Genomic DNA, 57,671 nt, shown 5'->3' on the forward strand with positions numbered 1-57,671 from the left:
TCGCCGCCCGCAACAGCATCGACGTCGTCGGGCAGAACATCGTGAACTCGGGTTCGGCCGGCTACACCCGGCAGCGCGTCATCACCTCGGCGGTTCCCGGGGTCGACGGTGGGCTGCTCGGCTCCGGCTTCCGCGTGGGCCAAGGGGTCTCGGTCGACGGGATCGCGCGACTCGGCGACAGCATGCTGGACGGGCGGGTGCGCTTCACCGCGTCCGCCGCCGGCCACTGGTCGGTGCGCTCCACCGCCGCGAGCGCCGCCGAGGCGACGCTGCGGGAACCCGGCACGCAGGGCATCTCGCGCGCGCTGCAGGAGTTCTGGTCCGGCTGGCAGGGCGTCGCCAACCGCGCGGGCGACCCCGCGCCGGCGGGCGTGCTGCTCGAGAACGCGGCCACTCTCGCCGGCCGCATCGCGCAGGGATACACCGAGGTCGAGAACGAGTGGGCCTCGACCCGCACCGAGCTGTCGACCACCGTCGCCGAGGTGAACCAGGCCGCCGAGCAGATCGGGCTGCTCAACGAGCAGATCCGCCAGATCCGCGCCGGCGGCGGCACCGCGAACGAGCTGATCGACGCGCGCTCGACCCTCGCGACGAAACTCTCGGGGCTCACCGGAGCGACCGTCCGTGACCGCGGCGACGACATGATCGACGTCGTCGTCGACGGCAACTCCCTCGTGGCCGGCGACGTCGTGCGCCGCCTCGCCGCCGTCGGCTCCCCCGAACTCGCGGGAGCGGGCGCGGCCCCGGTGCGGGTGGAATGGGCGGACCGGCCCGGCGAGTCCGCCACGATCGACGGCGGGGAGATCGCCGGCTACCTCGCCGTGCTCGCCCCCGCGGCGGGCGGGTCGGGCGGGGTGCTCGCCGAGACCGCCGCCGCCTACGACGCTCTCGCCCTCGATCTCGCGACCCGCGTGAACGCCCTGCACACGACGGGCGCCGCCCCCGACGGCACCACGGGACACGACTTCTTCGCCCTCACCGCGGGCCTCCCCCCGGCGCGCGGTCTCACCGTCGTCCCGACCGACGTCGACGGCATCGCCGCCGGCACCCCCGGCACGGGCGGGGCGAACGGCGGGGTCGCCGACGCGATCGCCCAGCTCGCCGGCCCGGACGGCCCCGACGGACTGTGGTCGGATGCGGTCGTCGGCATCGGCGTCGTCGCGCGCACCGCGAAGCAGCAGAGCACCCTCGCCGGGCAGGCCGCGGCCGCCGCGGTGAAGGGGCAGCTCTCGCAGGCCTCCGTCGACCTCGACGAGGAGACGACCTCGCTCATCGCGTTCCAGCACGCCTACCAGGGCGCGGCTCGCGTCATGACCGCCGTCGACGAACTGCTCGACGTGCTCATCAACCGCACCGGTGTGGTGGGAAGGTGATCCGATGATCGGCCGCATCACGGGGCAGCTGCAGCTGAGCTCCGCCCAGCGCAACCTGCAGGTCGCCCTCGCCGAACTGACCCGGCTGAGCGATCAGGCGTCGAGCGGCAAGCTCATCTCGAAGCCCTCCGACGACCCCGCGGGCACCGCGGACTCGATGCAAGTGCGCGGGCAGATCGCCGCGAACGCGCAGTTCTCGCGCAACATCGCCGACGGCACCGGATGGCTCAACACGGTCGAGAGCGCCCTCAGCGCGACCACGGACATCCTCGTCAAGGTGCGCGACCTGACCGTGCAGGCCTCCAACTCCGGGTCGCTCTCGCCCGTCGCGCGGGAGGCCATCGCGGTCGAGCTCGAAGGGCTGCGCAGCGAGCTCTTCGCCCAGGCGAACACCGAATACCTCGGCCGCAGCGTCTTCGCCGGCAACTCGGATGAGGGCGTCGCCTTCCGGCCCGACCTGTCGTACACGGGCGTGGCCGGCAGCACGGTCGAACGCCGCGTCGACGCGACGAGCACCGTGCGGGTCGACGCGGACGGCGCAGCCGTGTACGGAACCGGCGCGACGTCGGCGTTCGCGCTCATCGACACGATCGTCGCGGACGTGCGCGGCGGCACCGCCGACGTGAGCGCCCACCTCGACTCGATCGACGCCCGGTTGCAGTCGGTGTGGGGCGAGCACACGGTGGTGGGCGCCCGCTACGCTCAACTCGAGCGCGCGAAGGGACTCACCATGGAGCAATCCGTCTCGCTCGAGGCCCAGCGCCTGAGCGTCGAAGACGTCGACCTGGGCAAGACCATCCTCGACCTCAAGATGCAGGAGGTCGCGTACCAGTCGGCCCTCGCGGTCACCTCCCGGGCCCTGCAGCCGACCCTCCTGTCGTTCCTGTCGTGACCGCGCCGGTCCGCACACCGCACGCCGCGGTCACCTTCGTCACGCCCCCGCCCGGGTTCGCGCCGCACGTGCGTTTCGCGCTCGACGACGTGCTCGGTGCCGACGGGCTCTTCGCCCTGCGCGCCGAGGACGACCCCGACATCCGCCTCTTCGTCGTCGACTCGACCGTGTACGTGCCCGACTACGCACCCGAGGTGCACACCGAGGACCTCGACGCGATCGGTGCCGCCGAACCGGACGACGTGCTCGTGCTCGTGGTGGCGACCATCGACGGCGGCTCCCCGGTGGTCAACCTCATGGCGCCCGTGCTCGTCGGCCGCGAGAGCGGCCTCGCGTCGCAGGTCATCCTCGACGGAGACGACTGGCCGCTGCGCGCCCGACTCGGCAGCCTCGCCTCCTAGCCCGCCAGCGCCGCTCTGCTGTGGGCAGATCTGCCCACAGCAGCATCCGTTCCCTCGCGCCGGCGGCCGACGCAGGCTGGGGCCATGAGCGACGACACCGTACAACTCCACCCCATGGACGCCGACCTGAGTTCGCAGCTGTTCCACCAGCGCGTCATCCTGCTCGGCGCCGAACTCGACCAGAACCTCGGCAACCGGCTCGCGAGCCAGTTGCTGCTGCTCTCGGCCGACGACCCGAAGAAGGACATCAGCTTCTGGATCAACAGCCCCGGCGGCTCCGTGCCGGCGATGCTCGCGATCATGGACGTGATGCGCACCATCCCGAACGACGTACGCACCGTGGCGCTCGGCATCGCCGCGAGCGCGGGACAGTTCCTGCTCTCGGCGGGCACCCGAGGCAAGCGGTACGCGCTGCCGCACGCGCGCATCCTGATGCACCAGGGCTCCTCCGGCATCGGCGGCACCGCGGTCGACATCGAGCTGCAGGCCGACGATCTGCGGCACACCCGCGACACCGTGCTCGCGCTGATCGCCGAGAACACCGGCCAGCCGCTCGAGCGCATCCTGCACGACTCCGAGCGGGACCGCTGGTACACGGCGCAGCAGGCCCGCGACTACGGGTTCATCGACCACATCGTCGACAGCGTCAACGAGATCTACCCGCGCACGGTCACGCGCGTCGGAATCGGGGTGAACGCGTGAGCAGCTACACCATCCCCTACGTCACCGAACGGCGCGGCGGTGTCGAGCGCACGATGGACGTCTACAGCCGGCTGCTGTCGGAGCGGATCGTCTACCTCGGCACCGAGATCGACGACGGCGTCGCGAACGCGCTCATCGCGCAACTGCTGCACCTCGAATCCGACAGCCCCGACAGTCCGGTGAACCTGTACATCAACTCGCCCGGCGGCTCCCCCTCGGCGATGCTCGCCGTCTACGACACGATGCGGCACATCCGTCCGGAGGTGGCGACGACGTGCGTCGGGCAGGCGGCCGGTCCCGCCGCGGTGCTGCTCGCCGGAGGAGCGTCGGGCCGCCGGGCGGTGCTCGAGCACGCGCGCGTCATCCTGCACCAGCCCTCCACGCAAGGGCAGGGCACCATCCCCGACCTCATCATCCACGCGGAAGAGGTCGTGCGCGTGCGGTCGCAACTCGAGGGAGTGCTCGCCCGGCACACCGGCAAGGACCTCGCGACGCTCCGCCGCGACACCGACCGCGACCTCATCCTGCCCGCCGAGGCGGCCGTGCAGTACGGCCTCGCGGATGCGGTGCTCGGTGAGCGCGAGCCGATCGGCGGTTCCCTCGCCGCGGGGATGCTGACGGGGCGGTAGCGCCGCACCTGCGTCGGCCGATACGACCACGACAGGGTGCAGCGAGAGCGGACTTCCGTGTTCCCCGACGGCGCGTCGTCGCCCGACGGCGGCGCGCCGCGGCGGACATCCGCTCTCGCTGTAGCCCTGTTCCCCTCCTCGGGCGGCGGTAGAAGCATCCGCCGTCGGCGGCGACGCTACAGATCCACGCTCGCGCGGCAGAAGAAACGGTGGCGGGACCGCGGTTGTGTCGCGCGACGCGTGGCGGCTGATGCCCGAGTGCGGAACTGTCGCGCGACGCGCCATCCCCCGCGGAGGCTCGGCGGCGGCGCGGGTACAGCGACCGCGGACTTCCGAGTCACCCGACGGCGCGTCGCCGCGCGACAACGGCGCGTCGCCCCGGACATCCGCTCTCACTGCCGGCGGCCCGGGGCAAACCGCCGGCGTCCCGGAACCCGGATCCATCCCGGGTCAAGCCACCGGGCTGCATCCCGACCACGCCAGGAACGACGAAGGCCCCCGCCTGACGGCGGGGGCCTTCGTGTGCACTACGTCCGGATCAGTTGTAGGTGCCCGGGGTGTAGTCGTCGGAGTTGAAGCTGTCGAAGTCGACGAAGCTCAGGTCCGACTCGCTGAACGTGGAGTCGTCGGTGAAGATGCGGTTCGGGTAACGCTCCGCCTTCGCCTCCTCGGTCGCCTCGACGCGCACGTCGCGGTACCGGGAGAGACCGGTGCCGGCCGGGATCAGCTTTCCGATGATCACGTTCTCCTTGAGACCCACCAGCGGATCCGACTTGCCCTCCATGGCGGCCTGCGTGAGAACACGCGTGGTCTCCTGGAACGACGCGGCGGACAACCACGACTCGGTCGCGAGGGACGCCTTGGTGATACCCATGACCTCCTGACGCGCCGACGCGGTCTTCTTGCCCTCGGTGAGGGTCGCGCGGTTGATCTCGTTGTACTTCATGCGGTCGACCAGCTCACCGGGCAGCAGGTCGGTGTCGCCGTGGTCGACGACGGTGACCTTGCGCAGCATCTGGCGCACGATGACCTCGATGTGCTTGTCGTGGATCGGCACACCCTGCGAGCGGTAGACGCCCTGCACACCGTCGACGAGGTGCTGCTGCACGGCGCGGACGCCCTTGACGCGCAGCACCTCCTTCGGGTCCAGGTTGCCGACCTGCAGCTGCTGCCCGAGCTCGACGTGCTGACCGTCCTCGACGAGGAGGGTCGAACGCTTGAGCACCGGGTAGATGTGCGGCTCGTCGCCGTTGTCCGGCGTCAGGATGATCCGGCGCTGCTTCTCGGTGTCCTCGATCGTGATGCGACCGGCGGCCTCCGCGATGGGGCTCGCACCCTTGGGGGTACGCGCCTCGAAGAGCTCCGTCACGCGGGGGAGACCCTGCGTGATGTCATCCGCCGACGCGACACCACCGGTGTGGAAGGTACGCATCGTCAGCTGGGTGCCGGGCTCACCGATCGACTGGGCCGCGATGATGCCGACGGCCTCTCCGATGTCGACGAGCTTGCCGGTGGCGAGCGAACGGCCGTAGCACGCCGCGCAGACACCGACGGCCGACTCGCACGTGAGCACCGAACGGACCTTGATGGTCTCGATGCCGCCGGCGACCAGCTTGTTGATCAGCACGTCACCGATGTCGTCACCGGCCGCGGCGAGCACCTCGCCCTTGGCGTCGACGACGTCCTCGGCGAGCGTGCGGGCGTAGACCGAGTTCTCGACGTTCGGGTCGCGGACGAGGTTGCCCTCGCTGTCCGCGGCCGAGATGACGAGCTCGAGACCCTTGCTCGTACCGCAGTCGTCCTCACGGATGATGACGTCCTGCGACACGTCCACCAGACGACGGGTCAGGTAACCCGAGTCGGCGGTACGCAGAGCGGTGTCGGCCAAACCCTTACGGGCACCGTGCGTCGAGATGAAGTACTCGGCGACGGTCAGGCCCTCCTTGTAGGAGTGGACGATCGGGCGCGGGATGATCTCACCCTTCGGGTTCGACACGAGGCCGCGCATACCGGCGATCTGACGCACCTGCATCCAGTTACCACGGGCGCCCGAAGACACCATGCGGTTGATGTTGTTGTCCGTCGGGAAGTTCGACTGCATGGCCTGGGCCACCTCGGCGGTCGCCTTGTTCCAGATCTCGATGAGCTCCTGGCGACGCTCGGCGTCGGTGGTCAGACCCTTGTCGAACTGGTCCTGCACCTTCGCGGCCTGCTTCTCGTAGCCCGCGAGGATGTTCGCCTTGGTCGGCGGGGTCAGGATGTCCGACAGCGCGACGGTCACACCGGAGCGCGTGGCCCAGTGGAAACCGGCGTCCTTGACGCGGTCGAGCGTCGCGGCGACCTCCACCTTGGGGTAGCGCTCGGCGAGGTCGTTCACGATCGCCGAGATCTTGCTCTTGTCGGCGAGAGCCTCCACGTAGGGGTAGTCCCCCGGCAGGGTCTCGTTGAAGAGCGCGCGACCCAGGGTCGTCTCGAGCAGCACCGGCGAGCCGGCCTCGTAGCCCTCGGGCGCCTCGCCCTCGGCGAAGACGACACCCGACATGCGGATGCGCACCTTCGCGTTGAGGTCGAGCGTGCCCTGGTCCTTGGCCATGATGGCCTCGGACACCGACGAGAACACGCGGCCCTCGCCGACGGCGCCTTCCTTGAGCGTGGTCAGGTGGTGCAGACCGATGATCATGTCCTGCGAGGGCAGGGTCACCGGGCGGCCGTCCGACGGCTTGAGGATGTTGTTCGAGGCGAGCATCAGGATGCGGGCCTCGGCCTGCGCCTCCACCGAGAGGGGGAGGTGCACAGCCATCTGGTCACCGTCGAAGTCCGCGTTGAACGCGGCGCAGACGAGCGGGTGCAGCTGGATGGCCTTGCCCTCCACGAGCTGCGGCTCGAACGCCTGGATGCCGAGGCGGTGCAGCGTGGGCGCACGGTTCAGCAGCACGGGGCGCTCGCGGATGATCTCCTCGAGCACGTCCCACACCTGCGGACGCGAACGCTCCACCATGCGCTTGGCGCTCTTGATGTTCTGCGCGTGGCTCAGGTCGATGAGGCGCTTGATGACGAACGGCTTGAACAGCTCGAGCGCCATCTGCTTGGGCAGACCGCACTGGTGCAGCTTGAGCTGCGGACCGACCACGATGACCGACCGGCCCGAGTAGTCCACGCGCTTGCCGAGCAGGTTCTGACGGAATCGACCCTGCTTTCCCTTCAGCATGTCGCTGAGGGACTTGAGGGCGCGGTTACCGGTACCGGTCACGGGGCGACCGCGACGGCCGTTGTCGAACAGCGCGTCGACGGCCTCCTGCAGCATCCGCTTCTCGTTGTTGACGATGATCTCGGGGGCACCGAGGTCGAGCAGTCGACGGAGACGGTTGTTGCGGTTGATGACGCGGCGGTACAGGTCGTTCAGGTCGGAGGTCGCGAAGCGGCCACCGTCGAGCTGCACCATCGGGCGCAGCTCCGGCGGGATCACCGGGACGACCTCGAGCACCATCGCGGCCGGCGAGTTGCCGGTCTGCAGGAACGAGCTCACCACGCGCAGGCGCTTGATGGCGCGGATCTTCTTCTGACCCTTGCCCTCGGAGATCTGCAGGCGCAGGCTCTCGCCCTCGGCGGCCAGATCGAACGCCTGGAGGCGCTTCTGGATGGCCTCGGCGCCCATGTAGGCCTCGAAGTACATGCCGAAGCGGTCCTGCAGCTCGTGGAACACGGAGTCCTCGGGCTTCAGGTCGCCGACCTTGAGGCTGCGGAAGTCGTCCCACACGCGCTCGAGGTGGGTGATCTGCTCGTCGAAGGACTTGCGGGTCTGACCCATCTCCTTCTCCGCGCCGTCCTTCACCTTGCGCTTCTGGTCGGCCTTGGCACCTTCCGCCTCGAGGGCGGCGAGGTCGGCCTCGAGCTGCTGCAGGCGCTCGGCGACGCGGGAGTCGCGCTGCTGCTCGAGCTGCTTGATCTCGAGGCGGAGCTCGTTCTCGAGGCCGGGCATGTCGGCGTGACGTGCCTCCTCGTCGATCGAGATCACCATGTAGGCGGCGAAGTAGATGACCTTCTCGAGGTCCTTCGGCGCCATGTCGAGCAGGTAGCCGAGGCGGCTGGGCACACCCTTGAAGTACCAGATGTGCGTGACCGGGGCGGCGAGCTCGATGTGGCCCATGCGCTCACGGCGCACGGAGGACTTGGTGACCTCCACGCCGCAGCGCTCGCACACGATGCCCTTGAAGCGCACGCGCTTGTACTTGCCGCACGCACACTCCCAGTCGCGGGACGGTCCGAAGATCTGCTCTCCGAACAGGCCGTCCTTCTCCGGCTTCAGGGTGCGGTAGTTGATGGTCTCCGGCTTCTTGACCTCACCGTGCGACCAGCGGCGGATGTCGTCCGCCGTCGCCAGACCGATCTGGAGCTGGTCAAATGTCGTTACGTCGAGCAATGTTCTTCTCTCTGGAGTGACTCGAAAGCGATTTCGTCAGGGCGCCGGATCAGATGTCGTCGATGGACGACGACTCGAAACGGGTGGAGATGTTGATGCCGAGCTCTTCGGCGGCACGGAAGACCTCGTCGTCCGTGTCACGCAGGCTGACCGCGGTGCCGTCGGCCGAGAGCACCTCGACGTTCAGGCAGAGCGACTGCATCTCCTTGATGAGCACCTTGAAGCTCTCGGGGATGCCGGGCTCCTGGATGTTCTCGCCCTTGACGATCGCCTCGTAGACCTTCACGCGGCCGAGGATGTCGTCGGACTTGATCGTCAGGAGCTCCTGGAGGGCGTACGCGGCACCGTATGCCTCGAGCGCCCACACCTCCATCTCACCGAAGCGCTGACCACCGAACTGCGCCTTACCACCGAGCGGCTGCTGGGTGATCATCGAGTACGGACCGGTCGAGCGGGCGTGGATCTTGTCGTCGACCAGGTGGTGCAGCTTCAGGATGTACATGTAGCCGACCGAGACGGGGTCCGGGAACGGCTCACCCGAGCGGCCGTCGAACAGCACCGTCTTACCGGTGGAGTCGATGAGGCGCTCGCCGTCGCGCGTGGGGAGCGTCGAGTCGAGCAGACCCGCGATCTCCTCCTCGAGGGCACCGTCGAACACGGGGGTCGCGAGCTTGGTGCCCGGCTCCGCGCTGAAGGCCTCCTCGGGCAGGCGCTTGGCCCACTCCGGCTTGCCCTCGACCTTCCAGCCCTGCTTCGCGACCCATCCGAGGTGGGTCTCGAGCACCTGGCCGAAGTTCATGCGGCCGGGGATGCCGAGCGGGTTGAGGATGACGTCGACCGGGGTTCCGTCGGCGAGGAACGGCATGTCCTCGACCGGCAGGATCTTGGCGATGACGCCCTTGTTGCCGTGACGGCCGGCGAGCTTGTCGCCCTCGGTGATCTTGCGCTTCTGGGCGATGAAGACCACGACGCGCTGGTTCACACCGGAGCCGAGCTCGTCCTCACCGTCGGCGGCGTCGAACACCTTGACACCGATGACCGTGCCCTCTTCACCGTGGGGAACCTTGAGCGAGGTGTCGCGCACCTCGCGGCTCTTCTCGTTGAAGATGGCGCGCAGCAGGCGCTCCTCGGCCGAGAGCTCGGTCTCGCCCTTCGGGGTGACCTTGCCGACGAGGATGTCGCCGGGGCGCACCTCGGCACCGATGCGGATGATGCCGCGCTCGTCGAGGTCGGCGAGCAGCTCCGGGCTGACGTTGGGGAGATCACGGGTGATCTCCTCCTTGCCGAGCTTGGTGTCGCGCGCGTCGACCTCGTACTCCTCGATGTGGATCGAGGAGAGCACGTCGTCCTTCACCAGGTTCTGGCTCAGGATGATCGCGTCCTCGAAGTTGTGACCCTCCCACGGCATGAACGCGACGAGCAGGTTCTTGCCGAGCGCGAGCTCGCCGTTCTCGGTCGCGGGACCGTCGGCGATGACCTCGCCGACCTCGACGCGCTGACCGGCGTCGACGACCACGCGGTGGTTGTAGCTGGTGCCGTGGTTCGAGCGGCCGAACTTGCGCAGGTAGTACTCCTGCGTTCCGCCCTCGTCGAGCTGCACGACGACGACATCCGCGGACACCTCGGCGACGACACCGGCCTTCTCGGCGGTGACGACGTCACCCGCGTCGACGGCGGCGTACGACTCCATGCCGGTGCCGACGACCGGGCTCTCGCTGCGCAGCAGCGGAACGGCCTGGCGCTGCATGTTCGCACCCATGAGGGCGCGGTTCGCGTCGTCGTGCTCGAGGAACGGGATGAGCGAGGTCGCGACCGACACCATCTGGCGCGGCGAGACGTCCATGTAGTCCACGTCGCCGGCGGGCACGAGTTCGACCTCGCCGCCCTTGCGGCGGACGAGCACCTTGTCCTCGGCGAACTTGAAGTCGCTCGTGAGCGGCGCGTTCGCCTGGGCGACGATGAAGTCGTCCTCCTCGTTGGCGGTGAGGTAGTCGATCGTGTCGGTCACCTGACCGTTCACGACGCGACGGTACGGCGTCTCGATGAAGCCGAACGAGTTGATGCGCGCGAACGACGCGAGCGATCCGATGAGGCCGATGTTCGGGCCTTCCGGGGTCTCGATCGGGCACATGCGGCCGTAGTGCGAGGGGTGCACGTCGCGCACCTCGACGCCGGCACGCTCACGGGACAGACCACCGGGACCCAGCGCCGAGAGGCGACGCTTGTGGGTCAGGCCCGCGAGCGGGTTGTTCTGGTCCATGAACTGCGACAGCTGGCTGGTTCCGAAGAACTCCTTGATCGCGGCCACGACGGGACGCACGTTGATCAGGGTCTGCGGCGTGATCGCCTCGATGTCCTGCGTGGTCATCCGCTCGCGGACGACGCGCTCCATGCGGCTGAGGCCGGTGCGCACCTGGTTCTGGATGAGCTCACCCACCGCACGGATGCGGCGGTTGCCGAAATGGTCGATGTCGTCCACGTCGAGGCGGAGCTCGACCGGCTGGCCGTCGCGCACACCCGGGAGGGTGGTCTGACCGGCGTGCAGGGCCACGAGGTACTTGATCGTCGCGACGATGTCGTCGACCGACAGGACCGAGTCCTTGATGTCAGCGTCGACGCCCAGCTTGCGGTTGATCTTGTAGCGACCCACCTTGGCGAGGTCGTAGCGCTTCGGGTTGAAGTAGAAGTTGTCGAGCAGCGCACGCGCGGCCTCGGCGGCGACCTGCTCGCCCGGACGCAGCTTGCGGTAGATGTCCTTGAGCGCCTCCTCCTTGGTGAGGATGGCGTCCTTCTCGAGGGTGGCCTCGATCGAGGCGTAGCCCTTGAACTGCTCGAGGATGTCCTCGCTCGTCAGGCCGAGGGCCTTGAGGAAGACGGTGACCGACTGCTTGCGCTTGCGGTCGATGCGAACACCGACCTGGTCGCGCTTGTCGATCTCGAACTCGAGCCATGCACCGCGGCTGGGGATGATGCGCGCCGAGAAGATGTCCTTGTCGGAGGTCTTCTCCTGCGCGGCCTCGAAGTACACACCGGGCGAACGGACGAGCTGCGACACGACGACGCGCTCGGTTCCGTTGATGATGAAGGTGCCCTTCTCGGTCATGAGCGGGAAGTCGCCCATGAACACGGTCTGGGTCTTGATCTCACCGGTCATGTGATTCATGAACTCGGCGTTCACGTACAGCGGAGCGGCGTAGGTCTTGCCGCGCTCCTTGCACTCGCCGATCGAGTACTTCGGCTCCTCGAGCTCGGGGCTCGTGAACGAGAGCTGCATCGTCTCGCCGAGGTCCTCGATGGGGCTGATCTCCTCGAAGATCTCATCGAGGCCGGTCTTCAGCGAGTCCCCCGTGGCGCCCTGCTCGGCCACGCGGGCCTTCCAGGCGTCGTTACCGACGAGCCAGTCGAAGCTCTCGGTCTGCAACGCAAGCAGATCCGGGACGGTCAGCGTGTCGGTGATCTTCGCGAACGAGAGCCGTTGTGCGTTACGGCCGTTCTTGGGGGTGGTGGTGGACGTTGCGTTGCGCGCAGCAGCCAAGGAATTTACCTCCGTGGGCCCCGTCGGGCCGTGGCATATAGGAATGGAAGGTACCCGCCAGAATCTCTCTCGAGATCTGCCCCGCCGCTATACTCGGGGCGCGCCAGCCGTCCACAATATGACGGCGAAGGGGAGTCTGGGAGCGCAAAGGTCAATCATAGGCCTGGATGCCCCGGTTGTCCACCGGGTTCCTTGACCTGATTCGGTACTTCGGGTATAACCGCTCACCGCATCCGCTCATTCCCGCATATTTCCGCGGATCGGGCGGGATTCCGAAGTGATGCGCCACTCCTCCACAAGGTTCCGCGACACGCCGTCATCCCCCGAGACACGCCCGGCGCCGCGACGTTCACGGAGCGGTCGCGTCCGCACGCCGGACGTGCCCGTTCCGGACGCAATCCCCCTCAATCTGAGGCTTCGGCGTCCGCAACGGGCACGTTCGACGGCTCGGGCGGTCAGCGGCGGGCGGTGAACTCCTGCATCTCGACGAGCGGACGCACGGCCGCCTCGAAGTCGTCGTCGACGAAGTACTCCTTCAGGCGGTCACCGAGCTCGGCGTTGCCGATCGCCGCCATGATCATCGACTGGTCGAGGCTCAGGTAGCGGTCGGCGATCGTGCCGCTGCCGGTCGCGACGGCGTCGAAGAAGCCGCCGGGCCCGTAGGCGCCGAGGTCGTGGCGGATGCCGCGCAGGTTCTCGAGCACTCCCTCGCGGTCGTACGGCAGGGCGAGGAACGCGGCGTGCGGGGTCACGACGCCGTCGCCGAAGTTCGGCGTGGGGTTGGTGCCTTCGCGGCATCCCTCATAACCGGCATCGACATCCGTCGCCGGTTCGTCGCTCGCATACCCGTTGGAGCTGATGCCGAGCTGCTCGACGCCGTACTCGCGGTAGCCGCCGAACGGGTTGCTCGCGGGGCTGAAACCCCAGTAGCCGTATCCGGCCTCGTCGAGACCGTGGTGTTTCTGCGCCTCCACGGTTGCGGGGTGGTTGACACCCCACGAGCGCTCGCCCCACTGCGCCTCCGGCACGAACAGGTCGGGCATGAGCGCCTCGAACATGCTGCCGCCCCACGCCGGCACGATGCGCATGCCTGCGTACTCGTAGGTGCCCTCGTAGGTGGGCACGCCGAGGTACTCGCGCGTCACGCCCTCGGGCTTCTGCTCCTGCCAGGCGTAGTCGCAGCCCTGCTCGGGCATGGTGCGGTAGGTGGCGAAGTACGCCGTCGCGGGGATCTGGCCGTTCGCGATGCCCAGGTAGGTCGCGATGCGCGCTTCGCTCACCGTGGTGTCGTACCAATGGCACGTGTAGAAGACGTCGGGGCCTTCGCCCCCGTAGTTGCCAGGCACCGTGCAGGTGTCCCCGGGCTGGTCGACCCAGAATCCGCCGCGGTTGAGTCCCGCTCCGTCACGCGCGGCGGTGTCGTGGAACCACCCGAAGTCCATCGTCTCGTAGAGCCGGTCGGCCCGTTGCTCGAGCCGGTGGTCCGCGGAGGCGACGACGCGCAGCGCGGCCGCGAGCCATCCGTTGTCGACGGTGGAGAGGAACGGATGCACGACGTCGCCGCTCCCGGGCCACGCGGTGAGTTTCTCGCCCGTCGTGGGCGAGTACCAGTTGTAGAACATGCCGCTCGGTTCGTGCCGCTCGAGCTTCTCGAGGGTCTTGAGCGTGGTCTTGAGGCGGTGGAAGGCCTCCTTGCCGTCGATGATGCCGAGATCGCGCGCGACGACCGCCGACCAGAGGTAGCCGCCGATGTTGGTCGGACTCGTGTACTCGCTCGGCGCGGTGAGCGCGCCGTCGATGTGGTCGGCGACGAGTCCGGTGCGCTCGTCCGCCATCGCGGCCATCGAGGCCCAGGTGTCGCGGGCGTACTCCCGCAGTTCGGCGTCGCCGGGCGGGGGCGTCGGCCCGTGCCCTCCGGCGAAGGCGGGCGCGACGGGCACGGCGATCGAGAGGCCGGCGACGGCGGCCACGGCGAGGATGCGGCGGCGGATGCGATGGGTCGGCATGGTCGGCATGGGAACTCCTTCGTTCGACTGCCCTTCCAGGCTGACACGGGTTGTAACCGGTTACAACCCTCGAGTGCGGATTCTTCCGCTTGGCAGTCCGCCGATGTTGCGAGGCTTGTCGACGAAGCGGCGACGTGAACCTCCGCAACCTCGGCATACCTCCGCAGCGTCGGGCCGCGGGACGAGGGCGGGTGGGTCGCGGGGCTCGGCGGACGCGAGGGAGGGGCGTGAAAGGATGCGGAGGTGGACACCGAGCCGTCGACCGCCCTCAGCGTGAGCGGGCTGCGCGCCACGATCATCGAGGATCCATTCGTCCCCGGCAGCTACCGGCTCGTGGTCGACGGCACACCGCAGTCGCACGTGAACCCGGACGACCCCACCCAGCTGTTCTTCGAGTACATCCAGCGCATCGGGCATGTGATCGATCAGCTGGGCGAGCCGGGGTCGCCGATCACCGCGTTGCATCTCGGAGCGGGCGCGCTCACGCTCCCCCGGTACATCGCGGCGACCCGCCCGGGCTCCCGGCAGCAGGTGATCGAGCTCGAACGCGACCTCGTCGACTTCGTGCGCGAGCACCTGCCGCTGCCCAAGAGCGCGAGCATCCGGGTGCGCTACGGCGACGCCCGCGAGGTCGTCGCGAAGCTCCCGCCGGGACTCGACGGCAGCGTCGACCTCATCGTCGTGGACATCTTCAGCGGCGCCCGCACCCCCGGCCACGTGACGAGCCTCGAGTTCTACGAGTCGCTGCGCCGGCTGCTCGCCCCGGGCGGCGTCATCGCCGTCAACACGGCCGACGGTCCGGGCCTGCACTTCGCCCGCGGGCAGGCATCCACGCTCGAGACGGCGTTCGGGCACCTCGCGGTGCTCGCGGAGGCGCAGGTGCTGAAGGGTCGACGCTTCGGCAACTTCGTGCTCGTCGCCTCGCCGACCGAGCTGCCGCTCGAGTGGATGCCGCGCCTGCTGGCCGGCGGACCGCATCCGGCCCGCGTCGTCACGGGCACGGAGCTGCGGGACTGGATCGCCGGCGCCCCGATCGTCACGGATGCCACGGCGATCCCCTCTCCCCCACCGAACCGCACCGTCTTCCAGCTGCGCGACCGCGACTGAGTTCCGCCGAGGTCCCCTTCGACAGGCTCAGGGAACGCACGCGGCGAACGCTCGGGCGGCGTGGATGCGGGCGTGCTGCACTGGGCGCATGGACCGCCGACCGTTCCTGCTCGCGTTGAGCACCGCATCCGTTCTCGCCCTCGCCGCGTGCGCCGCCCCGGTGACGGGCGACCCCGAACCGGTGCCGACCGGCGCCTCGTCGGCCACCGAGCAGCCGTCGGCCGGACCGGTGCAGCCCGTCGGCGAACCGGAGGTCGTGGCGGAGGGGTTCGACGTGCCGTGGTCGGTCGTGCCCCTGGGCGACGGCGGGGCGCTCGTGAGTGAACGCGGCACCGCGCTCGTCAAGCAGGTGCTCCCCGACGGCAGCGTGCGCGAGGTCGCCCAGGTGCCGGGGGTGGAACCCGCCGGCGAGGGCGGGCTGCTGGGCCTCGCCCGCCTCGACGACGGCGACTCCGTGTGGCTGTACGCCTACCTCACGGCCGCATCCGACAACCGGGTGGTGCGGATGCCGCTCACCGGCGATCCCGCCCGGCTCGCGCTCGGCGAGCCCGAGGTCGTGCTCGAGGGCATCGCGAAGAACTCGACCCACAACGGCGGGCGCATCGCGTTCGGACCGGACGGGATGCTCTACGTCACCGCCGGTGACGCGCAGCAGCGCGACGCCGCCCAGGACCCGGCGAGCCTGTCGGGCAAGATCCTGCGCATCGCGCCCGACGGCACCGTGCCCGCCGACAACCCGTTCCCGGGCTCCGCCGTCTACTCGATCGGGCACCGCAATCCGCAGGGCATCGCGTGGGACGACGGCGGGCAGTTGTGGGCGGCCGAGTTCGGGCAGAACACGTGGGACGAGTTCAACGTCATCCGCCCCGGCGCGAACTACGGCTGGCCCGTCGTCGAGGGCATCGGCGACGACCCCGCCTACGTCAACCCCGTGTACCAGTGGTCGACGAGCGAGGCGAGCCCGAGCGGGCTCGCGTTCGTCGACGGCACGTTCTTCCTCGCCGCCCTGCGCGGCCAGCGGGTGTGGGCGATCTACACCGACACGGGCGAGGCCTCGGCGGTGCCGTGGTTCGAGGGCGAGTTCGGTCGCATCCGCGACGTGACCCGCGGCCCGGACGGCGCGCTCTGGTTCCTGACGAACGACACCGGGAACGACCGGTTGATGCGCGTCGGTCTCGGGCCGTTGCAGGAGGGCTGACCTAGAATCATGGGGAACCCGGCGTCCGTCAGCGAACCACCCGAGGGGCAGCCCTGAGCATCATCCTGGGATACGACCAGACCACCCTGCACGAGATCGTCGACGTGGAGGCGGCATCGGCGCGCCTCGAGGAGATCGGGAATCAGCGTTCGACCCCGGCCGTCAACGAGAAGGTCACGCTGCTGCGACTGCTCGGCCGCATCGACGAGGCGATGGTGCTCGCGAACGAGGCCGTGCGTCAGGCCCGCTTCGGCGGCGACCGCGAGATGCTGCTGCTCGCCCGCATCCGCCGCGCCGTGCTCCTGCACGCGCAGGGCAAATCGGACCGCGCGCTCGTCGAACTCGCCGATTGCGCCACGGAGGCTGGCGCACACGACTGGCCGCAGGTGGAGGCGTTCGCCCTGCAGCACCGCGGGCGGGTGTCGTTCGACCGCGAGGACTACGAGGCCGCGCTGCGCGACTTCCGCGACGCGCTCACCATCCGCGTGCGCATCCGCGCCGAGGCGGAGCTCATCGACGGGTCGATGCTCGCGATCGCCATCACCGAGTCCAAGCTGGGTCACCCGGTCTGAACCGCCCCTCCTCCCCAGGCGGCGCGCCTCCACGGTTGCCGCGTGGGTGCGGTTGCTGTCGTCGGAACCGCTTAACCTCGATGCGTGGCTGAACTCGACCGGGTGCGCAGATGGGCGGATGCGCTGATCCATCTGCATCTGGATCCTGCGGTGTGGTCGTTCGGTTTCGACAACGCGAAGACGCGTGCCGGGCTGTGCAACTACACCGAGCACCGCATCACCGTGTCGCGTCATCTGGCCTCGCGCTTCGAAGACGACGAGATCCACCAGGTGCTGCTGCACGAGGTGGCGCACGCGATGGCGGGTCCGCGCGCCGGTCACGGCCCGCGGTGGAAGGCGATCGCGCGTGAGATCGGCTACACCGGCAAGCGACTGCACGACGGGGAGATCGCGACCGAGCTCGCCCCCTGGGTCGGTACGTGCCCGGCCGGGCACGTGCACTACCGCTACCGCCGACCGGCACGCCCGCTCGCGTGCGGGCGCTGCTCGCGCCGGTACGACCCGGCGCACGCGATCGACTGGGTCAAGCGCGCGGCGTGACGGCCCGCGCGCCGCGCGCCCGTAACTCGCTACGGTAGTTACGTGACCGCGGGCCAATGGATGACCGGCACGGACGGCCCCCGCTGGTGGTTCGAGTCCGGGGCCGTGAGCCTCGACTTCGCGTACACCGGCGAGGTCGACGGGGGCCGCGTGCAGCAGGAACAGTTCGGCCGGCCCGACGATCTCGGCGCCTGGCTCGCCGCGCGATTCGACGGCATCGACGCCCACGTCGACGACCGCGCTCTCGCGGATGCCCTGCTGCTGCGTTCCGCGATCGGTGCCGCGGCGCGCACGGTGAGCCGGAACACCGCCCCCGACGCCGACGCGATCGACACGATCAACCTCTTCGCCGCGACGCCCGACATCCCGCCCTCGCTCGAGGGCGGACGCCGCCGGGCCGGCGCCACGCGCGTGCAGGCGCGGCAGGCACTGTCGACGATCGCGCGCGACGCAGTGCGCATCCTCGGCGCCCATCCCGACCGCATCCGCGAGTGCTCCGGCGAGGACTGCGACCTCCTCTACTACGACGAGTCGCGCTCGGGCTCCCGCCGCTGGTGCGCGATGCAGCGCTGCGGCAACCGCGCGAAGGTGCGCGCGCACCGCGCCCGTGCCCGGACCGCCCGCACGGGACACACGGGACGCGCGCCCGACGGATCCGCCTGACCGCATCCGCCTGACCACGTCCGGAGCGCGGACGAGGCCGGAACCCGACGGGATCCCGGCCTCGCCTTCTCGCGCGGGTCAGTCGACGACGCGCACGTCCTTCCAGAACGCGACGTAGTTGCTGAAGTCCTTGCCGACCCGGTCGAACGCCGTCGGGTACGGGGTCGGGTAGCTCCACGCGCGATCCTGCAGCAGGGTGTCACCGTTCTTCACGCTGAAGTACTGGCACTCGCCCTTCCACGGACACGTGTACGGGGTCGGGCTCTTCTCGAGCAGGCTGTCGTTCACGCTCGACGGCGGGAAGTACCAGTTGCCCTCGATCTGGATGAGGTCCTCCTTCGGAGCCTCCGCCACCACCGTGTCGCCCAGCATCGCCTTCATGTCGCTCCTTCGTCCGAGGTCCGTCGAGGTCGGCCGGAATCCTCCGACGCCTCTCGAGGGGGAACGTTAAGCGGTGAAGCTGGATTCCCGCAGCACGGGCACGAGCGTCGACACGTCGAGCTGCGCCGCGAGGCGCACGTCGTCGGCGAAGCCGGCGTCCACGAGTTCGCGTGCCGATGCGGATGCGGAGACGAGGTGCTTGACCGCGTTACGCAGGCCGGCGAACGAGGCTCCGGCCGCGGCGGCCTCCGGCGACGTGTGATCGATGCCGAGATCGGCGAGCGCGTCGATGATCGCGCCGGCGCCGAAGAGGTCCTCGACGGCGACTCGCGTGGACCCGTCCGGCCAGCGCTCCCCGGCGGCCACGACCGCGACGCGGAACCGGTCGGCCTTCGCCTCCTGACGGGCGAGCACCCATTCGGCGACCGCGCGGCGGTTGCGCAGGCTCGCCGCGACGACCTCGACCGCCCCGCCGCCGAGCGCCGCCGAGATCGCGGAGCCGTTCGGCGAGGCGACCACGACGCGGGCGCCGGCGTGCTCGGGGCCGTACGAGGACGGGGCGAGGCTCAACTCCTCGCCGCGTCCCCCTGCCAGTCGCGCGCCGTGCGCCGCGGCGAGCGCCGCCGCGTCCTCGGGCGCCGCGGGAAGCACCGTGACGCCGTGCGAGAGGGCCACGTCGACGGTCGTCGAGAACGACAGCACGTCGACGACCACCACCACATCGACGTCGTCGAGCACCGAGCGGGCGCCGGCGAGGCCCCACTCGAAGCGCACCTGATACTTGCCCTGGTCGTACGGGTTCGTCACGCCTTCGACCCTACCGACGGGCGCCCACCGCATCCGGAGCCCGCGTCATCGGGCGACATCCGGGTTGCCGGAGCACACTGGGCACATGCGCGTGACCCTGCGACTGGTGCTCGACTGCTCGGCGGATGCGGCCTGGGAGGCGCTGCGCTCGCCCGCGGGCCTGCAGCACACGGCCGGCCCATTCATGCACGTGCGATCGCTCGAACCGGGCGGGCTGCCCGACCGGTGGGCGCTCGATGAGGATCACCGTGTCGCGACCTCGCTCTTCGGCGTGCTGCCGGCCGGCGAACAACGCATCCACCTGCACGAGGAGCGTCGCGGAACAGCACGCATCCTCGTCGACTCGGGAGCGCCCGTCACCGGACTGCTCGCGATGTTCTCGAGTTGGAAGCACCGGATGGCGGTCGCGCCGACCGCCGACGGGCGCACCCTGTACCGCGACCGCCTCGACGTCGGCGGGCCGGGCGCGCTGCTCGCCTGGCCGGTGCTGTGGGCGTTCTGGCAGTGGCGCGCGCATCGCTTGCGTCAGATGGCGCGGATGCTGCCGCTCGTCTGAGGGCCTCGACCCCGGCCGGGCTAGAGCAGCGGCAACCGGCGCACGAGTCGGTCCACGCGGTTGCGCGGACCGACGATGCTGACGGCGTAGTACTCGATGTCGTCACCGGGGATCTCGGCGAGCTGCGCGCGGTATTCGTCGTACACGCGCGTCGATTGCGCCGCGGCGGGCATGTCGGCGACGAAGGCCCCCTCGCTCGTCGCCGCCGCGGAACGCAACGAGCGCAGCTGATCGGCGGACGCCCGCAGCACCGTGCAGCCCGCCCACGGGAGTCCCGGATGCGCCGCCCCGTCGGCATCGACGGCGTCGGCGCCGAGCAGCCCCTCCACCCCGGTCGCCGTCGCGGCGGCGACGCACACGACGGCGTTGGCCGCGACGCCGGTCGGCAGTTCCTCGTTCACGACGACGACCCACTTCAGTCGCGCTGCACGCGTCGGCGCGGCGGTGTCGATCTCCTCGGTCGCGAATCCCACGGTCGATGCCACGTTCTCTCCTCATTCGTTCGGTGCTGGGGCGTCACGGTACACACATCTCCGCTGATCCCGCGCGGATGCCGAACTTCGTGCGGTGAGAGCCGTATCCTGGGCGCCGTGGACGAACTTGATCGCGCGATCCTGCGGGAATTGCAGTCGGATGCGCGGCGCAGCAATCGCGACGTCGCCGCGGCTGTCGGGGTCGCTCCGAGCACCGCCCTCGAGCGCACCCGCTCCTTGCGCGAGCGCGGCATCATCCGGGGCGCCGTGCTCGATGTCGACCTCGCCGGCATCGGCCGACCGGTGCAGGCGCTCATCGCCGTACGCATCCGGCCGCCCTCGCGCCCGGTGATCGAGGGCTTCCGCGACTGGGCCGCTTCGCTGCCGGAGACGCTCGGCGTGTTCGTCACCGCCGGCAACGAGGACTTCATCATCCACGTCGCCGTGCCCGACAACGACAGCCTCTACGGGTTCGTGATCGACCGGCTCACCGAGCGCCGCGAGGTCGCCGACGTGCGCACCTCCGTCGTCTACGAACACCTGCGGAACCCGGGCATCGCGCCCGCCTGAACCACGAGCACGCGTTCAGAGCACGGGAGTAGCGTCGAAGCATGAGCGCTCTCGAGGTCGCCGACTGGCGACGACGCGTGTTCGCGATGTACGCCGATGTGCGGGCGGATCCGGATCCCGCGTCCGCGCACGCCCGCTGGGTGGCAGCCCGCGACGAGCTGTTCGCGACGCATCCGTCCACACCGCTGCTGCCGCAGGACCGGGACGGGTTCACCGGACTGCCGGTCACCACGTACGACCCGGCCTGGCGGTTCGAGGCCGAGGTCGAGCCGGCGGACGGGCAGCGCATCGAGGTCGAGACCGGCACCGACGGCTCGGTGCCGTTCGAGCGCATCGGCGTGGTGCGACTTCCCGGCGTCGGGTCCCTCGACGTGTGGCGGCTCGCCTCCTACGCGGGCGGGCTGTTCGTGCCGGTGAAGGACGCCCTCGCCGGTCGACCGGGCGGCACCTACGGCGGCGGCCGGTACCTGCTCGACACGGTCAAGGGCGCCGACCTCGGCCCCGGATCGACCCCGGACTCCCTCGTGCTCGACTTCAACTTCGCGTACAACCCATCGTGCGCGTACGACCCGATGTGGGCCTGCCCGCTGGCCCAGCCGGGCAACGTCGTGCCCGTCGAGATCCCCGTCGGCGAGCGGTACGACGGCGAGTACTGACCCCGGTCCCCTTCGACGGGCTCATCGAACGAACGCTCGCTGAGCCTGTCGAAGCGGGTCGTACGACGTTCCCCTTCGACGGGCTCAGGGAGCGGCGCGCACTCATCCCTGGGCGAACACCGGGCCCCGGATGGGCGCATCCGCTAGACTGGAACCACTTGCAGCGCGTCGCCGCGCTTCTTGCGTCGCAGAACGCATCCCTCGCCCGGCCTCAGAGCCGCTGGTTGACATCTTCTTCGGCGAATCCGATGTGCCGCTCGGCACGATCGCCACTCCGTCCCACCGACGCGCAGAAGCATTCTGCTCCGGGACGAAATGCCCGAAAGGCACCACCTTGTCTGAAACGACATTCGGCACGCTCGGCGTGCCCGCCCCCCTCGTCTCCGTGCTCGCCGCGGACGGCAAGACCAGCCCGTTCCCCATCCAGGTCGACACGCTGCCCGACACGCTCGCCGGGCGCGACGTGCTCGGCCGCGGCAAGACCGGATCCGGCAAGACCCTCGCCTTCTCCATCCCGATGGTCTCGCGCCTCGGCGGCAAGCTCGCCGGCGGCAAGCGCCGCTCGGGCCGTCCGCTCGGCCTCGTGCTCGCGCCGACCCGTGAACTCGCGACGCAGATCGCCGCGGTCATGCAGCCCCTCGCCGAGGCGTACGGCCTCAAGACCACCACGATCTTCGGCGGCGTCTCGCAGAACCGTCAGGTCGCGGCGCTGCAGGCCGGCGTCGACATCGTCGTCGCCTGCCCCGGCCGGCTCGAAGACCTCATGAAGCAGGGCTTCGTGAGCCTCGACGCGGTCGAGATCACCGTGCTCGACGAGGCCGACCACATGGCCGACCTCGGGTTCCTGCCCGTCGTCACCCGCATCATGGACAAGACCCCGTCCGGCGGACAGCGCCTGCTCTTCAGCGCCACGCTCGACAACGGCGTGGACAAGCTCGTCAAGCGCTTCCTACGCAACGAGGTGCTGCACTCGGTCGACGAGGCGAACTCGCCGGTCGCCGCGATGACGCATCACGTGTTCGAGGTCGCCGATGCCGACGCCAAGAAGGAGCTCGTGCGCACCCTCGCCTCGGGCACCGGCCGCCGCATCCTGTTCATGCGCACCAAGCACACCGCCAAGAAGCTCGCGAAGCTGCTCACCGAGCAGGGCATCCCCGCGGTCGACCTGCACGGCAACCTGTCGCAGCCGCAGCGTGACCGCAACCTCGCCGCCTTCGGGTCCGGTGAGGTGCGCGTGCTCGTCGCGACCGACGTCGCCGCCCGCGGCGTGCACGTCGACGACGTCGAGCTCGTCATCCACGTCGACCCGCCGGCCGAGCACAAGGCGTACCTGCACCGTTCGGGTCGCACGGCGCGCGCCGGTTCCGACGGCGACGTGGTGACCATCATGACTCCGGCCCAGCGTTCGGATGTCGGGGTGCTGCTGCGCAAGGCCGGTATCAAGGTCGCGGTGCAGCAGGTCACGCCCGCCTCCCCCGCCGTCACGGAACTCGTCGGCGCGGTCGCCGAGTACGTCAAGCCCGCTCCTCGCGCGGTGCAGCAGCAGGGCGGCGGGCGCTCGCAGGGCGCGAACGCCCAGCGCAAGCGCGCCGCCCGTGAGGGTGGCGCGGAGCAGCCCCGTCGCGACCGTTCCGGTCGTCCGGCCCGCACGCGTTCGCGCGGCGGATCGGGATCGGCCGCGGCCGCCCCGGTGCGCACCGACCGCTCGAGCGCCCCGCGACTGGACCGTTCTTCCGCTGAGCCGGCCCGTGCCGTGCAGAGCGAGGCCGCTCCGGCCCGTGCGCGTGGCCCGCGTCGCGCCTCGGCCGGCGCCGGTCGCCCCATCCGCGTCGGTGACGTGGTGCGCGGCAACGGCGGCGGCGGTGCCCGTCGCTCGGGTCGCTGACCCGCAGCTGAACTCCGAAGGCCCGGCTCCCGCTTCGGCGGGGTCGGGCCTTCGTCATTCGCGGACTGGGATCCTCCGGCACCTCCTCTTCGTCGAACGTGCCCCCATCCGACGTTGCACCGCCTCCCGACGCCACGATCCGTCGGATGAAGGCACGCTCGGCGGATACGGCGGCCGCGCCTACTCGACGCGCGAGCCCGCGTACCGCTCGATGAGCGGCAGGATGCCCGCCACACCCGGAGCCGCGGCGATGTCGTCGCCGATCCGCCGGCTCGCGGCACGGTACGAGGGTTCCCCCAGCACTCGACGCACGGCCTGGCGGATCGCCTCCTCGCTCGGGCGGTTGCTGCGCAGGTCGATCCCCACCCCCGACCAGGCGACGCGCGCCGACACCTCCGCCTTGTCCTCGGTCTGACCCGCGATGACGATGGGCACGCCGTGCCGCATGGCGAAGTGCACGCCGCCGTACCCGCCGTTCGTGACGAGCACCGACGTCTTGGGCAACAGGACGTCGTAGGGCAGGAAGGGGGCGGCCCAGGCGTTCGCCGGCAGCTCGCCGAGGGCCGCCACGTCGCGACCGCCGGTGGACACGACGACGACCACGTCGACCGCGGCGAGGGCCCGGACCGTGGGCAGCAGCAGATCCTCGACGTCGGCGTTCGCGATCGTGCCCTGTGTCACGTGCACGACGGGACGCGATCCGTCGAGCTCGCTCCACCACGCCGGCAACGGCACGTCGCGGCCGCTGCGCGAGACGGGTCCGACGAAGTGGACCTCGGTCGGCAGATCCGGCCGGGGGTACTCGAAGGACGGCACCGTGAACTGCACGATCCCGTCCGCGAGCGAGGGCCAGTTCAGCACGAACGTGGGCAGTCCGTGTCCCGTGATCCCGCGCAGTCGAGCGGTCGCGTCGCGCTGCACGGAGGCGAAGACGACGCGCTGGGCCACGAAACGCAGCGCGGCGTTCCGCACCCGGCCCACGGCGCCCGGCAGCGGAGGGATGCCGAGGCCGAACGGGGCCGTGTCCCGGCTGTCGAGGCCGAGCGGCACGATGCCCATCGCGAGCACGGCTGGGCGCCGGCTCCGCGGCCGCGTGAGCAGCGGGAGGATGCCCGTGAACAACGCTTCGGTGAGCACCACGTCCGTGGGGACCGCCTCGAGCGCCGCGTCGACGGCGGCCGCCTGAGCCTCCATCGGGCGCACGAAGATCTCGCGGAAGTCGTGCGTGATGAGAGTCGGTCCCTTGAGCCCGACGCGGCCGGGGAACAGCTCGTCGATGCGCGTGTCGTCGTAGTCGGCGGCCTCGGGCAGCGGGAGCCACTCCGCGCCCGCGCTCTCGACGGCCTCCCGGTAGCGGGCGCCGGTGAGCATCCGCACCCGGTGTCCGGCGTCGGCGAGGGCCGACGCGACGGGCAGCAGCGGGGCGATGTGCCCGATGACGGGGGTCGAGCAGAACAGGATGGAGGACATGGCCAGGCTTTCGGGTTGTATGGCGTAGTATTGAATGCATCGTGACTGTACTGAATGAAGACCTACCACGCAAGACCCGCGTCTACCGCTCCGCGGTACGGGCCGCCGCCGCATCCGAGACCCGACGACGCATCGTCGACGCGGCGCTCGCGAGCTTCACCGCGGACGGTTACGCGGCCACCACCTTGCGCGCCATCGCGCAACGAGCTCGCGTGAGCGTCGAGACGGTGAACGGCCACGGCCCCAAGCGCGATCTGCTCTTCGCGGCGTTCGAGCTCGCCTTCGCCGAGCGGGAGGGCCGTGAGCCGATGGGCGAGCGTGCGGACTTCGCGGCCACGGCCGAGGTGGTCGACGCCCGTGCGTTCCTCGCCGCCCTCGTGAACGTGACGACGGACGCGTTCGCCCGCTCAGCCGGGATCTGGCGAGCGGTCAACGCGGCCGCCGACGTCGATCCGGCCGTCGCTGAGACGCTCGCGGACCTCGTCGCGCGCCGCCGGCGGGAGTTCGCCGGTCTAGTCCGCGCCTACGGCGAACGGGGCGGCACGGTGCCGAGCGACATCGATGCCGCGGTCGACGTGTTGAGTCTGGTGGTGTCGCACGAGAGCTTCACGCACCTCGTGGAGACGAGCGGATGGGCGCGCGCGCGCTTCGAACGCTGGGCGGCCGCCACGGCGGTGGCGCAGCTCGAGGCACTCGCGGCCGAGGAACGCGGGGGCGAGCCCTCGAGCTGAGCGCTCGGCGCGGGTCGTGCAGCGGTTCCCTTCGACAGGCTCAGGGAACGCACGCTCGCTGAGCCTGTCGAAGCGGGTTGTACGACGTGTTCCCTTCGACAGGCTCAGGGAACGCACGCTCGCTGAGCCTGTCGAAGCGGGTTGTACGACGTGTTCCCTTCGACAGGCTCAGGGAACGGTGCGGGTCAGCCGAGCACGCCGACGGAGGCGAGCGCCTGACGCAGGAGGGTGCCGCGGCCGCCCTCCATCTCGGCGTGGATCGACGGGCTCGACGCCTCGGCCGGAGTCATCCAGGTGAGCTCGAGCGCATCCTGGCGCGGCTCGCACGTGCCGGTCACCGGCACGACGTAGGCGAGCGCGACGGCGTGCTGCCGCTCGTCGACGTACGCACTGAGTCCCGGGATGGGGAAATACTCGGCCACCGAGAACGGCACGGGGCTGAGCGGCAGCTGCGGGAACGCCATCGGGCCGAGGTCCTTCTCGAGGTGGCGGTACAGCGCGTTGCGCAGCGTCTCACCGAACATGACGCGTCCGCTCACGAGGGTGCGCGTGATCGACCCGGCCGCATTGGCGCGCAACAGCACGCCGACCTCGGTGACCGTGCCCATCCCATCCGTGCGCACCGGTACGGCCTCGACGTAGAGCAGGGGCAGTCGCCGTCGGGTCTCCGCGAGTTCCTCGTCGGAGAGCCAGCCGGAATTCGGGTCAGGGGTGCCGACGGAACTCATGCTCCATTCTTACCCGCCGCGGCTAGCGTGGAGCACAGCGGCGCGAGGAGGATCCATGACCGCATACCGCGCACTCGATGCGAGGGCCGTGCTGTGGTCGGCCGGCGAGCACCACTGGGGCGACAAACCGCTCATCGTGCTGCTGCACGGCAGGGGCGCCCACGAGGGCGACCTTTTCGCGCTCTCGCCCGCGCTGCCGCTGAACGCGGTCGTCGCGTCAGTGCGTGCGACCGTGCCCGAGGGCGGCGGATGGTCGTGGTTCGAGCCCGCGCCGGGCACCCGGGGCGGCACCTCGCGGGAGGCGCAAGCGGATGCGTCGGCGACGGCCGTGCTCGACTGGCTGGACACCCTGCCGTTCACGCGCATCCTCACCCTCGGCTTCAGCGAGGGTGCCGCGATCGCGACCCAGCTGCTGCGCCTCGCGCCGGAACGGGTCGCCGCGACGGCGGCGATCAGCGGATACGTCGTGCGCGGCGTGCACGCGGGCGACGAACGACTCGCCGAGGTGCGTCCGCCGCTGTTCTGGGGGCGCGGCACCCTCGACGAGGTCATCCCAGCTGCCGCGATCGAGCACTCCGCCGAGTGGCTGCCGCGCCACACCCGACTCACCGAGCGCATCTACGAAGACGTCGCGCACGGCATCTCGGCGGCGGAGACGCGCGACATCGCGGCGTTCCTGCGCGAGCACCTGCGCTGAGCGCCGGCTGCGGGCTCGCAGCCGACTGTCGGTGGCTGGCGGCAGGATGAGGCGGTGAGCTCCGTCGTCGACCGTTTCTCCCGCGCCACGCGGGAGTGGTTCGACGGCGCGTTCCCGGCCCCGACCTCGGCCCAGCTCGGCGCGTGGGACGCGATCTCGACCGGGTCGCACGCCCTCGTCATCGCCCCGACCGGCTCGGGCAAGACGCTCGCCTCGTTCCTATGGGCGATCGACCGACTCGCGACCGGCGAGCTGCCCGAGGACCCGCAGCACCGCACCCGCGTGCTCTACATCTCGCCGCTCAAGGCGCTCGGCGTCGACGTGGAACGCAACCTGCGCAGTCCGCTCGTCGGGGTGACGCAGACCGCCCGGCGGCTCGGCCTCGCCGCCCCGGAGATCCGCGTCGGCGTCCGCTCGGGCGACACCCCCTCGACGGAACGTCGCGCGCTGCAGCGCACCCCGCCCGACATCCTCATCACGACGCCGGAGAGCCTGTTCCTGATGCTCACCTCGTCGGCGCGCGAGTCGCTCGTGGGGGTCGAGACCGTCATCGTCGACGAGGTGCACGCGGTCGCGGCGACCAAGCGCGGCGCCCACCTCGCCCTCTCGCTCGAGCGCCTCGACGAGCTGCTCGAGCGCCCCGCTCAACGCATCGGCCTCTCGGCGACGGTGCGGCCGCAGGAGGAGGTCGCCCGCTTCCTCGGCGGCTCCGCCCCCGTCACGATCGTCGCCCCCGCATCCGAGAAGCGGTTCGACCTGCGCGTCGTTGTTCCCGTCGACGACATGACCGAGCTCGGCACGACGACCGACCGCAACTCCGACGGCGACCTGCAGGGCTCGATCTGGCCGCACGTCGAAGAGAGCATCGTCGACCAGGTGCTTCAGTACCGCTCGACCATCGTCTTCGCCAACTCCCGGCGCCTGTCGGAGCGGCTCACCGCGCGGCTCAACGAGATCTACGCCGAACGGCTCGCGCTCGAGAACGGCGGGGCGGATGCGGCGGCCGTCGCCGAGTCGGAGCAGCGCACGTCGTACCCGGCGCAAGCGCCGGGGCAGTCCGGACTCACCTCCGGCGCCGAGCCGCTGCTCGCCCGCGCCCACCACGGCTCCGTCAGCAAGGAACAGCGCGCCACGATCGAGGACGACCTCAAGAGCGGCCGACTGCGCTGCGTCGTCGCGACCTCCTCGCTCGAACTCGGCATCGACATGGGCGCCGTCGACCAGGTGATCCAGGTGGAGTCGCCGCCGTCGGTCGCGAGCGGACTGCAGCGCGTCGGCCGCGCCGGCCACCAGGTCGGTGAGGTCTCGCGCGGCGTGCTGTATCCGAAGCACCGCGCCGACCTCATCCACTCGACCGTCGCGAGCGAACGGATGATCGCCGGGCAGATCGAGGCGCTGTCCATCCCGACCAACCCGCTCGACGTGCTCGCCCAGCAGACCGTGGCGCACGTCGCCCTCGGGTCTGCGGATGTGGAGGAGTGGTTCGACACGGTGCGCCGGAGCGCGCCGTTCGCGACGCTCCCGCGGTCGGCGTACGACGCGACCCTCGACCTGCTGAGCGGACGGTATCCGAGCGACGAGTTCGCCGAACTGCGGCCACGACTGGTGTGGGACCGCGTCGCCGGCACCATCACCGGGCGTCCCGGTGCGCAGCGTCTCGCCGTCACGAGTGGCGGCACGATCCCCGACCGCGGGCTCTTCGGCGTGTTCATCGCCGGAAGCGAGACGACCGCGAACACCGGCGGGCGCCGCGTGGGCGAGCTCGACGAGGAGATGGTCTACGAGTCCCGCGTCGGCGACGTGATCGCGCTCGGCGCGACGAGCTGGCGCATCGAGGACATCACGCACGACCGGGTCATCGTGACGCCCGCGTTCGGGCAGCCCGGGCGGGTGCCGTTCTGGAAGGGCGACGGCATCGGCCGGCCCGCGGAACTCGGTCGCGCGATCGGCGCGTTCACCCGTGAGGTGGCGACCGCATCCGCCGCGGATGCGCGTCAGCGGGTCGTGCGCGGCGGTCTCGACGAGCGTGCCGCGAACAACCTCGTCGCGTTCGTCGAGGAGCAGAAGGCGGCCACCGGCCACGTGCCGACCGACCGCACGCTCGTGGTCGAGCGCTTCCACGACGAGCTCGGCGACTGGCGCGTCGTGCTGCATTCCCCGTACGGCATGAAGGTGCACGCGCCGTGGGCGCTCGCCGTCTCCGCGCGCGTTCGCGACCGGTACGGCTACGACGGGGCAGCCGTCGCGGGCGACGACGGCATCATCGTGCGGCTGCCCGACACCGACGGCGAACCGCCGAGCGCGGAGCTGTTCGTGTTCGAGCACGACGAGCTCGAACGCACGGTGACGGATGAGGTGGGCGGGTCGGCGCTGTTCGCGGCCCGGTTCCGGGAGTGCGCGGCGCGTGCCCTTCTCCTGCCCCGCCGCGACCCCGGCCGGCGTTCCCCGCTCTGGCAGCAACGGCAGCGCGCCTCGCAACTGCTCGATGTCGCCCGCAAGTTCCCGAGCTTCCCGATCGTGCTCGAGGCCATCCGCGAGGTGCTGCAGGACGTGTACGACCTGCCCGCCCTCGCCGCGCTGACCGCCGAGATCGCGAGCCGCCGCATCCGCATCGTCGAGACGCAGACCGACCAGGCGTCGCCGTTCGCGCGGTCTCTGCTGTTCGGATATGTCGCGGCGTTCATGTACGAGGGCGACTCCCCGCTCGCGGAGCGCCGGGCAGCCGCCCTCTCGCTCGACTCGACGCTGCTCGCCGAGCTGCTGGGACGCGCGGAGCTGCGCGAGCTGCTCGACGCCAGCGTGCTCGAGCAGACCGAGCGGGAGCTGCAGCGCCTCACGCCCGACCGCAAGGCGAAGGGCATCGAGGGCGTCGTCGACCTGCTGCGGCTGCTCGGGCCGCTCAGCGTGCCGGAGATCGTCGACCGCGTCGCGGTGCTCGACGACGCTCCCCCGGTGGACGCCACCGTCATCGGCGAATGGCTCGACGGCCTCGCCCGCGCGAACCGCGTGCTGCGCGCATCCATCGCCGGCGACGACCGCTGGGCGATCATCGAAGACGCGAGCCGCTTGCGGGACGCGCTCGGGGTGCCGCTGCCGATCGGGGTGCCGACCGCGTTCGTCGAGCCGGTTCCCGATCCGCTCGGCGACCTCGTCAGCCGGTACGCCCGCACCCACGGGCCCTTCACGGTCACGGCCGTCGCCGAGCGCTTCGGTCTCGGACCGGCGGTGGCCCTGGATGCGCTGCGGCGGCTCGCCGCGGACCGCCGGGTGGTCGAGGGCGAGTTCCGGCCGGGCGCGACCGGCAGCGAGTGGGTCGACGCGGAAGTGCTGCGCCGGCTGCGATCGCGGTCGCTCGCAGCGCTGCGTCACGAGGTCGAGCCGGTGTCGCACGACACGCTCGGCCGCTTCCTCCCCGCCTGGCAGCACGTCACCTCCCCGCTGCGCGGGATCGACGGGGTCGTGCACGCCATCGAGCAGCTCAGCGGCGTCGCCCTGCCCGCGAGCGCGTGGGAGTCGCTCGTGCTGCCCGGGCGCGTGTCCGACTACTCCCCCGCCTGGCTCGACGAGCTCACCGCGACCGGTGAGGTGCTGTGGTCGGGCGCCGGCTCTCTGCCCGGAAACGACGGATGGGTGAGCCTGCACCTCGCCGAGACGGCCCACCTGACCCTGCCGGAACCGCTCGGCGAGGAGGACACCACCGACCTGCAGCGCCGCGTGCTCGACGCGCTCGCCGGCGGCGGTGCGTTCTTCTTCCGGCAGCTCTCCAATGCGGTCGGCAGCACCGACGACGCCGAACTCACGACGGCGCTGTGGGACCTCGTGTGGTCCACCCGCGTCACCAACGACACGTTCGCGCCGCTGCGCGCCCAGCTCGGCGGGCGGGGCACGACCCGCGCCGCCCGGCCCCCGCGCACCCGCGCCTACCGCGGACGCGCGCGCCCCACGATGCCGACCCAGTCCGGTCCGCCGACCGTCGGCGGCCGCTGGTCGCTGCTGCCCGGCCGCGAGCCCGACGCCACCGTGCGCGCCGCGGCGACCGCCGAGCAACTGCTCGAACGCTACGGCGTCGTCACCCGCGGCGCGGTGATGGCCGAGGGCGTGCTGGGCGGCTTCGCGACCGTGTACAAGGTGCTGAGCGGGTTCGAGGAGACCGGCCGCGCCCGCCGCGGGTACTTCGTCGAGGGGCTCGGCGCGGCGCAGTTCGCGACCGGCCCGACGGTCGACCGGCTGCGCACGTTCGCCCGGGACGAGGCGGACGACTCCCCGCCCACCGCCGTGACGCTCGCGGCGACCGATCCCGCGAACCCCTACGGCGCATCCCTGCCCTGGCCGCCCCCGGACGACCCCGAGGAGCGGGGTCACCGTCCCGGGCGCAAGGCCGGTGCCCTCGTCGTGCTCGTCGACGGGGTGCTCGCCCTCTACGTCGAGCGCGGCGGACGCACGGTGCTCACCTTCGGCGACGACGGTCTGCTCGAGGTCGCGGCGCGCTCGCTCGCCTCCACGATCCGGGCGAGCGGCGGACGAGTGCGCGTCGAGCGCGTCGACGGTGACTTCGTGGTGGGCACCCCGCTCGGAAAGGCCCTCCGCGAGGCCGGGTTCGCCGAGACCCCGCAGGGTCTGCGCCTGCGATGAGGACCACCGATGCCCGAGGGTGACACCGTCTACCAGGCGGCGAAGCGGCAGCACGCGGCCCTCGCCGGCAAGGTGCTCACCGGCTTCGACCTGCGCGTGCCTCGCTTCGCGACCTCCGACCTCACCGGCGAGACGGTGCTCGAGGTGGTCAGCCGCGGCAAGCACCTGCTGCACCGCATCGGCGACTACACGCTGCACACCCACCTCAAGATGGAGGGCGTCTGGCACGTGTACAAGCCGGGCGAACGCTGGCGGCGCCCCGCGCACCAGGCGCGAGCCGTGCTGCAGACCGAACCGGTGCAGGCCGTCGGCTTCGCGCTCGGGATCACCGAACTCATCCGCCGCTCCGAGGAGGACGACGTCGTCGGGCACCTCGGACCGGATCTGCTCGGCGCAGACTGGGATGCGGCGGAGGCGACGCGGCGGCTGACCGCCGACCCGGCCATTCCGGTGTTCGTGGCGGTGCTCGACCAGCGCAACCTCGCCGGCGTCGGCAACGTGTACGCGAACGAACTCTGCTTTCTGCGCGGCGTGCTGCCGACCCGCCCGATCGGCGAGGTCGCGGACGTGGCGGCGCTCGTGGACCTCTCGTACCGGCTGCTGCAGGCGAACCGCGACCGGATGAACCGGGTCACCACGGGGGACAGCCGCGCGGGCCAGCGCAGCTGGGTCTACGGTCGTGCGGGCCAGCCGTGCCGCCGCTGTGGCACCCGCCTGCTCGGCGGTCAGCTCGGCCGCGACGAACTGCAGGAGCGCAACACCTTCTGGTGCCCCCGCTGCCAGAGCTGAGCACCCCGCCGCCAGTCCCGCCGACACCCCCACGACAGGAGCACTCCGGATGTCGGTGGTGCGAGCGATCCTCGGACACACACACACGAGAGAGGAGCAACCATGACCATCGCCGTCACCACCCCCACCGGGAACGTCGGCTCGCGGCTCGTGCCGCTGCTCGTGCAGGCCGGGGAACGTCCGCGCGTCCTCGCGCGCGATGCGGCGAAGTTGAGCGACGCCGTGCGCGCCGCCGCGGATGTCGTCGAGGTCGACCAGGGCGACGCGGACGCCGTCGTGGCGGCCACCGAGGGCGTCGATGCGCTCTACTGGGTCGACCCGCCGACCGAGGACGACGATCCGGCGGCCGGCTACGCCCGCATGGGCGCCGTCGCGGCTCGCGCGGTGCGCGAGAACGGGATCCCGCGGGTCGTGTTCCAGAGCAGCAGCGGGGCGGATGCGCGCAGCGGCTTCGGCGAGATCGACGGACTCGGACGCACGGAGGAGCTGCTCGACGAGACGGGCGCCTCGGTCACGCACCTGCGCTGCGGGTACTTCTTCAGCAACCTGCTGATGGACGTCGACGGCCTGCGCTCGGGCATCATCACCACCACGATGCCGACCGACCTCGCCCTGCCGTGGGTCGCCCCCGGCGACATCGCCGCGGTCGCAGCCGCTCGACTGTTGTCGACGGCATGGACCGGGCGCCACACGCAAGGCGTGTACGGCCCCGCCGACCTGAGCTTCGGGGATGTGGCGCGGATCGTCGGGAGGGTGCTCGGCCGCGAGATCCGCGCCGAACAGGTGAGCGACGAGCAGACAGCCGAACAGCTGCGGTCGTTCGGCATGACCGAGAAGCAGATCGACGGCATCATCGGCATGTCGCGCGGCTTCCGGAACCCGGACTACCGGCCCGAGGATGCCCGGGACCTGCGCAGCACGACGCCGACCACGCTCGCCGCGTGGGCGCAGGAGCATCTCGCGGGAGTCATGGCCGACGGGTGAGGCGCTGGCCCTCCTGCCCGCCGCGGGTGGACCGCCTCCGACGCACGGTTGACGGCCGCCCACGCGACTGACAATGTGGACCCCGTTCACTTACTACGGAAGGGTCCCATGGCGGTCCGCATCGACCTCAACATCTCTCTCGACGGCGTCGCGATGCCCGCCGGCCAGTCCCCCGAGCATCCGATGGGCGAGGAGTGGGGCAAGATCGTCGCCCATTACGCCGCCACGCGCACCTTCCGGCGGCGGGTGCTGCACGACCCGTCGGGGGAAGGAACGACCGGGGTCGACGACCGCTACGCGGCCGCCTACTTCCACGGGGTCGGCGCGGAGATCATGGGCGCCGGGATGTTCGGACTCCACGCCTATCCGGACGACGCCGACTGGCGTGGCTGGTGGGGCGACGAGCCGCCGTTCGAAGTGCCGGTGCTCGTGCTCACCCACCGGGAGCGCCCGCCGATCGAGTTCGCCAACGGCACCCGCTTCGAGTTCCTCGCCACGAGCCCGCAGTCGGCTCTCACCCGGGCGCAGGAGCTGGCCGGCGCGGGCGACGTGCGGGTGGGCGGCGGAGCGGGCGTCGCCCGCGACTTCCTCGCCGCCGGTCTGGTCGACCGGCTGCACGTCGCCATCACGCCCGTCGTGCTCGGCCGGGGCGTGCGGCTCTGGGACGACCTCCACGAACTCGAGCGGGACTACGCCGTGACGTCAGAGGTCGCCGAGAGCGGCGTCATCCACGTCACCTTCGCGCGCTGACGAGGCTCACGCAGGCGGGTTCGCCGCGAGGTTCGCGAACAGCAGACCGCATCCGAGCAGGGCGAACACGCTCAACAGCAGGGCTCCGAGCGAGCGCCGGAACCCGGGCAGCCGGCGCACGAGGCAGATGATCGCCAGCACGAGCGCGGCGAGCGCCGCGACGGGGATGAGCACCCACCCGAAGTAGACGATGAAGAGGAACGCGCCGCCGAACGGTCCCGCCGCGCCGGGGATGGCGAGCACCGCGAGGGCGAACCACAACGGCAGCACCGCGATCACCGCGAGGATGAGGGCGAGGGTGCTCAGCAGCAGCGGGCGCTTGGCGCGATCGGGCCGCCCCGCTCGGGCGGTGTTCACTCGTGCGGTGTCGGCTGGTCGCCGCGACGCCACGCTGCGGCGTGCAGCACGACGACAGCCACGGCGGTGAGCACTCCGCACGCGACGAGCCACGGCGCGATGTCGGTGAGAAAGCCGCTGAGGACGTAGGTCGCCGGCTCGACCTCCGTGATCGAGGTGAAGATCGACTGGCCGTACCAGTAGGCGCCGAGGCCGCCCGCGATGAGCACCGCGGCGATGATCCAGAGCGCGATCACGAACGGGTTGCCGCGGATCGCCAGCGGCGACGACACGACCGGTGCGGGGACCGCCTCCGCCTGCGGTTCGGCCTCGGCCGCGGACTCCACCGGCGCGGCGGGTCGCTCCGCCTCGCGCGGCTGGGGCGGGAAGAGCTCGATGTAGTCGGCGGCGTGCGGCGTGCTCTCGGTCTCGGCACGGCGTCGCGCCGGGCGAGCGCCGGTCGCCGGGGCGCCGCTGTAACCACGCTGGAAGGCGGGGTCGTATCGCGGGTCGAAGCCCTCGGTGTCAGCCATGCGAGTCAGCCATGCGTGTCAGCCTTCGTGTGCGCCATCGGTGCGAGCGATCCCTCGCTCTCGGCGTCGAGCCTACCGGCGGCATCCCGGACGTCGCCGGGACTGCGTGCGGCTCCGCCATACCCCCGCGCGAGGGATGCGCGGGCGGTGGCGAGCGGGCACGCTGGGAGCATGCGTGGGTGGCCGAACGGGAGGGCGGGCGTCGGCGTCATCGTGCGTCGCGCGCTGTTCCTGCTGCTCGGCGGGCTCGCTGCCGTGCCGTACGCCGTGCTCGTGCTGTGGGCCGTGTCCGTCTGGGTCTCCCCGGCCGCACGCACGGGCAGGGATGCGGTCGTGGTCATCACGGTGGTGGCCCTCGCCCTGTTATGCCTGCCCGCCTTCCTGCAGGTCACCCGCGACCTCGAGCGCACCGCCGCGCGGGCACTCCTCGACGTCACCCTCCCCGATCTGCGCGGAGCCGCCGACGTGCTGCGCGGTGCCGTGTTCTTCGCCGGCCACGTGCTCACCGGAGGGCTCACCGTCGCGACGGTCGCCTTCGTTCTGCCGGTGCTCGTGACCGCGATCGTGGACGCGGTGAGCGGCGGCGGTGCGGTCGCCGCATTCGCCTCCGCACTCTTCCCCGGCTTCGACACCGCGGCCGCAACCGGCGCCGTCGTGATCGTGAGCGGACTCGTCGTCGCCGGGAGCATCGCGGGCGGGCTGCTCGCGCCGTGGTGTGCGGACGTGCTCCTCGGCCCGACGCCGGAGGAACGCGCTCGCCAGGCCGCGGAACGCGAGGCGGTCCTCGCCCGCCGCACCGACCTCGCACGGGAGCTCCACGACACCATCGGGCACGCGCTGACCGTCACCTCGCTGCAGGCCACGGCGGCCGCCCGCATACTCGACACCGATCCGGAGGCCGCTCGAGCGGCACTCGGCGAGATCGAGCGGATCGGCCGCCGTGCCGCGGGTGACCTCGACTACGCCCTCGGAGTGCTCCGTTCGGGTGAGCAGGCGGCCGCACGTGCTCCCGCGCCGACGCTCGCGGCGCTCGGCGACCTCACCGGCGACGCGCGCGCCGCCGGTCTCGACCTCGACCTCGTCGTCTCGGGAGACCTCGCCGAGCTGCCCGACAGCCTCTCGCGCGAGCTGTACCGCGTCGCCCAGGAGGGACTCACCAACGCTCTGCGCCACGGGTCGGGGCGCACCGCGCGCCTCGAGGTGCGCGTCGACGCGCACGCGCGGCTGGAGCTGTCCAACCCCGTCGCCCCGGAGGCACCGCCGCCGCGCGCGGGCCGCGGACTCACGGGCATCCGGGAACGCCTCGCGGTGCTGCAGGGCGAGGTGCGCATCGAATCGGGCGACGGCCTATGGCGGCTGGTCGCGACCGCTCCCCTGCGCACGGGGAGCCGCCGATGAGCGGCGCCGTCATCCGCCTCGCGATCGTCGACGACGAGGCGCTCGTGCGCGGCGGCCTGCGCGCGATCCTCGCCGTTGAGCCCGACCTCGAGATCGTCGGGGAGGCGGCGGACGGCGACGAGGTGCCCGCCCTCGTCGCTTCGACGCGTCCCGACGTGGTGCTGATGGACGTGCGGATGCCCCGCATCGACGGCCTTCGGGCGACCGAGACGCTGCTCCGCGCCGGAGCGGACGCTCCCCGCGTGCTCGTGCTCACCACGTTCGAGAGCGACGACTACGTGTACGAGGCCCTCCGGATCGGCGCCTCGGGTTTCGTGCTCAAACGCGCGCAGCCCGAGGAGCTCGCTCGCGCCATCCGCGTGGTGGCGCACGACGACGTGCTGCTGTATCCCGTCGCGGTGCGCCGTCTCGCGGCGCTGCGCGGACCCGCTCCCGCCGCGGAGCGGCTCTCCGCCCGGCTGAGCGGCCGGGAGCAGGAGGTGCTGCGGCTCGTCGCTCAGGGGTTGAGCAATGCCGAGATCGCGGCCCGGTTGTTCCTGGCCCTCGAGACGGTGAAGTCGCACGTCGCGGCGATCCTCGTGAAGCTCGGCGTGCGCGACCGCACCCAGGCCGTCGTCGCCGCCTACGAGAGCGGCTTCATCCGTCCGGGCGCCGAGTAGCACCCGACGGAGGGGTCGGCGTTTCCCCCGGGGGAGGTGTCCTCCGGCTCGTGCGAGGGATCCGCCGCTTCAGCCCGCCGCGGACGCTGGGAGCATGACCAGTTCACCTCCCGTTCCCACCGCATCCGTCGCCACATCCCGACGTGCGACCGGCACGTCGCGATCCTCCATTCCCGCGGCCGCCGCCCTGCTCGCGTCGCTCCTCGGCCTCGCGGCGGCGGCGCTCTGGCTGCTCGAGCTGTTGCCCTACCCCTTCGCGTCCGAGCCGGGCACGCTCAAGCTCGCCGTCGCCGAGTTCCTTCCGCGCGGCGTCATGATCGCCGGCGTCGCGCTGCTCGGAGCGGTCGGCGCCGCCATCGCACTGCGGATGCTGCGGGCGTCGCACCGCACGGGTGTCGCACCGACGGTGATGGCGGGAGCCGTGCTCGCGGTGACCGTGCTCGTCGTCGCCGACGCCCGGCTCATGGCGTTCCTCGGCTACGCGTTGAGCCTGCGCATGCCCCCGCTCGACGACCAGATCGCCACCCAGGCGGCGTTCGTCGTCGGTGGACTGTTGTGGCTCGGGGCGGCCGTCTCCGGGGCGCGACGCGGTCGCCGGCGGGTGCACACCGACGGCCGACCCGCGTCCCGCACGGCACGCGCGGCTGCGATCGTGGCGCTGCTCGTGCCCCTGGTCTACGCGAGCACCCGCTTCGCGTGGGCCGCGGGCATCCCCCTCGGCATCAGCGACGACATGATGCGGCAGGGGCAGCAGTCGGGCCTGTGGTTGATCGGCCTCGGGCTCGCGCTCGTCGCGACCGTGGGCGGATTGCTCGCGTTGGGTCTCGTGCAGCGCTGGGGCGAACGCTTCCCCCGATGGGTCCCCGTGCTCGGTGAGCGTCGAGTCCCCGTGCTGCTGGCGGTCATCCCCGCCTCTGTCGCCGCGGCATCGATCACCGCATCCGGCATCGGGTTCGTGCGCGTCATCGTCTCCGGCGAGATGCCCCTCACGGGCAACTGGACGACGATCGGCCCCGAGCTGCTCTGGCCGCTGTGGGGCGTCGCGCTCGCCGTCGCGACCGTCGCCTACGCCCGACGCCGCGTCGCGTGGGCTCCTCGGGCGGAGCTCACGGCGTGGTGACTCAGTCGGGTTGCTCGGAGAGCCGCCACACCCGCGGCATGACGAGCGACCCGTCGAACTCCTCGAAGTGATCGACGAACCGGCCGATGTGCGCCTGCCAGCGCTCGTTGGCCGGGTCGTCGTCGAGGGCCGTCATGGCGGCGGCGAAGTCGTCGCATTCGACGAGGTGGAAGAGGTCGCGGCCGCTGCGCCAGATCGTCCAGTCGCGGATGCCGAGCCGGGCGAAGCTCGCGGCGAGGTCGGCGGGGATGCGCTCGTGCTCGACCTCGTACTCCGCTTCAAGCCCCTCCCGCAGAACGGAATGCAGTGCGACGCGCATCGGCCTCTCCCTCGTATGCCTATAGGAAATAGTAATAGGCTGGCAGAGACGAGCGAAAGGACCCTCGGATGCGACTGCAGCGTCTCGGCGACCCCGGCCACGAGATCCCCGTGGCGGTCGACGACCACGGAACCTGGGACCTGCGCGGCCTCACCGACGACATCGACGGTGCGTTCCTGGCCGACGACGGCATCCGGCGGGTGCGCGAAGCACTCCAGGCGGAGAGCCTGCCCGCGCTCGAGGACCCGGCCGACGGCAGTGCGCTCCGCGTAGGAGCGCCCATCGCCCGCCCGTCCGCCGTCATCTGCATCGGCATGAACTACGCCGCCCACGCCCGTGAATCCGGGGCGGAGCCGCCGACCGACATCGTGGTCTTCCACAAGCACCCGAACACCGTCGTCGGACCGTTCGACGACATCCTGCTGCCGCCCGGATCGACTACGACGGATTGGGAGGTCGAGCTCGGCGTCGTCATCGGACGGCGCGCCCGCTACCTGCCGTCGCGCGAGGCCGCGCTCGAGTGCATCGCCGGCTTCGTGCTCACCGACGACGTGTCCGAGCGGGAGCACCAGATCCAGCGATCCGGCGGGCAGTGGAGCAAGGGCAAGAGCTTCGAGACCTTCAACCCGGTCGGCCCGTGGTTCGTGCCGCGAGATGAGCTCGGTGACGGCTCGGGGCTGCGCCTCACCTCGCGCGTCAACGGCGAGACCCGGCAGAACTCGAACACCGACGACCTCATCTTCGACGTCGCCGAGATCGTGCACCGGTTGAGCCGGTTCACGGTGCTCGAGCCGGGCGACCTCATCAACACGGGCACGCCGGAAGGCGTGGGCCTGTCCGGCCGCTTCCCGTACCTGGCGGCCGGGGACGTGGTCGAGGTCGAGATCGCCGGGCTCGGCAGCCAGCGCTCCACGGTGCGCGCGGCGGAGGTGGCGTCGTGAGCGACTTCGAGGGACTCGTCGCGGCCGTGACGGGCGGGGCGTCCGGGCTCGGCAAGGCGGTGGCCGAGGAACTGCAGCGCCGCGGCGCCCGCGTGTACTGTCTCGACCTCGCGCCTGACGGCGTGGACGCGCCACTCACGGGCATCCGCTGCGACATCTCGGACGATGCGAGCGTGCGCGACGCGATCGGCGCGGTCGTCGCGGATGCGGGCCGCCTCGACGTCGTCGTCGCGAACGCCGGCATCGGCGCGCAGGGCGACATCGAGTCGAACGACGACGACGAGTGGCTACGCGTGCTCAACGTCAACGTCGTCGGGTCGGCGCGCACGGTGCGGCACGCCATGCCGCATCTGCGCGAGTCCCCGTCCGCCGCGGTCGTGTTCACGAGCTCGGTCGCCGCGTCGATCGGACTGCCGCAGCGCGTGCTGTACTCGGCGTCGAAGGGCGCGATCTCGGCGATGACGCTCGCGATCGCGACGGACTGCCTGCCGCTCGGCATCCGCGTGAACGCCGTCGCGCCCGGCACCGCCGACACCCCGTGGGTGGGCCGGTTGCTCGACAGCGCGGCGGATCCGGATGCCGAACGTGCCGCCCTCGAGGCGCGTCAGCCGAGCGGACGCCTCGTCGCCCCGGCGGAGGTCGCCGACGCGGTCGCGTACCTCGCCTCGCCGCGCTCCGGCAGCACCAACGGCGTCATCCTGGCCGTGGACGGCGGCATGGAGTCGCTGCGCCCACGACGCTGAATCCGCTGCCGGACGGTGCTCGCTGAGCGGCGGCGCTCGCTGAGCCCGTCGAAGCGGGCCGCACGGCGATTCCCTTCGACAAGCTCAGGGAACGGCACGCGAGGTCGTTCGCTGAGCCTGTCGAAGCGGGTCGTACGACGGTTCCCTTCGACAGGCTCAGGGAACGCGCGCCTCGAGCGTGCCCGTTGGCGACACCATTCGCCCCGTGAAGGGCGTCTTCCGTCGCGAACGGGCACGTTCGGCGGTTCCCTTCGACAGGCTCAGGGAACGGCGGGCGCACGAGCGCGCGTCAGGCGGGGGCGAAGAGGTGCGCGGCGATGCTCGCGGGCAGCATCTCCATCCCGGCGCCGGGCGTGAGCGGAGCGCGGTAGGCGCCGCCCGTCACCTCGACGGGCGCGGTGAAGTGCTCGTGCAGGTGCTTCGTGTACTCGATCACCCGGCCCTCACGCGTGCCCGAGACGGCGACGAAGTCGAACATCGACAAGTGCTGCACCGCCTCGCAGAGGCCCACGCCTCCCGCGTGCGGACACACCGGCACCCCGAACTTGGCGGCGAGCAGCAGGATGGCGACGTTCTCGTTCACGCCGGCGACACGGGTCGCGTCGATCTGCACGATGTCCGTCGCCTCCGCCTGCAGCAGCTGCTTGAACAGCACCCGGTTCATGCCGTGCTCGCCCGTGGCGACGCGGATCGGATGCACACCGCGGGCGATCGCCGCATGGGCGAGCACGTCGTCGGGGCTGGTCGGCTCCTCGATCCAGGCCAGATCGAACTCGGCGAGCGCGTTCACCCACTCGATAGCCTGATCGCGATCCCACCGCTGGTTCGCATCGATGGCGATGCGGATGTCCGGACCGACCACATCGCGCGCGATACGCAAGCGGCGGATGTCGTCGTCGAGGTCGTCGCCCACCTTCAGCTTGATCTGCCGGAAGCCGTCGTCGACCGCTTCCCGCGCGAGCCGGGCGAGCTTCTCGTCCGAGTAGCCGAGCCAGCCCGGGGTCGTCGTGTAGCCGGGGTAGCCCTCGGCGAGCAGCGCGGTCTCGCGGTCCGCGCGACCCGGCTCGGCACGGCGCAGGATGTCGAGCGCCTCCTCCGGCGTCAACGCATCCGTCAAGTAGCGGAAGTCGACGAGGTCGACGAGCTGCTCGGGCGTCATCCGCGCGAGCAGCTGCCAGAGCGGCAGGCCGGCGCGCTTCGCCGCGAGATCCCAGAACGCGTTGACGACCGCACCGATCGCCATGTGCATCGCACCCTTCTCGGGCCCGAGCCACCGCAGCTGCGAGTCGTGCACGAGACGGCGCCAGAAGCCGCCGAGGTCAGCGAGGATCGCGTCGACGTCGGCACCGACCACGATGTGGCCGAGGGCGTCGATCGCGGCGACCTGCACGTCGTTGCCGCGCCCGATGGTGAAGACGAACGCATGTCCTTCGAGCCCGTCGAGGGCGTCGGTGGTCACCTTCAGGTACGCCGCCGAGTAGTCGGGGTCGGGATTCATGGCGTCAGACCCGTCGAGCATGAGCGAGGTGGGGAATCGCACGTCGAAGGTCTCGAATCCGGTGACGATACTCACGGCGCGCTCCTCTGCGGTCGGTGGCTTGTTCATCGTAACCCTATGTCCTATAGGATTTGATGCAACGAGAGGATGTCCCGTGGCCATGTTCAAAGACGATCCGGTCCGCCCCGCCAACTACGAGCGCTTCGCCCGCGACGTGCCGCAGTGGTACACCGACGCCAAACTCGGCATCTTCGTGCACTGGGGGCCGTACTCCGTTCCGGCATGGGGCGAGCCGATTGGGGAGCTCGGCACGATCGACCCCGAGTACTGGTTCGCGCACAACCCGTACGCCGAGTGGTACTACAACACGATCCGCATCGCCGGCAGCCCGGCGGCCGAGCATCACGAGGCGACCTACGGCGGCGCGCCCTACGACACGTTCATCGACCAGTGGACCGCGGCGGAGTTCGACGCGGACGAATTCATCGCGCTCGTGAAGCGCACCGGAGCGCGCTACTTCGTGCCGACGACGAAGCACCACGACGGCGTGACCCTGTGGGACGCTCCGGCCACCGGCGACCGCAACACCGTCGCCCGCGGCCCGCGGCGCGACCTCGTCGGCGAGTTCGCCGAGGCCACCCGTCGCGCCGGACTCCGCTTCGGCGTCTACTACTCCGGCGGTCTCGACTGGCACTTCGGCGACCTGCCGCCCATCACCGACGAGGGGCAGGCGTTCCGCCGTCCCGTCGACGACGAGTACGCGCGCTACGCGCACGACCACGTTTCCGACCTCATCCGCCGATACTCCCCCGACATCCTGTGGGGCGACATCGAGTGGCCCGACGCCGGCAAGCCGTCCGGTCCACACAGCATGGAGCACCTGTTCGAGGAGTTCTACGCGGCGGCGCCCGACGGGGTCGCCAACGACCGCTGGGGCGAGACGCACTGGGACTTCCGCACGAGCGAATACCAGAACGGCACGAGCGTCGAGGGCAGCGGGGCGTGGGAGAACTGCCGCGGCATCGGCTACTCGTTCGGGTACAACCGGCTCGAGGGCCCGGAGCACATCCTGAGCGGCCCCGAGGCCGTGAAGACCTTCGTCGACATCGTTTCGCGCGGCGGCAACCTGCTGCTCAACGTCGGGCTCACGGCCGAGGGCCGCGTGCCCGATCTGCAGCGCGAGACCCTCGAGTTCCTCGCGACCTGGAACGCCGAGAACGGGCACGCCGTGTTCGGCTCCCGCCCCTTCGACGCGGCGGCGTCGGCCGAGCCGTGGACGCGCTGGACGCAGTCGGACGGCCGCGCGCACGCGTTCGTCGTCGGTTCGGGCGCGGTGACGCTCGCGGGGGTTTCGGATGCGGTGGACGCGACGACCGCGCGGGCGGCCGACGGCAGCTCCGTCGCGGCGACGCGCGCGGGGGACCGCGTCGAGGTGCAGCTCCCTCGCGGCGGCGACGCTCCCGTGCTCGTGAGTTTCGACCTCGCGGGGCCGATTGCATGAGGGTCGACGCCCACGTCCATCTGTGGGACCTCGAGCACGGCGAGTACTCGTGGCTGACCGCCGACCTGGCCCCGATCGACCGCACGTTCCGCCTCGACGAGCTCGAACCGCAGCTCGATGCGGTCGGCGTCGACCGGGTGGTGCTCGTGCAGGCGGCCGACACGACGGCCGACACCGACGCGATGCTCGCGGTGGCCGCGCGCAACCCCCGAGTGGCAGGCGTCGTCGGCTGGGTGGACCTGCTCGACCCGGAAGACGTCGACTCCGCCCTCGACGAGCGCACCGCGCATCCGGCGTTCGTCGGCGTGCGCCACCTCATCCACGACGAGCCCGACGCCGACTGGCTCGCGCGCCCTGAGGTGCGACGCAGCCTCGAACGACTCGCCGCGCACGGGCTGAGCTTCGACGTCGTCGGCGTGCTTCCGCGGCACCTCGAACACGCGCTCGCCATCGCCCGCGACCTGCCCGAGCTGCACGTGGTGATCGACCACCTCGGCACCCCCCCGGCCGCCCGCGACGACGACGGCGCCTGGTCGCGTGTCATGGGCGAGCTCGCCGGCGAACCGAACGTCGCCGTCAAACTGTCGGGGCTCACGACCATCGGCGCTGCCCCGGCGCTGCGCCCCTTCGTCGACTTCGCGCTCGAGCGGTTCGGGGCCCACCGGATGCTGTACGGCGGCGACTGGCCGGTCTCGACCCTCGCCACCGACTACGCCGACACCTTCGCGACGCTGATCTCGCTCATCGACGGCCTGTCGGACGACGAACGCGACGCCGCACTGGGCGGCACCGCCCGACGCGTCTACCGCCTGAGCTGAGGCCCCGACGCGGCGCGAGCGCGCGACCGGCGACCGCTCAGGAGGCGTCGGGTGCGGGCTCGGAGATGCTCGCCGCCATCCGCGCGTAGGAGCGCTCGATGTGGGCGAGCATCGCGGTCGCGGCCGCGTCGCCGTCGCCGTTCTGGATGGCGACGAGCACCGCCTCGTGCTCGTCGGAGGTCTCCTTGGTGAGACCGTGGGTGAAGTACAACCGGTAGATGTGCATGTGCGAACGCAGGCGCAGGATGGCGTCGCTCAGCAGGTCGTTGCCCGCGTGGCGGGCGATGAGCGCATGGAACTGCGCGTCCCGCTCGGCGAAGTCGCGGTAGTCCTGGTAACGCTCGTCGGCCGAGCGCTCCGATTCGCCGCGCGCGTGCATCGCGTCGAAGATGCGCTGCAGTTCCTCGAGCGCGTCCTGCGGCAGTCGCGGTGTCGCGAGGCGGGCCGCGGCCGGCTCGAGCAGTCCGCGCATCTCGAAGAGCTGCCGCAGTCCCTCCGCGTCGAGCAGCGGCGCCGCGGTGTACCCCTTGAGCGCCTTCTTGATGACCAGACCCTCGGACTCGAGTCGGGCGAGCGCCTCGCGCACGGGCGTGGGCGACACGTCGAGCTGACGGGCGATGCCGTCGATGCTCGCCCGGGACCCGGGCTCGATCACCTGGTCCATGAGCAGTCCGAGCACGGCGTCGTACACCTCGTCGGCGAGCGCGCGGCGCGCCGGGAGGTATCGAGAACGATCCTCGGTGCTCATCTGCTCATCGTATTCGGGCGCGACGCGATCCGATTTCCTACAGCGCGCGCGCCACGAGACCGGCGCTCTCGAGCTCGTCCCACACGGCCATCGGGATCTGCGCGTCGACGAGAGCGGCGTTCGCCCGCACCTGCTCCGCGGATTTCGCGCCGAGCACCACGGTGGAGACGACGGATGCACGCAGCGGGTACTGCGCGGCGAGCTGCGGCACCGTGCATCCGTGCCGTTCCGCGATGTCGGCGATCGCGTCGACCCGCCGCCGCAGTTCCTCGGGTACGGCTCCGTAGTTGTACCGGGCGTCCGACGCGATACGCGGCGTCGCGAGCACGCCCGAGTTGAACACCGCCGCCGCGAGCACGTCCACCCCGCGGGCCGCGGCCGCGGGCAGCAGGTCGTGGGCGGCGCCATCCTCGAGCAGCGTGTAGCGGCCGGCCATCATGACGACGTCGAGGTCGGTGCGCTCGACGAACCGGGTGAGCATCGCGCTCTGGTTCATGCCCGCCCCGTAGGCGCGGATGACGCCTTGCGACCGCAACTCGTCGAGGGCGGGGAAGGCGCCGTCGAGCGCCTCGCGTTCGTGGTCGTCGGGGTCGTGCACGAGCACGATGTCGAGCCGGTCGAGCCCCATCCGTTCGAGGCTCTGCTCGATGGAACGCAGCACGCCGTCGCGGGAGTAGTCGTACACGCGCCGGCGCGTGGCCGGCACGTCGAAGAGGCTGTCGATGTCGGTCTGGCCCGGCTCGTAGTCGGGGTTCGGTTCGAGCACGCGGCCGACCTTCGTCGAGACGACGTACTCGTCGCGCGGATACGCCGCGAGCGACGCCCCGAGGCGCTCCTCGGCGAGGCCGAGCCCGTAGTGCGGGGCGACGTCGAAGTAACGGATGCCGGCGTCCCACGCTGCGGGCACGCAGCGCGGCCACTCCTCCTCGGGCATCGCCGAGTAGAGGTTGCCGAGTCCGGCGACGCCGTAGCCGACGGCGGGCAGTCCGAGCCGGCTCATGCGACGCGCAGATCGTCGAGGGCGTCGAAGTCCCAGTCGATGCCGAGGCCGGGCTCCGACGAGGGGACCGCCTCCCCGTCGACGACCGTCATCTCCGACCGGGTGACCGCGCGCAACTGTGGGATGTGCTCGAGGTAGAGGCTGTTCGGCACCGCGCACGTGAGCGATACGTGCAGTTCCATGAGGAAGTGCGGCGCGACCTGCACGTTGAACGCCTCGGCGAGATGGGCGACCTTCAGCCACGGGGTGATGCCGCCGATCCGCGCCACATCGACCTGCACGATCGAGGCCGCCTGCGCCTGCAGATACTCCCGGAAGTGACCGATCGAGTACATGCTCTCGCCGACGGCGACCGGGATGCTCGTGGAGCGGGCGAGGGCACGATGACCGGAGACGTCCTCGGCGGGCAACGGCTCCTCGAACCAGAAGATGTCGTACGGCTCGAACGCGGCGGCGCGGCGCACCGCCTCGGCACCCGTCATCGACTGGTTCGCGTCGATCATGATGTCCATGTCGGGGCCGACGGCCTCGCGCAGGGCCGCGAGACGATCCGCGTCCTCCTGCACCCGGGGCTTGCCGACCTTCACCTTCACGCCCCGCATCCCGCGCTCCTTCGACGCGGTGGCCTGCCGCACGAGTTCCTCGGGCGAGAGGTGCAGCCAACCGCCCTCCGTATCGTAGAGCGGGATGCTCGGCCGGGCTCCGCCGGCGGCGGCCCAGAGCGGCAGACCCGCAGCCTTGCTGCGCGCATCCCACACCGCCGTGTCGACGGCGGCGAGCGCGAGCGCCGTGAGCACCCCCACCGTCGTCGCCCGCGTCGTGGAGAACATCGCCCGCCACACCGCCTCGGGCCGCATCGCGTCGAGCCCGACCAGGGCCGGCAGCAGCGTCTCGCGCAGCAGGCTCAGCACCGCGGGTCCCCCCGTGCCGATCGTGTAGCTGTAGCCGACCCCCTCGACGCCGGATGCGGTGCGGAGGCGCACGAAGAGGGTCTCCTGCTTCAGGAACGCCTGCACCGCATCCGTGCGCACCGTCTCGACGGGGACGTCGCTCAACCACGCCTCGGCGCTGACGATCAGACCGTCGGCCGCGGCGGCGTGCCGCAGCTCGTGCTCCCCCGCCCGGGTGTGGGTACTCATCAGCGACCTCCGAATCCGCCGAGCGCGACGCCCTTGATGAGCTGACGTTGCAGCAGGGCCACGATGACCAGGGAGGGCAGCACCGAGATGGTGGAGGCCGCCATGAGCAGGCTCCACTGGGTGCCGTGCTCCCCGGTGAACATCGACAGACCCAGCGGCACGGTCGCCAGGTCCGGACTGTTGATGACGATGAGCGGCCACAGGTACGAGTTGTAGTAGCCGATGAACGAGAACACGGCGAGCACCGACAGCGGCGCGGTGAGCTGCGGCAGCAGCACCGAACGCAGCGTGCGGAAGCGGGACGCGCCGTCGATGAGCGCCGCCTCCTCGTACTCGATCGGGATCGTCAGGAAGAACTGCCGCATGAGGAACGTGCCGAACGCGGTGAACGCGAACGGCACGATGAGCGCGACGTAACTGTCGACGAGCCCGAGCTTGTTCATCATGATGAACAGCGGCACGACGAGCACCTCCTGCGGCAGCACGAGGGTGAACACGTACAACAGGAAGATGCGGTCACGGAAGCGGAACCGCAGTCGGGAGAACGCGTAGGCGGAGAGCACGGCGACGACGACCGAGAGCAGTGCGCCGAGCAGCGACACGAGGAATCCGTTGAGGATGAACCGGCCGAACGGCACGAGCGTCCACGCATCGGTGAAGTTCTGCCAGCGCACCTCGGAGCCGAACAGCGACGGGGTGCCGAACACCTCGTCCTCGGGCTTGAGCGCCGAGAAGAACATCCAGATGAACGGGAACGTGAACACGAGCGCGACGAGCCCGATCGCCGCCGTGTTCGCCCACGTCACGAGCACCGCCCGGCGCTGCGCGGGACGCAGCCGTCCGCGGCTCGGCCGCGACGGGGCACTCGCGGCGGGCATCCGCACCTCGGTGGAGGCGGGCCCGGCGGATGCGGTTCCGATCAGGTCACTTGTCATAGTTCACCCACCTCCGCTGGCCCGCGAACTGCAGTGCGGTGATGAGCATCACCACGAGGAAGAGCATCCACGCGAGCGCCGACGCGTAGCCGAGCCGGTCGAAGACGAACCCGTTGCGGTAGAGGTACAGCACGAAGGTGTTCGTCGCCTCGCCCGGACCGCCCTGGGTGAGGATCTGCGGCTGCACGAACACCTGGAACGCACCGATCATCGTCATCGTCATCGTGAAGAACAGCGCCGGGGAGAGCATCGGCAGGATGATGTGGCGCAGTCGCGTCCACGCCGTCGTGCCGTCCATGCGCGACGCCTCGAGGATCTCCTTCGGGATCGCGCCGAGGCCGGCCGAGAGCACGATCACGTTGTAGCCGAAGGACTGCCAGACCGACATCGCGATCACCGACGCGAGCGCGAACTGGGAGTCGGAGAGCCACGACGGTCCCTCGACGCCCGCGCCGCCGAGCAGGGAGTTGACGAGCCCGTCCTGGGACAGCAGCAGGCGCCAGATGAGCGCGTTCGCCACCATCGGCGTGATGGCGGGGAGGAAGAAGATCACCCGCCAGAACCCGGCGAACCGGAGCCGGGTGTTGAGCCACAACGCGATCCCGAGGGCGAGGGCGAGGTTGAGTGCGGTGTACACGAACGCGAAGACGACCGTGTTGAACAGCACCGTGTAGAAGGTGGGATCGCCGAAGAGCTTCTCGTAGTTCGCGACGCCGATGAAGGTCGGCGAGCCGAACAGCGGCCACTCGAAGAGGCTGATGACGAGGGATCCGACCAGCGGCACGACGATGAACACGACGAAGCCGGTGAGGCCGGGCCAGAGGTAGGCGAGGGCGACCCACCCCTGGCCCTTCTTCCCCCCGCCCGTGGGGGCCGCCACCCGACGGGCGGCCCCCACGTTCGTGATCGAGGCCATCGCGGCTACTCGCCCACCGAGTTCGCGATGGTCTGCAGGATCTCCTCCGCGGTCTTGTCGCCGCGGAAACCCTCGACGGCGTACTGGGTGAAGAGCGTCTCGACCTGGTTCCAGGTCGGCGTGGTGATCTGCGCGGTCGCATTGCCGAGCAGCGCGTCGACGACTTCGGCCGCCTCCGGCGACTTTCCGTTCGACCACGCGGGCACCGCCTCGGCACGCGAGGGCACGATGCCGCGCGTCTCGGCCTGCCCCTCGAGCACCGGAGTCGCGGTGAGGTGCGTGATGGCCTCGAAGGCCGCGTCCGGGTCGTCGCAGTTCTGCGCGATACCGAATCCCGAGCCGGCGGTCATCGCGGCGGCCTCACCGGAGGTGCTGGGCACGATGGAGATTCCCATCGTGAAGTCGGCGGCCTCGTCGAAGGTGCCGTACATCCACGGTCCCTCGATGAGCATGGCGGCCTTGCCGCTCGTGAACGCGGCCTGCGACACGTCGGAGCCGTCCGCGGCCTCCGGCGCCTCGGCGACGCCGTGCGCCCCGACGAGGTCGAAGAACTGCTGCACCTGGTCGACGAAGTCCGGTTCGGTGAGGGCGAGTCCGCCGTCGTCGTCGACGGCCGCGACGCCGTCGGCGAGGGTCCACGCGTTGGGGATGAAGATGCCCGTCGAGATGGCGAGCCCCTTCTGCTCGCCGGTCGTGAGTGCCTTCGCGTCGGCGATGAACTGCTCACGGGTGTACTCGACCCCGGGAGGGGTGAGGCCTGCGGCGGCGAAGAGGTCGGCGTTGTAGTACAGGACGACGGGTTCCGCGTCGTACGGGATCGCCCGGATGGTGCCGTCGACCGTCATGCCCTGGAGCATCGACTCGTCGAACTCCGAGGTGTCGAAGTCGTGCTTCTCGATCAGATCGTCGAGCGGCATGAGCAGTCCGCTGAGCTCTTGGGCGCGCGCCGCCTGCGTCGTGAGCAGGCACGGCGGGTTGTTGCCGGAGAGGCGGGTCTTCACCTTCGTCCAGTAGTCGGCGAAGCTCGGCCCGTCGATCGAGATCTTCAGATTGGGGTCCTCCTTCTGCGCGAGGGAGACGAACGACTCCCACTGCGCGCGGTCGCTCTCGCTGCTGACCCATGTGTACATGTCGAGCGAGCCGTCGGATGCCGGTGCGCTGCTCGCACATCCGGCGAGCGCCGTCATCACTCCGACGACGGCGAGGGCTGCTCCGGCCCTGGCGGCGGTTCTGCGGTTGGTGTTCATCGTTGCTGTGCCTCCTTCGTTGGATCCACGGGTTCTCTTGCTGTCCGCCTCGGCGGCTCGCGGGCGAGCGGTCAGGCGAAGTCGATGGCCACGACGTCGATGGCGGCGCCGGTCGGGGCGGGTGCGGGGATGCGCAGCTCGCCGAGGGGCTCTGCGCTGCGCGAGGCGAGCTCGTGCACTTCGAAACCGACCCGGAACGGCAGCTCCTCGCCGGTCTGCAGCAGACGCACCCGCTGCACGCGGCGGACGGGGAGTCCACGCACGACGAGCTCCTCCACCGGGGTGAGCAGGAGGTGCAGGTAGACGGTGCCGGCACGTGCGGTGGTGGGTCCGTAGAAGTCGACCCCCTGGGTGGGCGAGACGCCGATGACGCTCTCCTCGTGCCGCTGCATCCACTCCCCGATGTGTTCGAGCGTCTCGACCTGTACCGGGTTGAGACTGCCGTCGCCCTTCGGGCCGATGTTCAGCAGCAGGTTGCCGCCGCGGCTCGCGACCTCGATGAGCGTGCTGACGAGGGAGCGGACGCTCTTGGTGTTCGTGTCCGACGGGCGCCAGGCCCACATGTCGCCGATCGTGAGGCACAGCTCCCACGGGCCGTCGGGCGCGGTGATCGGGAACGCCTGTTCCGGCGTCTTGTAGTCGCCCTGTCCGAGCAGGCGCTCGTTGATCACGACATCGGGCTGCAGGCTCTTGATGTGGGCGCGCAGCCCTGCGGAGTCCCACTCCTCCTCGCTGCGCTCCCATTCGCCGTCGAACCAGAGCAGGTCGATCGTGCCGTAGCCGGTGAGCAGCTCCGTGAGCTGACCGCGGAGGAACTGCTGGTACCGCGCCCACTGTTCCGGTGTCGGCCGGCGGTGCCGGTCCTCGCGGATGGGCTGCCCGATGTTCTCCTCGAGTCCCGCGCCGGGCCAGTGCTCTTCGGGGTACGGGCGGTCGTCGTCGGTGAAAGCCGGATAGTCGGGGTGATTCCAGTCGGAGAGGCTGTAGTAGATGCCCACGCGGATCCCCTCCGCTCGGATGGCCTCGACGAACTCGCGGGTGATGTCGCGACCGAACGGGCTGTGGCGGATGCCGAACTCGGAGTGCTCGGTGTGGAACATCGCGTACCCGGCGTGGTGGCGGGCGGTGAACACGACGTACCGGGCGCCGGCGCGCTTCGCCGCGCGAGCGAGCTCGCCCGCATCCCAGGCGATCGGATCGAAGGTCGACGCGCTCGACTGGTATTGCGCAACGGTGACCATGTCTTCGACCTCGTCGACTCCCGGGATGATCGAGCGCCCGACGAGCGGCCACGAGATCTCGATGCCCTGCTGGCTCGCGTGGTCCCAGTGAACGAAGAGCCCGAACCCGGCCCCGACGAACCATTCGCCTCCGGGGAGCCGGAAGTCGGTGGGGCGGATGAATCCGTCGATCTCGGTGGTCACCGGGGCTCTCTCCTTCGAGGCATCCTGCTATTTCCTATAGGATAGATACGACCGAGATGGCGCGCAAGAGGCGCTCACCGCAAGGTGCGGACCGCCCGCTGCATCCGGGTTGCAAGCGCATTGCAAGGCGCGACGAGCGGGCTGCCGGGCGCGGACGCGTGGAGAGGCTGGAGCCGACAGAAAGGCTCCTCATGCACACCTCACCCCTCCGGACCGCGGCCGTCGCCGCGGCATTCCTATCCCTCGGCCTGCTGAGCGGTTGCGCGGCACCCGCCCCCACCCCCGAACCGGCGCCCGCCGGCGACACCGGGGCCGATGACACCGCCACCGACGACACCACAGACGACGCGGGCGACGGCAGCCCCTACGGCACGTGGTCGCAGGCCCTCGAGACCCAGCTCATGCAGCTCGACACCTGGTACGACGCCTGGACGGGAGGCGGATGCGACGTGGCCGCCGCGATCGACGCCCCCGGCGAGTGTCGGCAGCTCATCACGACCGCGCAGCTCACGAGCGCCTCGATGGCGGAGGTGTTCTCCTCGCGGGGCGACGCTCCGGACGAGGTGGCCGACCAGCTCGACGCCATCGAGGCGGCCGTCGACGAGACCGTCGACGCCGCCACGCCGTGGGCCGAGCAGGAATGCATGTGGGAGTTGACGGACGAGTGCGCCGCACCCGCGGAGGCCATCATCGACGGCGTCCTCTCCATCCACGACGCCGCCGAGGGGTGGTCCGCATGATCGCCCGCACGCGGAATTGCAGCGCCGTTGCAACGGCGGATCGCCCCGCCGCCGGCCATCCTGCGGCTCATAGCGTTCCCGGAATGAACACTTCAGACATCCGCGACCGCCGCCGGCGGAACGCGAAGCGGGGAGCGTCGCTCGGCGCGCTCACCGTCGCCCTTCCCCTCGCCCTCACGGCGTGCTTCCCCCTTCCCGGTGCGGGCGGCGGTTCCGCCGCCTCCGGCGTCGGTTTCGACGACGTGCAGAAGGCCGTCATCCAGATCGAGTCGGTCGGCACCTTCGTCTCGCCCGAGGAGGGCGGCTACGAAGCGGCCGGTCGCGGCAGCGGCTTCATCATCGATGACAGCGGCATCGCCGTCACCAACAACCACGTCGTGGTCGGCGCCGGCACCCTCAAGGTGTGGCGTGGCGGCGACACCTCGGACACGCTCAACGCCAAGGTGCTCGGCTCGTCCGAGTGCCTCGACCTCGCGGTCATCGACCTGCAGGGCGACGGCTACCCGGCGCTCGGCTGGCACGAGGGCAAGATTCCGACCGCCATGGACGTCTACGCGGCGGGCTTCCCGCTCGGCGACCCCGAGTTCACCATGACGCGGGGCATCGTCTCGAAGGCGGATACGCCGACCGACACCCCGTGGGCGAGCCTCGACCACGTGATCGAGCACGACGCGAAGATCCGCTCCGGCAACTCGGGCGGCCCCCTGGTCGACGAGCAGGGCCGGATCGTCGGCGTGAACTACGCGGGCAACGACCAGTACGACACCAACCTCGCGATCCACCGCGACGAGGTCGAGGAGGCCATCGAGTCGCTCAAGAAGGGCGAGGATGTGCTGAGCCTCGGCATCAACGGCACCGGGCTCACCGACGAGGAGGGCACCGGGCTCGGCATCTGGGTCAACTCGGTCGCCTCCGGATCGACCGCCGACAAGGCGGGCGTCAAGCCCGGTGACCTGCTCACCCGCATGGAGGGCGTCACCCTCGGCACCGACGGCACGATGGCGGACTACTGCGACGTGCTGCGCACCCACGGTCAGGACGCGACCCTCTCGGTCGAGCTCTACCGCCCGAGCGAGGACGTCTACTACGACGGCCAGTTCAACGGCGACGCCGTGGAGGCGGTCAGCGTGCTGAGCCAGACCGACCAGAACGCCGGCACCCAGAGCGGCGGCGGCGACTCGAGCGCCGCCTCCGATGTGGAGTACACGGAGATCACCGACGACTCGGGCGGACTGCTCGTCGAGGCGCCGGCCGCGTGGAACCAGGTCGACGGCTCCGCCATGACCGACGGCAAGGGCAACGTCTACAAGCGGATCGACGCGAGCCCCGACCTCGCCGGCTTCAACGCCGGCTGGGATGTGCCGGGCGTCTCGGTGATCGCCTCCGACACCGCCGCGACGAACACGACGCCGCAGGAGTGGCTCGACCTCGTCGCCGGTGCCGCGCAGCAGGGCGGATGCCAGCTCGCCACGCACGACGTGTTCGAGGACGGCTACCACACGGGCGTCTTCGACTACTACACCGGGTGCGGCGACAACGACGCCGACTACCTGATGGTCGCGGCGCTCGCGAACGACGGCAGCTACCTCACGGCGCTCGCCGTGCAGGCACTCACCGAGCAGGACCTCGACGCGATCGACCACGCGGTGGGCAGCTTCATCGCGCAGTTCTGAGCGGAGCACACGAAGGGGCGGACCGGATCGGTCCGCCCCTTCGTCGTCACCTCCACCGGCGGCAAAGGCCCCGAATAGCGGCGTGATGCGGGGCCTTTCGCGCCGCTCGCGTTGTCACACCGCGGTCGGATGCCCGGTTCGCCCGTGGTCCCTAGACTCGGCGACGTGACCGACGCATCCTCACCCCAGCCCTCCGTACCCGCCGGCGGGGTCGACCACCGGCCCCGCTTCTACGTCAAGCAGCGCATCACGATGATGGTGAACCGCTACGAGATCCGCGACGCGAACCCCGACGGCAGCGAAGGCGCGGTGCTCGCCGTGGCCCAGCAGAAGCGGATGGCGTTCAAGGAGCAGGTGACCTTCTACTCCGACGAGGCGCGCACGACCCCGGTGTTCTCGTTCCGTGCCCGGCAGGCGATGGACCTCGCGGCGGTCTACGACGTGTTCGACGCCGCAGGCACCCCGATCGGGTACTTCCAGAAGGACTTCGCCCAGAGCCTCCTGCGTTCGAGCTTCCACCTCGGCGGCCCCGGCATCGACGCCTACGGGCAGGAGCGCAGCCAGTTGATCGCCATCCTGCGCCGCTTCATCGACTTCCCGTTCTCGTTCCATTTCGACTTCACCGACAAGAACACCGGGCAGACCGTGATGTCGAGCGACCGGCAGTTCTCGCTGCGCGACCGCTACACGGTCGACGTGCCGGATGCCCGACTCGACTTCCGCCTGGCCGCCGCGATGGCCGTCGGACTGGACGCCCTGCTGCAGCGCTAGCGCGCGGCGGTTCCCCCACGCCCGCTGAGCCCGTCGAAGCGCGTCGCACCGCGGTTCCCTTCGACAGGCTCAGGGAACGGGCCGGGGAACGAAACAGGGCGGACCCCATCGGGGTCCGCCCTGTCGTGCATCCGGGAGTTACTTCACCTTCTTGACCGTGTACTCGATGGTGTCGTGGCGCAGGATGTCGCCCGACACCTGCACCGCCTTGAAGGTGTGGTCGCCGTTCTTGAGCCCCTCCGTCGTGAACAGCGAGCGCTGGGTCAGGCGGCTGTCGGCGTGCGTGTCGACGGTGTCGACCAGCTTGCCGTCGAGGTAGATCTCCACCTCGCCCTGGTCGGGACCCATCGGGGCGATCCACTCGACGGCGGTTCCGCGGAACGCGACCTCGAACGAGGCGCCATCATCGGTGCTCGAGTGCACGTCGTCGCGGTGGTCGCCGCGGAACCGGAAGTCGAGCACGAGATCTCCCGAGGGCTGCGCCGCAAGGTACTCGGCCGACAGGGCGACGGTGCGCCCCTCGACGGTGTACTGCTCACCCGCGGTGAGCACGTCGTCGCCGTGCGCGATCGCCGTCAATTCCGCACCGTCGCGCAGCAGTCCGACCTCGACCGGAGTGGGCGCGGACTTGTCGAACAACGCCGTGTCGGCGACGAGCAGGCTGTCGAGCCGCACGTCGAGCCGGTCGAGCAGCATGAACGAACCGGACTTCTTCACGAGCCGCAGCGTGTGCGTGCCGTTCGGCAGGCCGTCGACGCTGTACAGCACCTGCTGCGCTCCACGGCCCTCTGCCCGGTAGGCGTTCACGGTCTGCTGGAACTCCCCGTCGAGGTACACGTCCACCTCGCCCTGGGACTCGTGCGTCTCCGTCACGTAGTCGATCCCCGTTCCGACGAAGGTGTGCTCGACGGCGTCGCCGTTCTTCTCCGCGTAGTGGACGTCGTCCTGGTGGTCGCCGAGTCCTCGATTCGTGCTGTGGTTCCAGGAACCCTGGTACGAGATCGCCGGGTCGTCGTCGTTGAGGGCGACGGTGCGAACGGATGCCGCCGGTGGCTGCTCGCCACCCGCGTCGGTGACCTTCACGGTGAGGGGCTGCGACTGGGCGGCGACCTCCTGGTTGCCGTTGCGGGTCCAGGTGCCGTCGTACGACACGCGCAGGTCATCGTCGGTGACGGTGAGTCGCGCACCCTTCGCCGGGGTGATCGTGAACAGCCGCGAGCCGTGGATGGGCACATCCTGAGCGACGTAGCCGCCGTCGATCTTGCCGAGCTCCTCGCCCGACCACACGTCCGTCACCGTCGCGGAGCCCTCGATGCCGATGTCGGAGAGCCGCACCTCGATGTCCGACTCGGTGCGGTCGAGGTTGAACACCGCCGCGGTGACCGTGCCGTCGGCGTTCGGGGCGTACCAGACCTGCTTGTCGGTCTCGGTGGAGACCGGGCGCGCCGGCACCCCGTTCTGGTTGACCGCGATCACGTCGTCGTTGGTGAGCAGTTCCAGCCCGTACTCGTCCAGGTTGGTCAGGTCGTTGCCGGTGTAGATCGGCACGGCGGACACCGCCCAGAAGGTCATCGCCGTGCGTCGTTCGTCACGGGTGAGGCCGTCCATCGCGCCGTTGCCGACGTTGAGCGAGTCGAAGTCGTTCCAGCCTCCGGGGCCGGCATGCCGCCACCACTGGGCGGCCTTCGAAAACAGTCGCGCGATGTTGTCCCATGTCGTCATGGCGTCATGGGCGCAGTAGCACTCCACGTCCCAGTCCACGCGCCATCCGTCGGCGTACTGCTTCCAGTAGTCGGCATAGCGGATGTCGAGAGCCCACGACAGCTCGAGCCAGATGTCGTGACGGTCGAGCGCTTGCGACCACGCCTTGACGTCGTCGCGGGCGTCCAGCGAGAGATCGCCGATGCCCGACCCGGGGGTCACGCTGTCGAACTTCACGAAGTCGACTCCCCATCCGGCGATCAGGTCGACGATCGAGTCGATGTACTTCTGCGAGCAGGGGTTCGAGAAGTCGATCTTGTAGCCGATGTCCCAGTAGTCCGCCTGCTGCAGCGGCTGGGCCGCGATGTCGCCCGTCGAGCAGCCCTCGGCGCCGTAGATCGGCAGGTCCGCCTCGTAGACCTCCGGCCCGATGCCGGGGATGAAGTAGAGCCCGAACTTCTGGCCGTTTTCGTGCACGTGATCGATGACCGCCTGCAGTCCGTTCGGGTAGAGCGTCTCGCTCGGCGTCGGCCGGCCGTATTCGTCGACGCCGCCGTTCCACCCGGCGTCGACGTTGATGTACTCGTAGCCGTGCGCCTGCAGCTTCTCGTGCATCGCGTCGGATTGGGCGATGAGCTGGTCGGCGGTGATCCACTGGCCGTTGCCGGAGTAGACCTGCATGCTGAAGCTGCTCCAGCCCATGTACGGCTTCGCGGCGGGGTCGCTCTCCGCAGCCGCGGGTGTCGCCGCGCCGGCGTCCGGCGCCGGCACAGGGGTGGCCGCGGCCCAAGACGGAGCAGTGAGGCAGAGGGCGCCGAGAGCGGTCGCGGTGAGTGCGGCGGCCATCCGGCCGCCCCTTCTCCGGGCAGGCGCGTGAGGGTGATCGACCATGTCGTTGTTCTCTTCCGTCGTCGTTGACCAGGGGTGCGGCCCCCAGAAGAGGGGTAGTCCACCGCGACCCGATGCGAGCGTGACAGAATTAATTACCGTCGTCAAGTAATCCGCGGAAAGGAACAGCCGTGTGGGCGCGTCGAAGTCGCCCCCGCCGAAGCAGCGGCTGAGAGCCTCCGGGGAAGCGCGTTCAGGTGGGGAAGGTCTGACGCACGGTCGCGCGGATGACCGACGCGGCGGCGCCGCGGGCCCAGTCGTCGAACGTGTGCTCCCGGGTGATGATCGTGCAGTCCACCGCGGCACCGAAAGCGTGGGCGGTGAACACGTCACGGATCCGCGATTCGTAGAGCTCGAAGTCGCGCATGCCCTCCCCCGCGACCAGCACCGTGTCGGGACCGGTGAGGTTCGCGACCACGGCGAGCGCCGCGCCGATGGCCGTACCGGCCCGATCGAAGGCGGCGACGGCAGCCCGG

51 protein-coding genes (2 of these 51 only partly in view) are annotated in these 57,671 nt (G+C 70.6%); 30 read left to right on the top strand and 21 right to left on the bottom strand.

Translation table 11 applies throughout. From position 1 onward, the window contains the following. From flgK to CLV46_RS14340, 5 genes are all read left to right on the top strand, one after another. Positions 1-1,373: the 3' portion of a flagellar hook-associated protein FlgK gene (gene flgK / locus CLV46_RS14320; protein WP_100365403.1), read on the top strand. The gene continues 43 nt to the left of window position 1, outside the view; 1,373 of the gene's 1,416 nt are visible here — the last part of the coding sequence; its start codon lies off the left edge, out of view; its stop codon occupies positions 1,371-1,373. Between the two features lie 4 nt (positions 1,374-1,377). After that, positions 1,378-2,265, top strand: a complete 888-nt coding sequence (gene flgL, locus CLV46_RS14325) for a flagellar hook-associated protein FlgL (protein ID WP_100365404.1) — start codon at positions 1,378-1,380, stop codon at positions 2,263-2,265. Then, positions 2,262-2,666, top strand: a complete 405-nt coding sequence (locus CLV46_RS14330) for a flagellar assembly protein FliW (RefSeq protein WP_100365405.1) — start codon at positions 2,262-2,264, stop codon at positions 2,664-2,666. The genes flgL and CLV46_RS14330 overlap by 4 nt, the downstream gene beginning before the upstream one ends. Before the next feature lie 84 nt (positions 2,667-2,750). Then, positions 2,751-3,368 carry a ClpP family protease gene (locus tag CLV46_RS14335; protein WP_100365406.1) on the top strand — a complete coding sequence of 206 codons (618 nt, stop codon included), beginning with the start codon at positions 2,751-2,753 and terminating at the stop codon, positions 3,366-3,368. Next, positions 3,365-3,997: a ClpP family protease gene (locus CLV46_RS14340; RefSeq protein WP_100365407.1), complete on the top strand. Its 633-nt coding sequence runs from the start codon at positions 3,365-3,367 to the stop codon at positions 3,995-3,997. The genes CLV46_RS14335 and CLV46_RS14340 overlap by 4 nt, the downstream gene beginning before the upstream one ends. Positions 3,998-4,535: 538 nt before the next feature. Here the strand turns inward: CLV46_RS14340 and CLV46_RS14345 are convergent. The 3 genes from CLV46_RS14345 to CLV46_RS14355 form a co-directional block, all read right to left on the bottom strand. Beyond that, the gene (locus CLV46_RS14345; protein ID WP_100365408.1) at positions 4,536-8,417 is read right to left on the bottom strand and encodes a DNA-directed RNA polymerase subunit beta'; all 3,882 of its coding nucleotides are present in this window, start codon (positions 8,415-8,417) and stop codon (positions 4,536-4,538) included. 49 nt (positions 8,418-8,466) lie between these two features. Continuing rightward, a complete protein-coding gene (gene rpoB, locus CLV46_RS14350) occupies positions 8,467-11,952 on the bottom strand; it encodes a DNA-directed RNA polymerase subunit beta (RefSeq protein ID WP_100365409.1) in 3,486 nt (1,161 codons plus the stop codon). A 455-nt stretch (positions 11,953-12,407) separates the two neighbouring features. Further along, positions 12,408-13,967, bottom strand: coding sequence for a glucoamylase family protein (locus CLV46_RS14355; RefSeq protein WP_211282204.1), 1,560 nt, complete (start codon positions 13,965-13,967; stop codon positions 12,408-12,410). Positions 13,968-14,201: 234 nt separating this feature from the next. Here CLV46_RS14355 and CLV46_RS14360 point away from each other — a divergent pair, with 234 nt between their 5' ends. From CLV46_RS14360 to CLV46_RS14380, 5 genes are all read left to right on the top strand, one after another. Then, on the top strand, positions 14,202-15,065 hold the full coding sequence (locus CLV46_RS14360; RefSeq protein ID WP_100365410.1) for a spermidine synthase: 864 nt from the start codon (positions 14,202-14,204) through the stop codon (positions 15,063-15,065). An 88-nt stretch (positions 15,066-15,153) separates the two neighbouring features. Then, positions 15,154-16,263: a PQQ-dependent sugar dehydrogenase gene (locus tag CLV46_RS14365; RefSeq protein ID WP_100365411.1), complete on the top strand. Its 1,110-nt coding sequence runs from the start codon at positions 15,154-15,156 to the stop codon at positions 16,261-16,263. A 104-nt stretch (positions 16,264-16,367) separates the two neighbouring features. Beyond that, entirely contained in the window at positions 16,368-16,835 is a 468-nt protein-coding gene (locus tag CLV46_RS14370; protein ID WP_100365412.1) for a tetratricopeptide repeat protein, read from the top strand. Between the two features lie 84 nt (positions 16,836-16,919). Next, the gene (locus CLV46_RS14375; RefSeq protein WP_100365413.1) at positions 16,920-17,375 is read left to right on the top strand and encodes a SprT-like domain-containing protein; all 456 of its coding nucleotides are present in this window, start codon (positions 16,920-16,922) and stop codon (positions 17,373-17,375) included. 42 nt (positions 17,376-17,417) lie between these two features. Beyond that, positions 17,418-18,038 (top strand): CGNR zinc finger domain-containing protein, encoded by a 621-nt coding sequence (locus tag CLV46_RS14380; protein ID WP_245866889.1) that lies wholly within the window; start codon positions 17,418-17,420, stop codon positions 18,036-18,038. Positions 18,039-18,116: 78 nt separating this feature from the next. On the opposite strand, the gene CLV46_RS14385 is transcribed toward CLV46_RS14380, so the two are convergent. Both CLV46_RS14385 and CLV46_RS14390 read right to left on the bottom strand, forming a co-directional pair. Continuing rightward, the gene (locus CLV46_RS14385) at positions 18,117-18,419 is read right to left on the bottom strand and encodes a DUF427 domain-containing protein (RefSeq protein ID WP_100365415.1); all 303 of its coding nucleotides are present in this window, start codon (positions 18,417-18,419) and stop codon (positions 18,117-18,119) included. A gap of 66 nt (positions 18,420-18,485) precedes the next feature. Then, positions 18,486-19,226 (bottom strand): 2-phosphosulfolactate phosphatase, encoded by a 741-nt coding sequence (locus CLV46_RS14390; RefSeq protein ID WP_211282205.1) that lies wholly within the window; start codon positions 19,224-19,226, stop codon positions 18,486-18,488. An 85-nt stretch (positions 19,227-19,311) separates the two neighbouring features. Here CLV46_RS14390 and CLV46_RS14395 point away from each other — a divergent pair, with 85 nt between their 5' ends. Beyond that, complete coding sequence (locus CLV46_RS14395) at positions 19,312-19,782, top strand: hypothetical protein (RefSeq protein ID WP_100365417.1); 471 nt, start codon at positions 19,312-19,314, stop codon at positions 19,780-19,782. Between the two features lie 20 nt (positions 19,783-19,802). Here CLV46_RS14395 and CLV46_RS14400 read toward each other — a convergent pair whose 3' ends face one another. Next, positions 19,803-20,267 carry a DUF2000 domain-containing protein gene (locus tag CLV46_RS14400; RefSeq protein ID WP_100365418.1) on the bottom strand — a complete coding sequence of 155 codons (465 nt, stop codon included), beginning with the start codon at positions 20,265-20,267 and terminating at the stop codon, positions 19,803-19,805. A gap of 105 nt (positions 20,268-20,372) precedes the next feature. Here CLV46_RS14400 and CLV46_RS14405 point away from each other — a divergent pair, with 105 nt between their 5' ends. From CLV46_RS14405 to CLV46_RS14415, 3 genes are all read left to right on the top strand, one after another. Further along, entirely contained in the window at positions 20,373-20,825 is a 453-nt protein-coding gene (locus tag CLV46_RS14405; protein ID WP_100365419.1) for an Lrp/AsnC family transcriptional regulator, read from the top strand. Between the two features lie 41 nt (positions 20,826-20,866). After that, the gene (locus CLV46_RS14410) at positions 20,867-21,481 is read left to right on the top strand and encodes a DUF1684 domain-containing protein (protein WP_100365420.1); all 615 of its coding nucleotides are present in this window, start codon (positions 20,867-20,869) and stop codon (positions 21,479-21,481) included. Between the two features lie 334 nt (positions 21,482-21,815). Further along, entirely contained in the window at positions 21,816-23,366 is a 1,551-nt protein-coding gene (locus CLV46_RS14415) for a DEAD/DEAH box helicase (protein WP_100365421.1), read from the top strand. A gap of 180 nt (positions 23,367-23,546) precedes the next feature. On the opposite strand, the gene CLV46_RS14420 is transcribed toward CLV46_RS14415, so the two are convergent. Beyond that, positions 23,547-24,836, bottom strand: a complete 1,290-nt coding sequence (locus CLV46_RS14420; RefSeq protein ID WP_100365422.1) for a glycosyltransferase — start codon at positions 24,834-24,836, stop codon at positions 23,547-23,549. 41 nt (positions 24,837-24,877) lie between these two features. On the opposite strand from CLV46_RS14420, the gene CLV46_RS14425 reads away from it, so the two are divergent. Continuing rightward, positions 24,878-25,567, top strand: a complete 690-nt coding sequence (locus tag CLV46_RS14425) for a TetR/AcrR family transcriptional regulator (RefSeq protein ID WP_157802346.1) — start codon at positions 24,878-24,880, stop codon at positions 25,565-25,567. Positions 25,568-25,752: 185 nt separating this feature from the next. Here the strand turns inward: CLV46_RS14425 and CLV46_RS14430 are convergent, their stop codons facing one another. Beyond that, positions 25,753-26,295 carry an NUDIX hydrolase family protein gene (locus tag CLV46_RS14430; protein WP_100365424.1) on the bottom strand — a complete coding sequence of 181 codons (543 nt, stop codon included), beginning with the start codon at positions 26,293-26,295 and terminating at the stop codon, positions 25,753-25,755. A 55-nt stretch (positions 26,296-26,350) separates the two neighbouring features. Here CLV46_RS14430 and CLV46_RS14435 point away from each other — a divergent pair, with 55 nt between their 5' ends. The 5 genes from CLV46_RS14435 (at position 26,351) to CLV46_RS14455 (ending at position 34,147) form a co-directional block, all read left to right on the top strand. After that, on the top strand, positions 26,351-26,992 hold the full coding sequence (locus CLV46_RS14435; RefSeq protein WP_100365425.1) for an alpha/beta hydrolase: 642 nt from the start codon (positions 26,351-26,353) through the stop codon (positions 26,990-26,992). A 54-nt stretch (positions 26,993-27,046) separates the two neighbouring features. After that, complete coding sequence (locus tag CLV46_RS14440; protein WP_100365426.1) at positions 27,047-31,624, top strand: ATP-dependent helicase; 4,578 nt, start codon at positions 27,047-27,049, stop codon at positions 31,622-31,624. Between the two features lie 9 nt (positions 31,625-31,633). Further along, positions 31,634-32,413, top strand: coding sequence for a DNA-formamidopyrimidine glycosylase family protein (locus tag CLV46_RS14445; RefSeq protein WP_100365427.1), 780 nt, complete (start codon positions 31,634-31,636; stop codon positions 32,411-32,413). Positions 32,414-32,515: 102 nt separating this feature from the next. Continuing rightward, the gene (locus CLV46_RS14450; protein ID WP_100365428.1) at positions 32,516-33,397 is read left to right on the top strand and encodes an NmrA family NAD(P)-binding protein; all 882 of its coding nucleotides are present in this window, start codon (positions 32,516-32,518) and stop codon (positions 33,395-33,397) included. Between the two features lie 108 nt (positions 33,398-33,505). Continuing rightward, complete coding sequence (locus tag CLV46_RS14455; protein ID WP_100365429.1) at positions 33,506-34,147, top strand: dihydrofolate reductase family protein; 642 nt, start codon at positions 33,506-33,508, stop codon at positions 34,145-34,147. A 6-nt stretch (positions 34,148-34,153) separates the two neighbouring features. On the opposite strand, the gene CLV46_RS14460 is transcribed toward CLV46_RS14455, so the two are convergent. Beyond that, a complete protein-coding gene (locus CLV46_RS14460; RefSeq protein ID WP_100365430.1) occupies positions 34,154-34,504 on the bottom strand; it encodes a hypothetical protein in 351 nt (116 codons plus the stop codon). Further along, a complete protein-coding gene (locus tag CLV46_RS14465) occupies positions 34,501-35,016 on the bottom strand; it encodes a hypothetical protein (protein ID WP_100365431.1) in 516 nt (171 codons plus the stop codon). Before CLV46_RS14465 ends, CLV46_RS14460 begins: the two co-directional genes overlap by 4 nt. 171 nt (positions 35,017-35,187) lie before the next feature. On the opposite strand from CLV46_RS14465, the gene CLV46_RS14470 reads away from it, so the two are divergent. From CLV46_RS14470 to CLV46_RS14480, 3 genes are all read left to right on the top strand, one after another. After that, on the top strand, positions 35,188-36,414 hold the full coding sequence (locus CLV46_RS14470; RefSeq protein ID WP_100365432.1) for a sensor histidine kinase: 1,227 nt from the start codon (positions 35,188-35,190) through the stop codon (positions 36,412-36,414). Further along, positions 36,411-37,073: a response regulator gene (locus CLV46_RS14475; RefSeq protein ID WP_100365433.1), complete on the top strand. Its 663-nt coding sequence runs from the start codon at positions 36,411-36,413 to the stop codon at positions 37,071-37,073. Before CLV46_RS14470 ends, CLV46_RS14475 begins: the two co-directional genes overlap by 4 nt. Positions 37,074-37,167: 94 nt before the next feature. Beyond that, on the top strand, positions 37,168-38,193 hold the full coding sequence (locus CLV46_RS14480) for a hypothetical protein (RefSeq protein WP_100365434.1): 1,026 nt from the start codon (positions 37,168-37,170) through the stop codon (positions 38,191-38,193). Position 38,194: 1 nt separating this feature from the next. Here the strand turns inward: CLV46_RS14480 and CLV46_RS14485 are convergent, their stop codons facing one another. Further along, positions 38,195-38,512 carry an L-rhamnose mutarotase gene (locus tag CLV46_RS14485; RefSeq protein WP_100365435.1) on the bottom strand — a complete coding sequence of 106 codons (318 nt, stop codon included), beginning with the start codon at positions 38,510-38,512 and terminating at the stop codon, positions 38,195-38,197. Positions 38,513-38,580: 68 nt separating this feature from the next. On the opposite strand from CLV46_RS14485, the gene CLV46_RS14490 reads away from it, so the two are divergent. Next, positions 38,581-39,453, top strand: coding sequence for a fumarylacetoacetate hydrolase family protein (locus tag CLV46_RS14490; RefSeq protein WP_100365436.1), 873 nt, complete (start codon positions 38,581-38,583; stop codon positions 39,451-39,453). Further along, positions 39,450-40,196 (top strand): SDR family NAD(P)-dependent oxidoreductase, encoded by a 747-nt coding sequence (locus CLV46_RS14495; protein ID WP_100365437.1) that lies wholly within the window; start codon positions 39,450-39,452, stop codon positions 40,194-40,196. Before CLV46_RS14490 ends, CLV46_RS14495 begins: the two co-directional genes overlap by 4 nt. 289 nt (positions 40,197-40,485) lie before the next feature. On the opposite strand, the gene CLV46_RS14500 is transcribed toward CLV46_RS14495, so the two are convergent. Beyond that, positions 40,486-41,769: an enolase C-terminal domain-like protein gene (locus tag CLV46_RS14500; RefSeq protein ID WP_100366080.1), complete on the bottom strand. Its 1,284-nt coding sequence runs from the start codon at positions 41,767-41,769 to the stop codon at positions 40,486-40,488. Between the two features lie 85 nt (positions 41,770-41,854). Between CLV46_RS14500 and CLV46_RS14505 the strand changes: the two genes are divergently transcribed. Both CLV46_RS14505 and CLV46_RS14510 read left to right on the top strand, forming a co-directional pair. Continuing rightward, the gene (locus CLV46_RS14505; RefSeq protein WP_245867096.1) at positions 41,855-43,195 is read left to right on the top strand and encodes an alpha-L-fucosidase; all 1,341 of its coding nucleotides are present in this window, start codon (positions 41,855-41,857) and stop codon (positions 43,193-43,195) included. Then, positions 43,192-44,013: an amidohydrolase family protein gene (locus CLV46_RS14510; protein WP_100365439.1), complete on the top strand. Its 822-nt coding sequence runs from the start codon at positions 43,192-43,194 to the stop codon at positions 44,011-44,013. Before CLV46_RS14505 ends, CLV46_RS14510 begins: the two co-directional genes overlap by 4 nt. A 37-nt stretch (positions 44,014-44,050) precedes the next feature. Here the strand turns inward: CLV46_RS14510 and CLV46_RS14515 are convergent, their stop codons facing one another. The 7 genes from CLV46_RS14515 to CLV46_RS14545 all read right to left on the bottom strand — a co-directional run bounded on the left by CLV46_RS14515 (position 44,051) and on the right by CLV46_RS14545 (position 51,422). Continuing rightward, entirely contained in the window at positions 44,051-44,761 is a 711-nt protein-coding gene (locus CLV46_RS14515) for a GntR family transcriptional regulator (RefSeq protein ID WP_100365440.1), read from the bottom strand. 37 nt (positions 44,762-44,798) lie between these two features. Further along, entirely contained in the window at positions 44,799-45,761 is a 963-nt protein-coding gene (locus CLV46_RS14520; RefSeq protein WP_100365441.1) for an aldo/keto reductase, read from the bottom strand. Next, positions 45,758-46,900, bottom strand: a complete 1,143-nt coding sequence (locus CLV46_RS14525) for a mandelate racemase/muconate lactonizing enzyme family protein (protein ID WP_100365442.1) — start codon at positions 46,898-46,900, stop codon at positions 45,758-45,760. Before CLV46_RS14525 ends, CLV46_RS14520 begins: the two co-directional genes overlap by 4 nt. Then, complete coding sequence (locus CLV46_RS14530) at positions 46,900-47,835, bottom strand: carbohydrate ABC transporter permease (RefSeq protein ID WP_245866894.1); 936 nt, start codon at positions 47,833-47,835, stop codon at positions 46,900-46,902. The genes CLV46_RS14525 and CLV46_RS14530 overlap by 1 nt, the downstream gene beginning before the upstream one ends. Next, positions 47,825-48,751, bottom strand: coding sequence for a carbohydrate ABC transporter permease (locus CLV46_RS14535; protein ID WP_100365444.1), 927 nt, complete (start codon positions 48,749-48,751; stop codon positions 47,825-47,827). The genes CLV46_RS14530 and CLV46_RS14535 overlap by 11 nt, the downstream gene beginning before the upstream one ends. A gap of 5 nt (positions 48,752-48,756) precedes the next feature. Beyond that, positions 48,757-49,998 (bottom strand): ABC transporter substrate-binding protein, encoded by a 1,242-nt coding sequence (locus CLV46_RS14540; protein ID WP_100365445.1) that lies wholly within the window; start codon positions 49,996-49,998, stop codon positions 48,757-48,759. A 71-nt stretch (positions 49,999-50,069) separates the two neighbouring features. Continuing rightward, a complete protein-coding gene (locus CLV46_RS14545; protein WP_100365446.1) occupies positions 50,070-51,422 on the bottom strand; it encodes an alpha-L-fucosidase in 1,353 nt (450 codons plus the stop codon). A 191-nt stretch (positions 51,423-51,613) separates the two neighbouring features. Here CLV46_RS14545 and CLV46_RS16805 point away from each other — a divergent pair, with 191 nt between their 5' ends. The 3 genes from CLV46_RS16805 to CLV46_RS14555 all read left to right on the top strand — a co-directional run bounded on the left by CLV46_RS16805 (position 51,614) and on the right by CLV46_RS14555 (position 54,606). Further along, on the top strand, positions 51,614-52,162 hold the full coding sequence (locus CLV46_RS16805) for a hypothetical protein (protein WP_170028592.1): 549 nt from the start codon (positions 51,614-51,616) through the stop codon (positions 52,160-52,162). 83 nt (positions 52,163-52,245) lie between these two features. Continuing rightward, on the top strand, positions 52,246-53,835 hold the full coding sequence (locus CLV46_RS14550) for a S1C family serine protease (RefSeq protein WP_170028594.1): 1,590 nt from the start codon (positions 52,246-52,248) through the stop codon (positions 53,833-53,835). 165 nt (positions 53,836-54,000) lie between these two features. Then, positions 54,001-54,606 carry an LURP-one-related family protein gene (locus CLV46_RS14555; RefSeq protein WP_211282206.1) on the top strand — a complete coding sequence of 202 codons (606 nt, stop codon included), beginning with the start codon at positions 54,001-54,003 and terminating at the stop codon, positions 54,604-54,606. Between the two features lie 138 nt (positions 54,607-54,744). Here the strand turns inward: CLV46_RS14555 and CLV46_RS14560 are convergent, their stop codons facing one another. Both CLV46_RS14560 and CLV46_RS14565 read right to left on the bottom strand, forming a co-directional pair. Further along, entirely contained in the window at positions 54,745-57,153 is a 2,409-nt protein-coding gene (locus CLV46_RS14560) for a X2-like carbohydrate binding domain-containing protein (RefSeq protein WP_245866896.1), read from the bottom strand. 235 nt (positions 57,154-57,388) lie between these two features. After that, positions 57,389-57,671, bottom strand: partial view of an ROK family transcriptional regulator gene (locus tag CLV46_RS14565; RefSeq protein ID WP_100365448.1) — the end only. Its footprint extends 908 nt past the window's final position; the window shows 283 of its 1,191 coding nt (coding positions 909-1,191); the start codon falls outside the window, past its right edge; its stop codon occupies positions 57,389-57,391.

The organism is Diaminobutyricimonas aerilata (genome assembly GCF_002797715.1).
GTDB lineage: Bacteria > Actinomycetota > Actinomycetes > Actinomycetales > Microbacteriaceae > Diaminobutyricimonas > Diaminobutyricimonas aerilata.

Excerpts from the sequence above, each read along its gene's own strand:
- CLV46_RS14395 (WP_100365417.1), top strand. The coding sequence starts at position 19,312 with ATGCGCGTGACCCTGCGACTGGTGCTCGACTGCTCGGCGGATGCGGCC.
- CLV46_RS14475 (WP_100365433.1), top strand. The coding sequence starts at position 36,411 with ATGAGCGGCGCCGTCATCCGCCTCGCGATCGTCGACGACGAGGCGCTC.
- CLV46_RS14410 (WP_100365420.1), top strand. The coding sequence starts at position 20,867 with ATGAGCGCTCTCGAGGTCGCCGACTGGCGACGACGCGTGTTCGCGATG.
- CLV46_RS14505 (WP_245867096.1), top strand. The coding sequence starts at position 41,855 with ATGTTCAAAGACGATCCGGTCCGCCCCGCCAACTACGAGCGCTTCGCC.
- CLV46_RS14480 (WP_100365434.1), top strand. The coding sequence starts at position 37,168 with ATGACCAGTTCACCTCCCGTTCCCACCGCATCCGTCGCCACATCCCGA.
- CLV46_RS14510 (WP_100365439.1), top strand. The coding sequence starts at position 43,192 with ATGAGGGTCGACGCCCACGTCCATCTGTGGGACCTCGAGCACGGCGAG.
- CLV46_RS14465 (WP_100365431.1), bottom strand. The coding sequence starts at position 35,016 with ATGGCTGACACCGAGGGCTTCGACCCGCGATACGACCCCGCCTTCCAG.
- CLV46_RS14530 (WP_245866894.1), bottom strand. The coding sequence starts at position 47,835 with ATGACAAGTGACCTGATCGGAACCGCATCCGCCGGGCCCGCCTCCACC.
- CLV46_RS14385 (WP_100365415.1), bottom strand. The coding sequence starts at position 18,419 with ATGAAGGCGATGCTGGGCGACACGGTGGTGGCGGAGGCTCCGAAGGAG.
- CLV46_RS14435 (WP_100365425.1), top strand. The coding sequence starts at position 26,351 with ATGACCGCATACCGCGCACTCGATGCGAGGGCCGTGCTGTGGTCGGCC.
- CLV46_RS14540 (WP_100365445.1), bottom strand. The coding sequence starts at position 49,998 with ATGAACACCAACCGCAGAACCGCCGCCAGGGCCGGAGCAGCCCTCGCC.
- CLV46_RS14445 (WP_100365427.1), top strand. The coding sequence starts at position 31,634 with ATGCCCGAGGGTGACACCGTCTACCAGGCGGCGAAGCGGCAGCACGCG.
- CLV46_RS14335 (WP_100365406.1), top strand. The coding sequence starts at position 2,751 with ATGAGCGACGACACCGTACAACTCCACCCCATGGACGCCGACCTGAGT.
- CLV46_RS16805 (WP_170028592.1), top strand. The coding sequence starts at position 51,614 with ATGCACACCTCACCCCTCCGGACCGCGGCCGTCGCCGCGGCATTCCTA.
- CLV46_RS14535 (WP_100365444.1), bottom strand. The coding sequence starts at position 48,751 with ATGGCCTCGATCACGAACGTGGGGGCCGCCCGTCGGGTGGCGGCCCCC.
- CLV46_RS14355 (WP_211282204.1), bottom strand. The coding sequence starts at position 13,967 with ATGCCGACCATGCCGACCCATCGCATCCGCCGCCGCATCCTCGCCGTG.
- CLV46_RS14430 (WP_100365424.1), bottom strand. The coding sequence starts at position 26,295 with ATGAGTTCCGTCGGCACCCCTGACCCGAATTCCGGCTGGCTCTCCGAC.
- CLV46_RS14455 (WP_100365429.1), top strand. The coding sequence starts at position 33,506 with ATGGCGGTCCGCATCGACCTCAACATCTCTCTCGACGGCGTCGCGATG.
- CLV46_RS14490 (WP_100365436.1), top strand. The coding sequence starts at position 38,581 with ATGCGACTGCAGCGTCTCGGCGACCCCGGCCACGAGATCCCCGTGGCG.
- CLV46_RS14525 (WP_100365442.1), bottom strand. The coding sequence starts at position 46,900 with ATGAGTACCCACACCCGGGCGGGGGAGCACGAGCTGCGGCACGCCGCC.
- flgL (WP_100365404.1), top strand. The coding sequence starts at position 1,378 with ATGATCGGCCGCATCACGGGGCAGCTGCAGCTGAGCTCCGCCCAGCGC.
- CLV46_RS14550 (WP_170028594.1), top strand. The coding sequence starts at position 52,246 with ATGAACACTTCAGACATCCGCGACCGCCGCCGGCGGAACGCGAAGCGG.
- CLV46_RS14450 (WP_100365428.1), top strand. The coding sequence starts at position 32,516 with ATGACCATCGCCGTCACCACCCCCACCGGGAACGTCGGCTCGCGGCTC.
- CLV46_RS14520 (WP_100365441.1), bottom strand. The coding sequence starts at position 45,761 with ATGAGCCGGCTCGGACTGCCCGCCGTCGGCTACGGCGTCGCCGGACTC.
- CLV46_RS14470 (WP_100365432.1), top strand. The coding sequence starts at position 35,188 with ATGCGTGGGTGGCCGAACGGGAGGGCGGGCGTCGGCGTCATCGTGCGT.
- CLV46_RS14485 (WP_100365435.1), bottom strand. The coding sequence starts at position 38,512 with ATGCGCGTCGCACTGCATTCCGTTCTGCGGGAGGGGCTTGAAGCGGAG.
- CLV46_RS14560 (WP_245866896.1), bottom strand. The coding sequence starts at position 57,153 with ATGGCCGCCGCACTCACCGCGACCGCTCTCGGCGCCCTCTGCCTCACT.
- CLV46_RS14420 (WP_100365422.1), bottom strand. The coding sequence starts at position 24,836 with ATGTCCTCCATCCTGTTCTGCTCGACCCCCGTCATCGGGCACATCGCC.
- CLV46_RS14365 (WP_100365411.1), top strand. The coding sequence starts at position 15,154 with ATGGACCGCCGACCGTTCCTGCTCGCGTTGAGCACCGCATCCGTTCTC.
- CLV46_RS14515 (WP_100365440.1), bottom strand. The coding sequence starts at position 44,761 with ATGAGCACCGAGGATCGTTCTCGATACCTCCCGGCGCGCCGCGCGCTC.